This window comes from Rhodoferax sp. GW821-FHT07F03, from assembly GCF_059418745.1.
Map to the genome: position 1 here is coordinate 1 of NZ_JBWKQM010000003.1, position 55,387 is coordinate 55,387.

The 55,387-nt window shown below is 63.9% G+C and carries 58 protein-coding genes, 1 pseudogene and 1 riboswitch (1 of these 60 cut by a window edge); of the genes and pseudogenes, 36 read left to right on the forward strand and 23 right to left on the reverse strand.

All coding sequences use genetic code 11. From position 1 onward, the window contains the following. Positions 1–524: transporter substrate-binding domain-containing protein (locus AC07R0_RS04590; protein WP_495103963.1), on the reverse strand; the 524-nt coding region annotated here is incomplete at its 3' end. A gap of 141 nt (positions 525–665) precedes the next feature. Between AC07R0_RS04590 and AC07R0_RS04595 the strand changes: the two genes are divergently transcribed. Further along, a complete protein-coding gene (locus AC07R0_RS04595; protein ID WP_495103964.1) occupies positions 666–1,565 on the forward strand; it encodes a LysR family transcriptional regulator ArgP in 900 nt (299 codons plus the stop codon). On the opposite strand, the gene AC07R0_RS04600 is transcribed toward AC07R0_RS04595, so the two are convergent. Together AC07R0_RS04600 and AC07R0_RS04605 are read right to left on the reverse strand one after the other, a co-directional pair. Further along, entirely contained in the window at positions 1,558–3,387 is a 1,830-nt protein-coding gene (locus AC07R0_RS04600; RefSeq protein WP_495103965.1) for an amidohydrolase, read from the reverse strand. The genes AC07R0_RS04595 and AC07R0_RS04600 overlap by 8 nt on opposite strands. A 292-nt stretch (positions 3,388–3,679) precedes the next feature. Beyond that, positions 3,680–4,705 carry a helix-turn-helix transcriptional regulator gene (locus AC07R0_RS04605; protein WP_495103966.1) on the reverse strand — a complete coding sequence of 342 codons (1,026 nt, stop codon included), beginning with the start codon at positions 4,703–4,705 and terminating at the stop codon, positions 3,680–3,682. A 283-nt stretch (positions 4,706–4,988) separates the two neighbouring features. After that, a riboswitch (cobalamin riboswitch) is annotated at positions 4,989–5,192 on the forward strand. 204 nt (positions 5,193–5,396) lie between these two features. On the opposite strand from AC07R0_RS04605, the gene AC07R0_RS04610 reads away from it, so the two are divergent. From AC07R0_RS04610 to AC07R0_RS04665, 12 genes are all read left to right on the forward strand, one after another. Then, on the forward strand, positions 5,397–6,686 hold the full coding sequence (locus AC07R0_RS04610) for a cobyrinic acid a,c-diamide synthase CobB (RefSeq protein ID WP_495103967.1): 1,290 nt from the start codon (positions 5,397–5,399) through the stop codon (positions 6,684–6,686). A 20-nt stretch (positions 6,687–6,706) separates the two neighbouring features. Next, the gene (gene cobO / locus AC07R0_RS04615; protein ID WP_116604232.1) at positions 6,707–7,276 is read left to right on the forward strand and encodes a cob(I)yrinic acid a,c-diamide adenosyltransferase; all 570 of its coding nucleotides are present in this window, start codon (positions 6,707–6,709) and stop codon (positions 7,274–7,276) included. A gap of 177 nt (positions 7,277–7,453) precedes the next feature. Further along, positions 7,454–8,293 carry an ABC transporter ATP-binding protein gene (locus AC07R0_RS04620; protein WP_495103968.1) on the forward strand — a complete coding sequence of 280 codons (840 nt, stop codon included), beginning with the start codon at positions 7,454–7,456 and terminating at the stop codon, positions 8,291–8,293. 31 nt (positions 8,294–8,324) lie between these two features. After that, positions 8,325–9,299, forward strand: a complete 975-nt coding sequence (locus AC07R0_RS04625; protein ID WP_495103969.1) for an ABC transporter substrate-binding protein — start codon at positions 8,325–8,327, stop codon at positions 9,297–9,299. 14 nt (positions 9,300–9,313) lie between these two features. Then, positions 9,314–10,354, forward strand: coding sequence for a FecCD family ABC transporter permease (locus AC07R0_RS04630; protein WP_495103970.1), 1,041 nt, complete (start codon positions 9,314–9,316; stop codon positions 10,352–10,354). A gap of 43 nt (positions 10,355–10,397) precedes the next feature. Continuing rightward, positions 10,398–11,450, forward strand: a complete 1,053-nt coding sequence (cobW, locus tag AC07R0_RS04635; RefSeq protein WP_495103971.1) for a cobalamin biosynthesis protein CobW — start codon at positions 10,398–10,400, stop codon at positions 11,448–11,450. 22 nt (positions 11,451–11,472) lie between these two features. Further along, positions 11,473–15,258, forward strand: a complete 3,786-nt coding sequence (cobN, locus tag AC07R0_RS04640) for a cobaltochelatase subunit CobN (RefSeq protein ID WP_495103972.1) — start codon at positions 11,473–11,475, stop codon at positions 15,256–15,258. After that, the gene (locus AC07R0_RS04645; RefSeq protein WP_495103973.1) at positions 15,255–16,316 is read left to right on the forward strand and encodes a magnesium chelatase ATPase subunit I; all 1,062 of its coding nucleotides are present in this window, start codon (positions 15,255–15,257) and stop codon (positions 16,314–16,316) included. The genes cobN and AC07R0_RS04645 overlap by 4 nt, the downstream gene beginning before the upstream one ends. Before the next feature lie 59 nt (positions 16,317–16,375). Further along, a complete protein-coding gene (locus AC07R0_RS04650; RefSeq protein ID WP_495103974.1) occupies positions 16,376–16,975 on the forward strand; it encodes a vWA domain-containing protein in 600 nt (199 codons plus the stop codon). Between the two features lie 9 nt (positions 16,976–16,984). After that, positions 16,985–17,395 (forward strand): DUF1636 family protein, encoded by a 411-nt coding sequence (locus AC07R0_RS04655; protein ID WP_495103975.1) that lies wholly within the window; start codon positions 16,985–16,987, stop codon positions 17,393–17,395. Between the two features lie 40 nt (positions 17,396–17,435). Continuing rightward, the gene (locus AC07R0_RS04660) at positions 17,436–17,630 is read left to right on the forward strand and encodes a CbtB domain-containing protein (protein ID WP_495103976.1); all 195 of its coding nucleotides are present in this window, start codon (positions 17,436–17,438) and stop codon (positions 17,628–17,630) included. A gap of 185 nt (positions 17,631–17,815) precedes the next feature. Beyond that, on the forward strand, positions 17,816–18,619 hold the full coding sequence (locus AC07R0_RS04665) for a CbtA family protein (protein ID WP_495103977.1): 804 nt from the start codon (positions 17,816–17,818) through the stop codon (positions 18,617–18,619). Positions 18,620–18,684: 65 nt separating this feature from the next. Here AC07R0_RS04665 and AC07R0_RS04670 read toward each other — a convergent pair whose 3' ends face one another. Genes AC07R0_RS04670 through AC07R0_RS04685 form a run of 4 tightly spaced genes read right to left on the reverse strand, consistent with a single transcriptional unit; the run spans position 18,685 to position 23,177 of the window. After that, positions 18,685–20,286, reverse strand: a complete 1,602-nt coding sequence (locus AC07R0_RS04670) for a rhodanese-related sulfurtransferase (protein ID WP_495103978.1) — start codon at positions 20,284–20,286, stop codon at positions 18,685–18,687. Continuing rightward, the gene (locus tag AC07R0_RS04675) at positions 20,283–20,888 is read right to left on the reverse strand and encodes a cysteine dioxygenase family protein (RefSeq protein ID WP_495103979.1); all 606 of its coding nucleotides are present in this window, start codon (positions 20,886–20,888) and stop codon (positions 20,283–20,285) included. Before AC07R0_RS04675 ends, AC07R0_RS04670 begins: the two co-directional genes overlap by 4 nt. A 22-nt stretch (positions 20,889–20,910) precedes the next feature. Next, positions 20,911–21,906 carry an ABC transporter substrate-binding protein gene (locus AC07R0_RS04680; protein ID WP_495103980.1) on the reverse strand — a complete coding sequence of 332 codons (996 nt, stop codon included), beginning with the start codon at positions 21,904–21,906 and terminating at the stop codon, positions 20,911–20,913. A 23-nt stretch (positions 21,907–21,929) separates the two neighbouring features. After that, positions 21,930–23,177, reverse strand: coding sequence for an acyl-CoA dehydrogenase family protein (locus AC07R0_RS04685; RefSeq protein ID WP_495103981.1), 1,248 nt, complete (start codon positions 23,175–23,177; stop codon positions 21,930–21,932). Between the two features lie 166 nt (positions 23,178–23,343). Here AC07R0_RS04685 and AC07R0_RS04690 point away from each other — a divergent pair, with 166 nt between their 5' ends. Genes AC07R0_RS04690 through AC07R0_RS04705 form a run of 4 tightly spaced genes read left to right on the forward strand, consistent with a single transcriptional unit; the run spans position 23,344 to position 27,347 of the window. After that, on the forward strand, positions 23,344–24,348 hold the full coding sequence (locus AC07R0_RS04690) for an ABC transporter substrate-binding protein (protein ID WP_495104246.1): 1,005 nt from the start codon (positions 23,344–23,346) through the stop codon (positions 24,346–24,348). Between the two features lie 57 nt (positions 24,349–24,405). Continuing rightward, complete coding sequence (locus tag AC07R0_RS04695) at positions 24,406–25,515, forward strand: LLM class flavin-dependent oxidoreductase (RefSeq protein ID WP_495103982.1); 1,110 nt, start codon at positions 24,406–24,408, stop codon at positions 25,513–25,515. After that, entirely contained in the window at positions 25,512–26,339 is an 828-nt protein-coding gene (locus tag AC07R0_RS04700; protein ID WP_495103983.1) for a class II aldolase/adducin family protein, read from the forward strand. The genes AC07R0_RS04695 and AC07R0_RS04700 overlap by 4 nt, the downstream gene beginning before the upstream one ends. Positions 26,340–26,393: 54 nt before the next feature. Continuing rightward, the gene (locus AC07R0_RS04705) at positions 26,394–27,347 is read left to right on the forward strand and encodes an ABC transporter substrate-binding protein (protein WP_495103984.1); all 954 of its coding nucleotides are present in this window, start codon (positions 26,394–26,396) and stop codon (positions 27,345–27,347) included. A gap of 97 nt (positions 27,348–27,444) precedes the next feature. On the opposite strand, the gene AC07R0_RS04710 is transcribed toward AC07R0_RS04705, so the two are convergent. Then, on the reverse strand, positions 27,445–28,347 hold the full coding sequence (locus AC07R0_RS04710; RefSeq protein WP_495103985.1) for a LysR family transcriptional regulator: 903 nt from the start codon (positions 28,345–28,347) through the stop codon (positions 27,445–27,447). 156 nt (positions 28,348–28,503) lie between these two features. On the opposite strand from AC07R0_RS04710, the gene AC07R0_RS04715 reads away from it, so the two are divergent. The 14 genes and pseudogenes from AC07R0_RS04715 to AC07R0_RS04780 all read left to right on the forward strand — a co-directional run bounded on the left by AC07R0_RS04715 (position 28,504) and on the right by AC07R0_RS04780 (position 39,030). Then, positions 28,504–29,487 (forward strand): 2Fe-2S iron-sulfur cluster-binding protein, encoded by a 984-nt coding sequence (locus AC07R0_RS04715; RefSeq protein WP_495103986.1) that lies wholly within the window; start codon positions 28,504–28,506, stop codon positions 29,485–29,487. Positions 29,488–29,511: 24 nt separating this feature from the next. Further along, on the forward strand, positions 29,512–30,558 hold the full coding sequence (gene gtdA / locus AC07R0_RS04720; protein WP_495103987.1) for a gentisate 1,2-dioxygenase: 1,047 nt from the start codon (positions 29,512–29,514) through the stop codon (positions 30,556–30,558). 30 nt (positions 30,559–30,588) lie between these two features. Continuing rightward, on the forward strand, positions 30,589–31,284 hold the full coding sequence (locus AC07R0_RS04725) for a fumarylacetoacetate hydrolase family protein (protein WP_495103988.1): 696 nt from the start codon (positions 30,589–30,591) through the stop codon (positions 31,282–31,284). Positions 31,285–31,327: 43 nt separating this feature from the next. Next, positions 31,328–32,593 carry an aromatic ring-hydroxylating dioxygenase subunit alpha gene (locus tag AC07R0_RS04730; RefSeq protein WP_495103989.1) on the forward strand — a complete coding sequence of 422 codons (1,266 nt, stop codon included), beginning with the start codon at positions 31,328–31,330 and terminating at the stop codon, positions 32,591–32,593. Next, entirely contained in the window at positions 32,590–33,078 is a 489-nt protein-coding gene (locus AC07R0_RS04735) for an aromatic-ring-hydroxylating dioxygenase subunit beta (protein ID WP_495103990.1), read from the forward strand. The genes AC07R0_RS04730 and AC07R0_RS04735 overlap by 4 nt, the downstream gene beginning before the upstream one ends. An 18-nt stretch (positions 33,079–33,096) precedes the next feature. Beyond that, entirely contained in the window at positions 33,097–33,417 is a 321-nt protein-coding gene (locus AC07R0_RS04740; RefSeq protein ID WP_495103991.1) for a non-heme iron oxygenase ferredoxin subunit, read from the forward strand. A 41-nt stretch (positions 33,418–33,458) separates the two neighbouring features. Then, positions 33,459–34,640, forward strand: coding sequence for an ABC transporter substrate-binding protein (locus tag AC07R0_RS04745; RefSeq protein WP_495103992.1), 1,182 nt, complete (start codon positions 33,459–33,461; stop codon positions 34,638–34,640). A 4-nt stretch (positions 34,641–34,644) separates the two neighbouring features. Beyond that, complete coding sequence (locus AC07R0_RS04750) at positions 34,645–35,562, forward strand: branched-chain amino acid ABC transporter permease (protein WP_495103993.1); 918 nt, start codon at positions 34,645–34,647, stop codon at positions 35,560–35,562. A 5-nt stretch (positions 35,563–35,567) separates the two neighbouring features. Beyond that, positions 35,568–36,539, forward strand: coding sequence for a branched-chain amino acid ABC transporter permease (locus AC07R0_RS04755; protein ID WP_495103994.1), 972 nt, complete (start codon positions 35,568–35,570; stop codon positions 36,537–36,539). A gap of 68 nt (positions 36,540–36,607) precedes the next feature. Then, positions 36,608–37,054, forward strand: a pseudogene (locus AC07R0_RS04760) (ATP-binding cassette domain-containing protein); the annotation flags it as partial. Positions 37,055–37,153: 99 nt separating this feature from the next. Then, positions 37,154–37,300, forward strand: coding sequence for an ABC transporter ATP-binding protein C-terminal domain-containing protein (locus AC07R0_RS04765; protein WP_495104247.1), 147 nt, complete (start codon positions 37,154–37,156; stop codon positions 37,298–37,300). Continuing rightward, positions 37,297–38,010 carry an ABC transporter ATP-binding protein gene (locus AC07R0_RS04770; RefSeq protein WP_495103995.1) on the forward strand — a complete coding sequence of 238 codons (714 nt, stop codon included), beginning with the start codon at positions 37,297–37,299 and terminating at the stop codon, positions 38,008–38,010. The genes AC07R0_RS04765 and AC07R0_RS04770 overlap by 4 nt, the downstream gene beginning before the upstream one ends. Before the next feature lie 3 nt (positions 38,011–38,013). Continuing rightward, a complete protein-coding gene (gene maiA / locus AC07R0_RS04775; RefSeq protein ID WP_495103996.1) occupies positions 38,014–38,664 on the forward strand; it encodes a maleylacetoacetate isomerase in 651 nt (216 codons plus the stop codon). Between the two features lie 162 nt (positions 38,665–38,826). Then, entirely contained in the window at positions 38,827–39,030 is a 204-nt protein-coding gene (locus AC07R0_RS04780) for a hypothetical protein (protein WP_495103997.1), read from the forward strand. Between the two features lie 159 nt (positions 39,031–39,189). Here the strand turns inward: AC07R0_RS04780 and AC07R0_RS04785 are convergent, their stop codons facing one another. Continuing rightward, positions 39,190–40,251, reverse strand: coding sequence for an AbrB family transcriptional regulator (locus AC07R0_RS04785; RefSeq protein WP_495103998.1), 1,062 nt, complete (start codon positions 40,249–40,251; stop codon positions 39,190–39,192). Positions 40,252–40,341: 90 nt separating this feature from the next. On the opposite strand from AC07R0_RS04785, the gene AC07R0_RS04790 reads away from it, so the two are divergent. Then, the gene (locus tag AC07R0_RS04790) at positions 40,342–40,470 is read left to right on the forward strand and encodes a hypothetical protein (RefSeq protein ID WP_495103999.1); all 129 of its coding nucleotides are present in this window, start codon (positions 40,342–40,344) and stop codon (positions 40,468–40,470) included. Positions 40,471–40,738: 268 nt separating this feature from the next. Here the strand turns inward: AC07R0_RS04790 and AC07R0_RS04795 are convergent, their stop codons facing one another. Then, positions 40,739–41,215 carry a MarR family winged helix-turn-helix transcriptional regulator gene (locus AC07R0_RS04795; protein WP_495104000.1) on the reverse strand — a complete coding sequence of 159 codons (477 nt, stop codon included), beginning with the start codon at positions 41,213–41,215 and terminating at the stop codon, positions 40,739–40,741. Between the two features lie 55 nt (positions 41,216–41,270). On the opposite strand from AC07R0_RS04795, the gene AC07R0_RS04800 reads away from it, so the two are divergent. Together AC07R0_RS04800 and AC07R0_RS04805 are read left to right on the forward strand one after the other, a co-directional pair. Further along, positions 41,271–41,723 (forward strand): cupin domain-containing protein, encoded by a 453-nt coding sequence (locus AC07R0_RS04800; RefSeq protein ID WP_495104001.1) that lies wholly within the window; start codon positions 41,271–41,273, stop codon positions 41,721–41,723. A 57-nt stretch (positions 41,724–41,780) separates the two neighbouring features. Next, positions 41,781–42,059 (forward strand): hypothetical protein, encoded by a 279-nt coding sequence (locus AC07R0_RS04805; RefSeq protein ID WP_315232622.1) that lies wholly within the window; start codon positions 41,781–41,783, stop codon positions 42,057–42,059. Positions 42,060–42,271: 212 nt separating this feature from the next. Here the strand turns inward: AC07R0_RS04805 and cobF are convergent, their stop codons facing one another. The 4 genes from cobF to cbiE are packed head-to-tail and all read right to left on the reverse strand — an operon-like array spanning position 42,272 to position 45,370. Next, positions 42,272–43,027: a precorrin-6A synthase (deacetylating) gene (gene cobF / locus AC07R0_RS04810; protein WP_495104002.1), complete on the reverse strand. Its 756-nt coding sequence runs from the start codon at positions 43,025–43,027 to the stop codon at positions 42,272–42,274. Then, positions 43,024–43,821 carry a precorrin-4 C(11)-methyltransferase gene (gene cobM, locus AC07R0_RS04815; RefSeq protein WP_495104003.1) on the reverse strand — a complete coding sequence of 266 codons (798 nt, stop codon included), beginning with the start codon at positions 43,819–43,821 and terminating at the stop codon, positions 43,024–43,026. Before cobM ends, cobF begins: the two co-directional genes overlap by 4 nt. Then, complete coding sequence (locus AC07R0_RS04820; RefSeq protein WP_495098371.1) at positions 43,818–44,207, reverse strand: cobalamin biosynthesis protein; 390 nt, start codon at positions 44,205–44,207, stop codon at positions 43,818–43,820. Before AC07R0_RS04820 ends, cobM begins: the two co-directional genes overlap by 4 nt. After that, positions 44,189–45,370, reverse strand: a complete 1,182-nt coding sequence (gene cbiE, locus AC07R0_RS04825; protein WP_495104004.1) for a precorrin-6y C5,15-methyltransferase (decarboxylating) subunit CbiE — start codon at positions 45,368–45,370, stop codon at positions 44,189–44,191. The genes AC07R0_RS04820 and cbiE overlap by 19 nt, the downstream gene beginning before the upstream one ends. On the opposite strand from cbiE, the gene AC07R0_RS04830 reads away from it, so the two are divergent. Next, positions 45,369–46,118: a cobalt-precorrin-6A reductase gene (locus AC07R0_RS04830; protein ID WP_495104005.1), complete on the forward strand. Its 750-nt coding sequence runs from the start codon at positions 45,369–45,371 to the stop codon at positions 46,116–46,118. The genes cbiE and AC07R0_RS04830 overlap by 2 nt on opposite strands. Here AC07R0_RS04830 and cobJ read toward each other — a convergent pair. From cobJ to cobG, 4 genes are read right to left on the reverse strand one after another with little or no spacing between them, the layout of a single operon-like run. Beyond that, complete coding sequence (cobJ, locus tag AC07R0_RS04835) at positions 46,094–46,828, reverse strand: precorrin-3B C(17)-methyltransferase (RefSeq protein WP_495104006.1); 735 nt, start codon at positions 46,826–46,828, stop codon at positions 46,094–46,096. The genes AC07R0_RS04830 and cobJ overlap by 25 nt on opposite strands. Further along, positions 46,825–47,556, reverse strand: a complete 732-nt coding sequence (locus AC07R0_RS04840; RefSeq protein ID WP_495076062.1) for a precorrin-2 C(20)-methyltransferase — start codon at positions 47,554–47,556, stop codon at positions 46,825–46,827. The genes cobJ and AC07R0_RS04840 overlap by 4 nt, the downstream gene beginning before the upstream one ends. Further along, positions 47,556–48,188, reverse strand: coding sequence for a precorrin-8X methylmutase (locus tag AC07R0_RS04845; RefSeq protein ID WP_495104007.1), 633 nt, complete (start codon positions 48,186–48,188; stop codon positions 47,556–47,558). The genes AC07R0_RS04840 and AC07R0_RS04845 overlap by 1 nt, the downstream gene beginning before the upstream one ends. After that, the gene (gene cobG, locus AC07R0_RS04850) at positions 48,172–49,368 is read right to left on the reverse strand and encodes a precorrin-3B synthase (RefSeq protein WP_495104008.1); all 1,197 of its coding nucleotides are present in this window, start codon (positions 49,366–49,368) and stop codon (positions 48,172–48,174) included. The genes AC07R0_RS04845 and cobG overlap by 17 nt, the downstream gene beginning before the upstream one ends. A gap of 403 nt (positions 49,369–49,771) precedes the next feature. Between cobG and AC07R0_RS04855 the strand changes: the two genes are divergently transcribed. Then, the gene (locus tag AC07R0_RS04855; RefSeq protein WP_495104009.1) at positions 49,772–50,470 is read left to right on the forward strand and encodes a DUF2076 family protein; all 699 of its coding nucleotides are present in this window, start codon (positions 49,772–49,774) and stop codon (positions 50,468–50,470) included. Between the two features lie 24 nt (positions 50,471–50,494). Here the strand turns inward: AC07R0_RS04855 and AC07R0_RS04860 are convergent, their stop codons facing one another. The 5 genes from AC07R0_RS04860 to cphA form a co-directional block, all read right to left on the reverse strand. Beyond that, positions 50,495–50,953, reverse strand: coding sequence for a CreA family protein (locus tag AC07R0_RS04860; protein WP_495104248.1), 459 nt, complete (start codon positions 50,951–50,953; stop codon positions 50,495–50,497). An 8-nt stretch (positions 50,954–50,961) separates the two neighbouring features. Further along, entirely contained in the window at positions 50,962–51,225 is a 264-nt protein-coding gene (gene minE, locus AC07R0_RS04865; protein ID WP_076197818.1) for a cell division topological specificity factor MinE, read from the reverse strand. A 3-nt stretch (positions 51,226–51,228) separates the two neighbouring features. After that, positions 51,229–52,044: a septum site-determining protein MinD gene (gene minD, locus AC07R0_RS04870; RefSeq protein WP_495076058.1), complete on the reverse strand. Its 816-nt coding sequence runs from the start codon at positions 52,042–52,044 to the stop codon at positions 51,229–51,231. 30 nt (positions 52,045–52,074) lie between these two features. Then, entirely contained in the window at positions 52,075–52,809 is a 735-nt protein-coding gene (gene minC, locus AC07R0_RS04875; RefSeq protein ID WP_495098377.1) for a septum site-determining protein MinC, read from the reverse strand. Between the two features lie 201 nt (positions 52,810–53,010). Then, positions 53,011–55,387, reverse strand: partial view of a cyanophycin synthetase gene (gene cphA / locus AC07R0_RS04880; RefSeq protein WP_495076056.1) — the 3' portion only. Its footprint extends 191 nt past the window's final position; only the last 2,377 of its 2,568 coding nucleotides appear in the window; its start codon lies off the right edge, out of view; it ends in the stop codon at positions 53,011–53,013.

Sequence of the window (55,387 nt, forward strand, 5' to 3'; positions counted from 1 at the left end):
GTGCCGTCCAGGCGGCCGGCCTTGATGTCCAGGTAGACCTGGTCCTGGGCTTCATAGGGGGTGACGACCACGCCGAGTTTCTTCAGTTCGCCGTTGGCGTACTTCTCTTGGGTGCTGCCCTTCAAGACGCCGATCTTCTTGCCCTTGAGGGAGGCCAGGTCGGTGAACTTGATGTCGTTCTTGACGACGATCTTGCTGGGGGTGTTGTAGTACTTGTCGGTGAAGTCCACCACTTTGAGGCGGTCTTCGGTGATGGACATGGAGCTGATGATGGCGTCGTACTTCTTGGCTTGCAGGCCGGGGATCATGCTGTCCCAGACCTGTTCCACGAACACGCATTTGCGTTTGATCTTCTCGCACAGGGCGTTGGCGATGTCCACGTCGAAGCCGGTGGGCTTGCCGTCGGCGGTCTTGAAGGTGAAGGGCTCGTAGGTGGGGTCGATGGCGACTTTGAGGTCTTTACCTTGTGACAGGGCGCTCAGGCTAATGGTGCCGATGGCAATCGAAAGAAGCAGTTTTTTCATCGTGGATCTCGGTAAGGATACGGATCTAGGGTTTTCCCCGCTCTGGGAAATCACCCTGTGTTGTCAGGGAGCCGCAGGTTAGTGGGCTTTGAAAAAGAAATAAAACTAATTTTTTTAACGTTGGTTTAGTATTTCTAAATTATGAAAATAGACAACGCGCATCTGGCGGCTTTTGCGATGGTGCTGCGCGAGGGCAGCTTCGAGGCGGCGGCCAAGCGCCTGCATGTCACGCCCTCGGCCATCAGCCAGCGCGTCAAGCTGCTGGAGGAGCATCTGGGCCAGGTGTTGCTGCAGCGCTCCACGCCCACCCAGGCGACCAGCGCGGGCATGGTGCTGGCCCGGTTTGCCGAGCAGGTGTCGATGCTGGAGGCTGAGATGCTCAGCGAGGTAGGTGCCCCGGAAATGCTGGGCGCGGCCATGCAGCGCGTGCCCATCGCGGTGAACGTGGATTCACTGGAGACCTGGTTCCTGTCGGTGTTCGATGTACTGCCGCCCGGCGTGCAGATGTGCCTGGATATCCGCGTGGAGGACCAGGACCACTCGGCCGTGTTGCTGCGTGAGGGCACGGTGATGGGCGCCGTCAGCTCCAGCCCCGACCCGACCTACGGCTGCACCGCTGAGCCCCTGGGTGTGATGCGCTACCTGGCTGTGGCATCGCCTGCGTTTGCGCAAAGCTATTTCGCCACTGCCGACCGCGAGGAGGCGCTGCACCACGCGCCCATGCTGGGCTTCAACCGCAAGGACAGGCTGCACGACCTGTTCATCGCCCAACTGGCGAATACCGCCCAGCTGTCGCCCACGCATTTCATTCCCTCGGTGCACGGATTTGTGCATGCGGTGGCGCGCGGCCTGGGCTGGGGACTGGCGCCTGAAGCCTTGGTGGCCGAGGGTATTGCTGCAGGCACCTTGATCGACATCTTGCCCGGCCAGCACCTGGATGTGGCCCTGTACTGGCACCGCTGGCGCATGCGCTCTTCGTTCCTGGACGTGATTGGCGTGGCGCTGAAGCAGGCGGTGCAAGCCGGGCTGCGGGTTAATTGATCCTCTGTTTCAGGGTACGTAGCACTTCCCAGCCCATGACATGTTTCGGCAGCGATGCTTCGTGCCCGACAGATGCATGAAGATTCAGACTTTGCGCTTTTAAAGCCGAGGACTTTGCCACTGTGCTGGATGCGCTGATGAACGGATCCAGCGCCCACACGACCGATCCACCCACCATGGTCATCAGCACTTTGTTGCGTGCAAGTTCGTCCTCAGGTACCTGCATGAAGTTTTGGTCGAGCACGATCAAATCTGCGTACTTGCCCACTTCGATAGAGCCGATTTTGTCTTCCATGCGGAGCTGGTAGGCAGAATTCATCGTGATGGCGCGCAATGCATCCTGCCGTGACAGTGCCGGGTCGTTGTTGATCTTGCCGGCCAGATCGGGGCCAAAGCTGTTCGGGCTCGTGGGGTCGCCGGATCGCGTGACACCAATTTTCAAAGCCAGCATTTCATCGAAAGGATCGATGGGCCAGTCGCTGCCGTAACCCACCCGGGCGCCTGCGTTATGCAGGCTGCCGAAGGGCTCCATGCGGGCGAAACGGTCGGCGCCTAGGTGGTTCTCGGTTTCACCGACGGAGTAGGGGGCTTGCTGTGCCCACTGGAACGAGAATGACGCCATCACGCCCAGTGCTTTGTAGCGACCATAGTCCGCCGTATCGACTGTTTCGTTGTGTGCAATTACGGGGCGGAAGTCCGTATTGGGTACCTTCTGGCGCGCATACTCAATGGCATCCAATGTCTCACGCACGGTACGTTCGCCTGTGGCATGGATGTGAGGATCCATTCCAGACTTTGCGATTTCCGCCATCAGCGGCTTGAACACCTCAGGCGCAAAATACACTCTGCCAGAGTTGGTGCTTGGTACCCAGTTAGGCGCATTCGCGGTGCCTATATTCATGTTGTACGGCGTCAGCAGACCTCCCGTGTCGGCTGGCGCATTGACCACGCCATCCCCGAACATCTTCAGGTTGTGAAAGTTGATGCCAGGCGCTGCCGTGGATGGTCCTTGGTCGTACTGTGCAGCCAGGGCCTTGGCCGCAGCTACAGTGGCTACTGGGTCTGCTTTGGCGTCGTCAACGCTCAGCTGGATGGCGAAGAATCCGCGTGCGGTAAGTTCGCCGTTTTTTTGCAAGGTGCCGAAGGTTTTGCCCTGCGTGGCACCTGCTGCAGCATCCATGAAGGTCGTCACACCTTGGCGGCGCATTGCGTCTAGTGCAGCACGGCCTTGTGCGAGGATATCGGCGTCGGAATCGGGCGGAATCAGCGCCGCCACGGCGAAGCTGGCGGTGTCTTCGCAGATGCCCGTTGGGTTACCTTGCGCGTCCCGCGCATACGATCCGCCTGCAGGGTCTGGTGTGGTCTTGCTGACTCCGGCCAAAGCCAGAGCGCGCGAGTTGGCCAGCACGGAATGGAAGTCTGAAGAGCGCACCAGGATGGGCCGGCTTGTGGAGAGTGCGTCCAGGGTGGACTTGTCTGGATCGGCATCAACGGCCTGTGTGGCTTGGCGCGCCCAATTGACCACCTCCAGCCAGGTATCAGGTTCTTTATCCGCCGAAGCGTCCAGACAGGCCTGGATCTGTGTGCGCATCTGGTCACGCGTCAATGTTGCGTAGTTCAGGTTGCATAAGAGCAGTGCACGTCCTCCGCCGATGGGATGCAGGTGGCCATCGACAAAGCCGGGCATCAGCATGCGCCCGCCCAGGTCAATCACTTTGGTGCTGCTGCCGATGAACTTCTGGGCACCATCATCGGTACCGGTATAGACCAACAGTCCTTTGCGGATGGCAACGGCTTGCTTGACCGAGTTCGACGCGTCCACCGTGTAGACATAGCCATGGTTGAAAACGGTGTCTGCGGGTTCAGGGTCTGACCCTCCACACCCGACCACCAAGGCTGTGGCTGTCGTCAGCACAATGAATCCTACCCACAAGGCGCGCGCACGCACCCTCCGCGCTGTCAGCATGGCTCTTCCTTTATGTGATTATTGAAAAGTTGTTTTGACTGCAACCTCCGTATGGTTTGCGGAGGTACACAACTTCCTGGGCCAATGTATCTGGCTGGTTAACGAAACGCCCCTCCGCAGATGCGGAGGGGTGTCGTCAAGTGAGTGATCAAGTGGAAGGGGAGGCTGGCTGGTGGCCGAGTAACTTGCCCAGTTCGATCTTGTTGCGTACGCCGAGCTGCAGGTACGCATCACGCAGATAGGTTCGCACCGTCGCCGGGCTCAGATCCAGGCGGCGCGCGATCATTTTGTAGGAGTGGCCGCTGGCATACAACACGGCCACTGCCCGCTCTCGCGGGGCCAGACTGTCATGCAGCAAAGTTGAATTCAGCAGCAGGGCCACGAGCTCTCCGCAGCGCGTGAAGCTGATGCTGGAGCGTCCCCATTGCAGTTTGCATGGAGCCTCGGATAGCTGCGGATGCAAGGCCTCTGGCAGTATGGAGCCGGACCACGAAGGAAATCGCTTACGGATCGTCTTGGCCATGTCGGTGCCGATGTGCACCAGGAGCCCCGAGATCTCACAGAGGGCCATCCCCTCCAGTCCGGCCAAGGATGCACGTTGAACCGTATGCTGCAGGGTTCCCCACCAAATTTGCTGTAAATGTCGGCAGAATTCGCCGAACATGACGGCTTCTAGATCGGTGAATGGAGGATCGTTTTCCCCGCGATAGATGGATACGAAAAACCGCATTTTGCTGTCATGCAGTCCCATGGTGATCGCCATGGCGTGAAAGAGCTTGTGGCGGCGGGCAAACTGCTCCACTTCCTCGGTATCCAATGCGTAGCCACTGTCTCTGAACACTTGGCCCAAGGCATCGATGGAAGCTTGGGCAAACGTGTCGCTATCACTGACCGCATTCCATTCCTGCGCGAAAGTGGCCGGCAGCCCCAGGCTGCCGTGTTGCCAGTTGAAGGAACTGCTGCTGGTGTCGCCTGCGGAGCATTCTCCCCACCAGGCGGAGCGTAGCGGCAACAGCGACCGTACGGCCTGAACGGCATCGGGTATCAATCGGTCCAGGCGGCGCTGACGGGGCAGGCCGTGCAATTCCAGTAATTGCTTACTGAATTCCGTGAAAAGTTCGGTAATGGCCTTGGGGGAACTATGCGCAGCGGACAGCATTGGCATGGGTTGCATGGAGTTGGGTTTCCATTGGCGAAAACCTATTTTAGGAGTTGAGACTTACCGTAAGGCGTGTGACTGCTTGTCGATTAGACGTGTAAGCTATTGATTTCAAAAGATTTACGAGTGCTGCATGCATGTGCATTGCATTCGCTGAGGCGTCCAGGCGATGGTGTTTAAGCGGGAGGCATTTGGGGGACCATCCGTAAAAGACACAGCGTAGTGCATCTTCCTAGTGCTTGAACTCAGTGCCGCCGGGCGGCGCCCTCTGAATGGTCAACTGCTACACTTCGGGCCTGTTGATAGGTGTCTTTCGGCCCTTGGATATGTTCTTGGGTTTGGAGGATTAAACGGGAAGTCGGTGCGATGCCGACGCTGCCCCCGCAACGGTAAGCGAGCCAAAGCGCGGCCTTATCTGCCACTGTGCATCCAATGCATGGGAAGGTGGCCCCGCAGAAAAGTCCCCCTTTTCCCTCGTGAGCCCGGATACCGGCCTGCCAACCATAGCGTGACCTTGCGGTGGGCGGGTGTCAGCGGGCTCCATGGCGTGCCGGACATTGCTCCGTCTGCGCCTGCGCCTTCTGATCTCTTTGCCCCCGGGTCACACCGATCCATCTTGTCGCGCGGCGGGCGTGTGGGGCTGAACCATGTACTACCAAATTGATAGCTTCTCGCGCAGATGGAATATGCGCTGGCGGGCGATTTGATGCCAAAAATGTGCGATGCACTGCTGGTGTCGGCCCCGGCTTCAGGTCAGGGCAAGACCACGGTCACGGCCGCTTTGGCCGCCTGGCACCGCAGCCAGGGCCGGCGCGTGCGCGTGTTCAAGACCGGCCCCGACTTTCTGGACCCCATGGTGCTGGAGCGCGCCAGCGGCCACCCTGTCTACCAGCTGGACCTGTGGATGGTGGGCGAGGACGGGTGCCGGGCACTGCTGCATGCGGCAGCGGCCGAGTCCGATGTGATCCTGGTGGAAGGGGTGATGGGCTTGTTCGATGGCACGCCCAGCAGCGCCGACCTGGCCCAGGCGTTGGGCTTGCCGGTGCTGGCGGTGATCGATGGATCGTCCATGGCGCAGACCTTTGGCGCCGTGGCCCACGGCCTGTGCAGCTACCGCCCCGGCCTGCAGTTTGCCGGCGTGCTGGCCAACCGCGTCGGTAGCGACAGCCACGCCCAGATGCTGAAAGACAGCCTGTCCGCCGGCCTGCGCTGGTTCGGCGCGATGCCCCGCTCGGCCAGCTACAGCCTGCCCGAGCGCCACCTGGGTTTGGTGCAGGCGTCTGAAGTCGCGCAGCTGGACGAGCGCATTGCCCAGGCCGCCCAGGCCATCGGCCCCAGCGTCGAGGGCATGGCCAGCCCGGTGCGTTTCGAGCCCGTGGTCGCCGAACCCTTGCCGCCCTTGCTGGCCGGCGTGCGTATCGCCATCGCCCGCGACGCGGCCTTTTCTTTCTTGTACGCCGCCAATCTGGACTGCCTGCGTGCGCTGGGTGCCGAGCTGGTGTTCTTCTCGCCGCTGGCCGATGCCGCCTTGCCCGATGCGCACAGCCTATACCTGCCCGGCGGCTACCCCGAGCTGCACCTGCACACCCTGCACGCCAACCAGGCCATGCGCGAGGCCGTGCGTGCCCACCATGCGCAGGGCAAACCCATCGTCGCCGAATGCGGCGGCATGCTGGCGCTGCTGGACAGCCTGGCCGGGCACGATGGCGTGCCGGTGCCCATGTGGGGCCTGCTGCCCGGCACCGGTGCCTTGCAAAAGCGTTTCGTGAACCTGGGCATGCACGCAGTGCAGCTGCCCGAGGGCCGTCTGCGCGGCCACAGCTTCCACCACGCGCGCATGGACAGTACGCTGCCTGCCGTGGCCTTCACCGCGCCGCAGCGCGAACGCAGCCATGCCGAGCCGGTGTACCGCAGCCGTCGCATGCATGCCTCGTTCATGCACCTGTACTTTCCGTCCCACCCCGGCGCTGTGGCGCAGCTGTTTGCGCCGAGCTGACTCTTCACAAGGACAACCCCATGGAAATCGAATCTCCCCCCTTGCTGCGCGACACCCCCAAGCCCCAGGGCGAACGGCGCGGCCTGGTCATCGTCCACACCGGCACCGGCAAGGGCAAGAGCACGGCCGCCTTCGGCCTGGCCTTGCGCGCGCATGGCCGCGGCAAGACGGTCAAGGTCTACCAGTTCATGAAGGTGCCGACCGCGCGTTTTGGCGAGCACCGCTTGTTCGAGCAGCTCGGCATTCCCATCGTCGGCCTGGGCGACGGCTTCAGCTGGAAGAGCCGCGACCTGGACCATTCCGCCGAGCTGGCCCAGGCCGGCTGGGCCCAGGCCGAGGCCACGGTGCGCGCTGGCGAACACTTCATGGTGGTGCTGGACGAGATCATGTACCCGCTGCGCTACGGCTGGATCGCACTGGAGCCGGTGCTGGCCTGCTTGCGCGAACGTCCGCCCCATGTACACGTGGTGCTGACCGGCCGCGGCGCACCCGCCGAGCTGGTCGAACTGGCCGACACGGTGACCGAGATGACGCTGATCAAGCACCATTTCAAGGCCGGCGTGCCCGCGCAGCGCGGCATTGAAGACTAAGAGGCTGAGAGTCTTTTGTCCATGCCCGCCTTGCACGCCCAAACACACCAGCTCGTCGTTGCAAATGCGCGCCATAGCCCGAGCTATGGCTGTGCTTTGCGCCTAGATCTGGCGCGTTTTGACGCACCTTTCGGGCACGCCCAAAAAACTCTCAGCCTCTGAGCATTTGTTATTGCGATGACCACATTCCCTCCCCCCACCGAGCCGCTGCTGCAAGTGCAGGCCGTGTCGCTGCAGCGCCAGGGCACGGCGGTGCTGAGCCAGGTCTCGGTGTCCGTGCCGTTTGGCGCGCACATCGCGCTGGTAGGGCCGAACGGTTCGGGCAAGACCAGCCTGCTGCAGGTGATGGCTGGGCGGCTTCAACCCAGCGAAGGCCGGGTGCTGGTGGGCGGCCAGGATCTCGCGCAGATGCCCGGCATGCAGCGCGCGCGCCAGCTGGCGGTAGTGCACCAGCACGAGCAGGTGCATGGCCAGCTGCGGGTACGCGACTACGTGGCCCTGGGCCGCACGCCGTATCCCGAGGCCAGCCGCGATGAAAACGCGCAAGTGGTCAGCGACGCACTGCAGCGCTGCCGGCTGGATGCGTTGCAGGACCGCCTGATGCGCAGCCTGTCGGGCGGCGAGCAGCAACGCGCCGCCATCGCCCGCGCCATCGCGCAGCAGCCGCGCATCCTGCTGCTGGACGAGCCCACCAACCACCTCGATCTGCGTACCCGTGCCGACATGCTGGACCTGCTGACCGGGCTGGGCGTGACCGTGGTGGCGGCCCTGCACGAGCTGAGCCTGGTGCAGCGCTTTGCCCACCGTGTGCTGCTGCTGGGCCAGGGCCGGGTGGTGGCCGAAGACTTGCCGTCCAAGGTGTTGACGCAAGAGCTGGTGCTGGGCAATTTCGGCATGGACGTGTTCTACCTGCCGCTGCCGCACCGCGCGCATGAGATTGCGGTGTTTGAATCACCGCAGACCGCGCACAAGCCGCTGCATACCGCGCGGCCCCATGCCCGGCCGCGGGCGCATTGATTTTTAACCCTTGAAGCAAAGAAAAAAAACCATGGCATTTACCGTGCGTCGTTGGAAGTTCCGCCCTGTTGTGCACCTGCTGCTGGGCGCGGCATCGCTGTGGGTTGCCGGCGTGCAGGCCCAGACCTTCCCGGTGACGGTAGACAGCTGCGGTGAAAAACTCACTTTCGCCGCACCGCCCAAGGCCGCGCTGATCCACGACATCAATATGACCGACATGGCGCTGTCGCTGGGCCTGCAAAAGAGCATGGTGGGTGTCAGCGGCATCAGCGGCTGGTACAAGATGAGCCCCGAGTTCAAACAGGCGCTGGGCAACATCCGCGAGATCGCACCCAAGCAGCCGACCCTGGAAAACATCCTGGCCACCAACCCCGACTTCTTTTTTGCCGGCTGGAACTACGGCATGAAGGTGGGCGGCGACGTCACGCCGACCACGCTGCAGAAGTACAGGATCCCCACCTTGGTGTTGTCCGAGAGCTGCATCCATGTGGACAAGGCACGCCCGCGCGCATCCATGGACCTGCTGTACGGCGACTACCTCAAGCTGGGCACCATCTTCGGCAAAGAGGCCGAAGCCAAGGCCCAGATAGAGGGCTGGAAGCAGCGTCTGGCGCGCCTGCCCAAGGCCGCGGGCAAGCAGCCCTTGCGCATGTTCCTTTTCGATTCGGGCGAAGACAAGCCCTTCACCGCAGGTAAGTACGCCATTCCCACCGCCATGATGGAGGCCGCTGGCGGCCGCAATGTGATGGACGATGTAGAGACCAGCTGGGGCACGGTGTCGTGGGAGGCGGTGGCCGCGCGCAACCCCGAGTTCTTGGTGTTGCTGGACTACCAGAACGACGGCGGCGCCGACAAGCTGCTGCAGTTCCTGCAAAAGCATCCGCTGATGCAGCACACCGATGCCGTAAAGAACAAGCGCTTTGTAGCCCTGCGCTATGAAGAGCTGACGCCCGGCCCGGCCAATATCGGCGCCATCGAAAAGATCGCCAAGGCAGCTGCACGTTGAGCAACTCGACCACCATGCTGTCTGCATCCCGCTGGCTGACCGGCGGGCCTGCATCGGTGCGCGTGGCGCTGCTGTTGGTGGCGTTGGTCTGCGTAGGCACGGTGTCGGTGGTTTCTGGGTCTACCCCCGTGGGCCTGTCTGAGGTGGGTCATAGCCTGGGCCTGTTGCTCAGCGGCGCAGGCGATGCGCGCTACAGCATGGTGGACCGCATCGTGGTCGATCTGCGCCTGCCACGCATGCTGCTGGCCATCCTGGTCGGTGGCGGCCTGGCACTGGTGGGCGCCTTGCTGCAGACGGCCACGCGCAATGACTTGTCCGACCCGTATCTGTTCGGCCTGTCCTCCGGCTCGGCCGCAGGAGCCGTGGCGGTGATCACCTTGACCGGCGAGGTGCTGGGCATCTGGACGCTGCCGCTGGCGGCGTTTGTGGGCGGCATGGCCTCGGTGGCCGTCGTCTTGTTGCTGCTACGCCGTTACCGCAGCCACACGCCGGAGCGGATGATTCTGGCGGGCCTGTCGGTGTCCTTTTTTTTCACCGCGCTGACCTATTACTTCACCTTTCTCGGCGACCAGCGGGCTGCGCAGTCGGTGCTGTTCTGGACCATGGGGGGCCTGGGCTCGGCGCGTTGGGACAACCTGTTTGTGCCCTTGGTGGGCCTGCTGGTGCTGGCGGTTTTTTGCTGGCGCAAGCTGGGCGCACTGGATGCGATGCTGGCCGGCGAGAACACCGCGCACAGCCTGGGCATCAACCCGCAGCGCCTGCGCATCCAGGTGTTTGTGGTCTGCGCGTTTGCCACCGCCTGCTTTGTGGCGGTGTCGGGCGTGATCGGCTTTGTCGGCCTGATGGTGCCGCACCTGGCGCGCGCGCTGGCCGGCGCCTTGCACCGTGGCATGCTGGGCTTGGCGGTGCTGATGGGCGCGCTGCTGCTGTTGCTCAGCGATGTGGTCTGCCGCACCGTGCTGGCGCCACAGGAGCTGCCGGTGGGCATCATCACCGCCAGCCTGGGCGCGCTGTTTGTGATGTACACCTTGCTGCACCAGCCCGACGCGGCGTGACAGCATTTTTTATTCTTTGAATTCTGTTTTGAAAGACCGCACCATGCAAACCCACAAGATCCCCGCCACCATCGTCACCGGCTTTCTGGGCAGTGGCAAGACCACGCTCCTGCGCAACCTGCTGACCAACGCCCAAGGCCGCCGCATTGCGGTCATCGTCAACGAGTTTGGCGAGCTGGGCATTGACGGCGAACTGCTGCGCGGCTGCGGCATTGGCTGCGATGAAAACGGGGTGGAGAATGGCCAGCTGTTCGAGCTGGCCAACGGCTGCCTGTGCTGCACCGTGCAAGAAGAATTTGCCCCGGTGATGGAGCAGCTGGCCGCGCGCCGCGACCAGATCGACTATCTGGTTATCGAGACCTCGGGCTTGGCGTTGCCCAAGCCCCTGGTGCAAGCCTTCCAGTGGCCCGCGCTGCGCAATGCCTTCACCGTGGACGCGGTGATCACCGTGGTGGATGCGCCTGCTGTGGCAGCCGGTGACTTTGCCGACGACCCTGTGGCCGTGGATGCCCAGCGCCGCGCCGACGACAACCTGGACCACGATTCACCGCTGCACGAATTGTTCGAAGACCAGTTGGCCACGGCCGACCTGGTGATCGTGCACAAGGTGGATGGCATGGATGCAGCCGCGCTAGCAGCGGTGGAAGCCACCATCCGCGCAGAAGCGCCTGCCGGTGTGAAGCTGGTGCGGGCATCGCACGGCCAGGTGCCCATGGATGTGCTGCTGGGCCTGGAGCGCGCGGTGGAAGACGTGATCGACGCCCGTAAAACCCACCACGACGCGGAAGAAGACCACGACCACGATGCTTTCGATTCGGTGTCGATCGCGCTGGAAGTGACGGACCGCGCCAAGCTGCTCAAGGAGCTGACCGCCCTGGTACAGCGCCACGAGATCTACCGCGTCAAAGGCTTTGTGGCCTTGCCTGGCGCGGCCATGCGCCTGGTGGTGCAAGGTGTGGGCCGCCGTTTCGACAGCTACTTTGACCGGCCCTGGGCCGCCAGCGAAGCGCGTGCAACCCGGCTGGTGTTGATTGGCGACCACCTGGACCAGGCCGCGCTGCAAAGCGAAATCTCCGCCGCCCTGCAACAAGCCTGAAGCGCAACGAGGCCAGACCACCATGCATTTGCTGTCCACCCGCCCCGGCGGCCACGTAGAAGACAACGGGCTGGGCGTGGTGCGCGTGGAGCAGACGCCGGGCGACATTGTTGTGCTGAGTGCGGCCGACACCACCCTGTCCTTGTTGGCCGATGTGGCGGCAGGGTTGGATGCCAGCTACCCCTCGGTACGGCTGGCGAACCTGATGTGGCTGCGCCAGCCCGCGTCCATGGACCTGTACGTGGACGACGTGCTGCGCCATGCGCGCGTGCTCATCATCGACCACCTAGGTAGCCCCAGCGACTGGGCCTATGTGGTGGAGCAAGCCGTGGCGCTGGCCAGTGCGCACGGCCTGTGGTTGGCAATGTTTTCGGGCGATTGGACGGAAGACCCGCAACTGCTGCTGCGCAGCACGGCATCTGCGGAGGATTGCCGCCAGCTGTGGCGCTGCCTGCGCGAAGGCGGGCGGGAAAATGCACAGAACTTTTTTGCGCTGATCGGCCACGCGGTGTTCGGCCAGGGCACCCGACCGCCAGCGGCGATGACCTTGCCGCCCGCCCTGGTCTACCAGGCCCCGCAAGCCCTGCCGCACTATGCAGATGCGCCGACGGCGCTGTTGGTGTTTTACCGGGCCCATGTGCAGGCCGGCAATACGGCGCTGTTCGATGCCGTGCTGACGGCTCTGGCCGAGGCGGGTTTGAATGCAATTGCCTTGGCGGTGGACTCGCTGAAGAACCCCGCCAGCTTTGCTGTTCTGCAGGCGCTGGCCGCCGAGCACCAGGTGGCTGTGGTGTTGAATGCCACCAGCTTCGCACTGGCTTCGTTGGACGGCAGCGACGATACACAGACCGATGCTCCGTTGGCCGGCGATGCGCCGGTGCTGCAGCTCATCACTGCCGGCTGTTCGCGCGAGCAGTGGCTGGCCGATCCCCATGGCCTGGCGCCGCGCGACTTGGCCATGCAGGTGGTGCTGCCCGAGGTGGATGGCCGCATCGGCACCCGCGCCATCAGCTTCAAGGGGCTGGCCTGGCGCTGCGAACGCACCCAAGTGGATGTGGTGCGCTACCAGCCTGAGCCCGAACGCATAACCTTTGTGGCTGATCTCGCACGCCGTTGGTGCGTACTGCGCTATAAAAAGAATAGTGACAAGCGTATCGCGCTGATCCTGGCCAACTACCCCAATGACGACTCCCGCCTGGCCAACGGCGTGGGCCTGGACACACCAGCCTCCACCGTGGTCATTCTGCAGGCGCTGCGCGATGCCGGTTACGCCACAGGCGACTTGCCGCAGGACGGCAATGCGCTGATGGCGCAGCTGGTGCGTGGCGTGACCAACAACGTGCAAGCCAACGACCACCGCCCCGTCGGTCAGAGCTTGGCCATGGCCGACTACCTGGCGGACTTCCATGCGCTGCCGGTCGCCAGCCAGGATGCGGTAAATGCGCTATGGGGCTCGCCCGCGCAGGACCCGATGGTGCGCAGCGGGCGCTTCATGGTCTCCGGCCAGCGTTACGGCAATGTGTTTGTGGGCAACCAGCCTGCACGCGGCCGCGACCTGGACCTGGTCGCCAGCTACCACGATGCTGATCTGGTGCCCACCCACAACTACCTGGCCTTTTACTTCTGGCTGCGCCGCGCCTATGCGGTGGACGCCGTGGTGCACGTGGGCAAGCACGGCAATCTGGAATGGCTGCCCGGCAAAAGCGTGGCCTTGGGTGCGGCCTGCTGGCCCGACGCCATCCTGGGTCCACTGCCGCATCTGTACCCCTTTATCGTCAACGACCCGGGCGAGGGCAGCCAGGCCAAGCGGCGTACCCAGGCCGTCATCATCGATCACTTGATGCCTGCCATGACCCGCTCTGAAACCTACGGCCCGCTGCAGGCGCTGGAGCGGCAGATGGACGAGTACTACGAAGCACTGTCACTGGACCCGCGCCGCGCCAGGCTGCTGCGTACCAGCATTCTGGACAGTGTGCTGGAGCACAAGCTGCACGAGGAATTGGGCTTCCAGCGCCCGGCAGACGACACCCAACGTGAAGCCCTGCTGCAGCGGCTGGACGCTTATTTGTGCGAGATCAAGGAGTCACAGATACGTGACGGCTTGCACACCCTGGGCTGCTCGCCGCAAGGCCGCCAGCGCACCGACACGTTGGTGGCCTTGGCCCGCTTCCCAGGTGGCAGGAATGTGGGGCAGGGCAGCCTGTTGGTGGCTTTGGCACAAGACCTGGGACTGCATGGTTTTGATGTGCTCAGCCCCGATTGGGTAGCACCCTGGACCGGCCCGCGTCCGGTCATGCTGCAGCAGGTCAGCGACGAGGCCTGGCGCCACGCCGGCCACACACGCGAACGGCTGGAGTTGTTGGCAAAGCAGTTGGTGGAAGAGGACCAAGCCCTGGATCCGCAAGCCTGGCCGCTGGCCGTCGCCGTCGTGCAGCGCCTGCACCACACGCTGAGCCCGCGCCTGGATGCCTGCGGCCCGAATGAAATTGCGCAGCTGCTGCGCGGCCTGGATGGGCGCTTTGTACCGGCTGGCCCCAGCGGTGCACCCTCGCGCGGGCGGCCCGATGTGCTGCCCACCGGGCGTAATTTCTACGCCGTGGATACGCGTGCCGTGCCCACACCCACTGCCTATGCCATGGGCTCTACGGCAGCCGACCGGGTGGTGGAGCGCCATCTGCAAGACCATGGCTGTTTCCCCGCTTCGGTGGGCCTGTCGGTCTGGGGGACCAGCACCATGCGCACCGGCGGGGAGGATATTGCCCAGGCGTTTGCGCTGCTGGGCGTACGGCCCAAATGGGCGGCGGGCAGTACCCGGGTGGTGGATGTCGAGGTGATGCCCATGGGCATCAAGGGCCGGCCGCGCATCGACGTGACGCTGCGGGTGTCCGGCTTCTTCCGCGATGCTTTTCCTAACGTGATCGATCTGTTCGACACCGCCGTGCGTGCGGTAGCGGCTATCTCGGAAGAAGACGAACCGGACGAGGTGAACCCTATCCGCGCCCGGGTACGGCGCGAAGCCGCCCAGGCCGAGGCCGCTGGCATGGCTGCCGAAGAGGCCCAGCGCCAGGCCAGCTGGCGCGTCTTTGGCCCGCGCCCCGGTGGCTACGGTGCCGGCCTGCAGGAGCTGATGGACAGCGGCCGCTGGCAAGACGGTGCCGACCTGGCGCAAGCCTATTTGCGCGCCGGTGCCTATGCCTACGGGCAGGATGCGCATGGCACAGCCGCGCGGGCTGCTTTTGAGCAGCGGCTTTCGGGTCTGGACACGGTGTTGCACAACCAGGACAACCGCGAACATGACATCCTCGACTCGGACGACTATTACCAGTTCCAGGGCGGCATGGCGGTAGCCGTGCAGCAGCTGGCAGGGGCGCAGCCTACGCTGTACCACGGTGATTTCAGCGTACCCGGCGCGCCACGCATCCGCACACTGGGCGAAGAGGTGGCGCGGGTTGTGCGTTCGCGGGCGGTCAACCCCAAGTGGCTGGACGGCATCAAGCGCCACGGCTACAAAGGCGCGTTCGAGATCGCCGCCACCGTAGACTTTCTGTTTGCCTTTGACGCCACCACCGGCGTGGTGGGCGACCACCAGTACGCGTTGGTGGCCGACGCCTATTTGCACGATGACGCCACGCGTGAATTTTTGCAGCAGAACAACCCCGGGGCTCTGCGCAGCATTGGCGAGCGTCTGCTGGAAGCCATGCGGCGTGGCCTGTGGGCCGAGCCCGGTGAACACCGCGAGCGTATTGAAGAGCATTTGCTGGCGCTGGAGCACCGGCTGGAAGAATCTGAAGAAAGACCTATGCCATGACACCTCTTGATATGGCCGAGCGCGCGGTATTCCCGTTCACTGCGCTGGTGGGCCAGCAGGCTTTGCAGCGCGCGCTGCTGCTGGTTGCCATCGACCCCAGCATAGGTGGTGTGCTGATCAGCGGCCCGCGTGGCACGGCCAAGTCCACCGCCGCGCGGGCCCTGGCGGCCATGTTGCCGCAAGCACCGTTTGTGACGCTGCCGCTGGCGGCCAGCCTGGAGCAACTGGTGGGCACGCTGGACGTGGAAGAAGTGCTGCGTAACCAGGGTCAGGGCCAGCTGCGCCTGGCGCCGGGCCTAGTGGCGCGTGCCCACAACGGTGTGCTGTATGTGGACGAGGTGAACCTGTTGCCCGATGCGCTTGTCGATGCACTGCTGGACGTGGCTGCCAGCGGTGTGAACACGGTAGAGCGTGACGGCATCTCGCAGCAGCATGCCGCGCGCTTTGTGCTGGTTGGCACCATGAACCCCGAAGAGGGTGAGTTGCGGCCCCAGCTGCTGGACCGTTTTGGCCTGTCGGTGGCCCTGGATAATCCGCGAGACCCGCAGCAGCGCCAAGCCATTTTGCGCATTCGCTTGGCCTTTGACGAAAACCCGCAGGCCCTGTTGAAAGCCCATGCGGCCGAGTTGCAGCGTCTGTCCGCCACGGTCGCTGCCGCCCGCGCGTTGTTGCCGAACCTGGACTGGCCGGACGAGGTACTGGCACGGGCCGCCCAGTTGGCACTGGAAGCAGGCGTGGACGGCATGCGTGCGGACCTGGTGATGCTGCGCGCAGCACGTGCCTTGGCCGCGCTGGAGGGCCGCGATGGCGTGACAGCGCAAGACGTAGATGCCGTGGCCGAATTTGCGTTGGCGCACCGCCGAGGCGAAGCGCTGGGTGCACCGCCCTCGGGGCAACGGCCAGGGCCTGCGCCCGCCGCATCGCGTTTGCCGCCGCCCGGCCGTTCCCAAGCGCAGGCCCAGCCACAGCCGGAGGGTGACTGGGGTGCCTTGCCGGCCGAGCCCACGCCGACCGTGCAGGTGGCATCCCTGGGGGGCTGGCCGCCAAAAAAAGCCTGAGCCACCTCGGCCGAAGTCCCACTACGGGGCGCAGCGGCCGGCGGTGGCGTAGCCCCACATTGCATCCATCACCCGCGCAAGCAGGAGCCCCTGCCGGGCAAACCACTGGCACGATTGCCTGGTTGCCTACTCTGCTGGCCAAGGGGCCCCAGCCGCTGTCGCGCGCGCACTTGCGCCGCCGTCCGTTGCTGGCCACACCGCCGCAACTGCATCTGATCGTGTTGGACACCTCGGGCTCCATGCGCCAAGGCGGGCGGCTGGCACTGGCCAAGGGTTTTGCGACGCAGCTGATAGAACAGGCTGCGCGCGCGGGTGAGCATGTAGGCTTGCTGTGCTTTGGTGGTGCGGGCGTGGAGTGGCTGCTGCCACCCGGTCCGGCCCGTGCCGCGGGTGCCATGCGCGTACGGCAACGTGGCGGTGGAGGTGGCACACCCCTGGTGCAGGCCTTGGCCGCAGCACAAAGCGCGCTGTGCAAGTCGCGACAGCCTGTGCTATGGCTGCTGACCGATGGCCGCACGCTGGAGCAGCCAGCCGCTCCCCAAGGTGCGGCGCACACCGTGATTGTGGATTTTGAAGACCCACGGCGCGCACTCGGCCGTTGTGCCGCCTGGGCGGCACGCTGGGGCGCCGAACACCGGGTGGCCCAGGCTTATGTATGAGATGGATGTATGACTGAAACGAACCTGAACGCCGTACCCGCACCGATAACCGAAGTCATTGTTTGCACGACTTGCCGGCCTGCTGATGTGCCGCGCGACCAGCCCGCGCCCGGTGCCGCGCTGTTTGAAGCCGTGCAGATCGCCGCATGGGATGTTGACCCTGCGCAGTTGGCCCAGGTGCGCATACGCGGCGTGGAATGCATGACGGGCTGCAACCGTGCCTGCACCGTCACCTTCCAGGCTGCCGGCAAGTACCTGTATTACTTTGGCGACTTGGCGGCAGATACTGAAACGGCCCAGCACATTGTGGCCTGCGCCCAGTTGCACTCCCAAGCACCTGACGGTACGCTGTTGCGCAATGACAGGCCCACGCGCCTGCGGAACGGCATATTGGCGCGCATACCGCCCTTGGCGGCATAAATGCGTATTTACTGTTTTAAGTTTTTCAATGGAGAGCACTATGACCGAAACCACCCACACCACGACACCCGACGCAGCCGGTACCCGCAGCGCAGCGCGCAGCCTTCTTCTTCAACTGGCCGCAGCTGCGGCGCTGGGCATGGTGGTTCTCTACGGCGTGGCATTCGCCGAAAGCCCGCTGATGCATAACGCCGCACACGACGTGCGCCACATCACCGTCAAGCCTTGCCATTGATTTGGCTCACCCCCAGGCTGCACGCTGCGCGTTTTCGCCAACCCCCCTCGCATCGGTTTAGAAAACCGATGCGACACGCAGGGGGCGCATCCAGTGGCCTGGCAAAGCCAGTTCCACGGATGCCTTGGGAGGCGTGCGCTCTGGCTATGACCTGGGTCTACGACATTTGAATACCGGGGGAAGAGATGATTTTTCAAAAATTAGTATGGGCCGGCTTGGCCGTCGCTCTAGTGGTGGGCAGCGTGGAAACCGGCGTTCAGCGCTGGCAGGCCGCGCCGCTGATCCTGGCGGCCGAGGTGTATGAAGATCAGAAGGCGGAAGTACCGGCGCCTGTCGATGCCTTGACGGCACCTGCGCATGCCGGGGCGGCTGTGGCCGAACATGAGCACGGTACAAGCAAGGAATGGGAGCCTGAAAACGGTGCCGAACGCATTGGCTGGACCTGGGTGGCCAATGTGCTGCACGCCTTCAGCATGGCTTTGCTGGTATTTGCGGTGATGGGTGTGTGGTTGTACCAGCGTGGCACCCAGCTGGCGTCGTTGCCGCTGGCCTGCCTGGTGGCTGCAGCGGGTGGCATCAGCTTCAACCTCTGGCCCTCTCTCGGCTTGCATGCCGAAGTACCGGGCATGGAAGCCGCGCCTTTGCATGCGCGTCAGCTCTGGTGGGTTCTGTCGGTGGGTAGTGCCGCTTTGGCGTGCGCCGTACTGGGCTTCGGCCGCGGTGCCTGGCGCTGGATCGCAGCCGCCGCACTGCTGGCCTTGCCTTTCGTGGTGGGCGCGCCCGAACTGGAAAGCGACGCCCTGGCTGGCTTCGGCCCCGAGGCGCATGCCGCTTTGGAGACGCTGGGCAAGCAGTTCATCTGGGCTACCAGCTGGGTGGCGTTGAGCTTCTGGGTCAGCCTGGGACTGGCCTGTGGCCTGGCATTCAAGCGCTGGTTGCAGCCGGCCGTGCTGGAGGCCATTCAAGGCGCGGGACTGAAAGCGGCTTGAGCCGAGGAAGATTTTTCGAAGTCCGTCGCATCCCGAGCAGCACCCAGTGGCAAGGTGCTGCTTTCTTAAATTACCTTGAAATGGTGCGTGGCGTCGCGGCCCAGCTGCGCCACCAGGCCAAACTCCCAGTCCAGATAGGCCTGCATGGCCTCGGCAGGGGCATCCGTGCCTTCATAAGGGCGGCGGTAGCGGTCGGTGCGTGGCACGGCCAGGCGCTCTTCCCCGGTTGCCGTGGGTAGGCCTGCGGCAAACCAGGCAGCATTGCCACCCGCCAGCACATGTATTTCGGCGTCGCTGCCACGCTCCTGGAGCAGCGCGCGCAGGTCCTGTTCGGCAAAACGCGCCAGTAAGCTGCTGCCGCAGGTCAGCACATAGCGCGGCGCCGCAGGAATGCGGTCCAGCGCCTGCGCCAGTTGCGCACGGATGACAAACCAGGCGCCAGGAATATGCTTTTTAACGTGGTTTACGCTGGTGGTTACATTGAGCAAGGCGACCGAGCTGGGGTTTTCATCCAGCCACTGCGCCAGCACGGCCGGCGTGATTTCTGGGGTACTCGGCTCTGGTGCGTGCGTAGCAGCTTCTGCACCTTGCTTGCTGAAGAGAGAGCTTGCCGGCTTCTCCAACACATAGACCTCCCAGCCCATCTGGGCCAGCCAGGACGCACTCATGGGGGCGCGTACGCCGTCTTTGTCCGCCAGAACAATACGGGCACCGCGCACGGGCACGTGGTGGTCGGTCTCCTGTACTAGCTGTCCGCCAGGGGCGCTGCCAAAGCCGGGAATGTGGCCGGCCGCATATTCTTCCGGTGTGCGCACGTCAAAGCGGTAGACGGTGCGCCCAGGTGCTTCCAGCGAAGCCAGCGCGCCATGCGCAATCCACCGTACGCCGGCTTTCTCGGCTACGCTGCGTGCCTGGACTTGGGCCGTAGCGAGGTGCGTTGCGTCGGGTACGGGGGCCTGGCGGGCCGCGCCATGGTCCAGTTGCTGGCCGGCGAGCTTCCAACCTATGGTGCCGTTGCGCAGGGCTGCTATCGGGTTGGGCAGACCGGCATTGACCAAGGACTGGGTGCCGATGATGCTGCGGGTACGGCCTGCGCAGTTGACGATGATCTGTGTCTTTGGGTCGGGCGCGAGCTCCCGCGCGCGCAGCACTAGCTCGGCCCCCGGTACGCTGGTGGCGGTGGGGATGCTCATGGTCTGGTATTCGTCGAAACGGCGCGCGTCCAGCACCACCACGTCGGCTTTCGCATCGATCAGGGCCTTTACCTCCTGGGCCGATAGTGACGGCGTGTGGCGCTCGTGTTCCACCAGCTCGCCAAAGGATTTGCTGGGCACGTTGACGTCGCGGAACAGCTCGCCACCGGCGGTGCGCCAGCCTTCCAGTCCGCCCTCCAGCAGATGTACCTGGGTATAGCCCAGAGCTTGCAGTCGTTGGGTTGCCAGGGGCGCAAGGTCAACTCCGTCATGGGTGCCATAGACCACGATTAGCGTGTCGCGGCGCGGAATGCGGCGCCAGGCCTCCAGTTCTATGCGGGACAGGGGCAGATTGGCAGCCCATAGTGGATGCTCTTGCGCGAAAGGGTCCTCCTCGCGCACATCGAGCAGGGCGATTTCATGACGGGCGAGCAAGTGCGCGCGGATGTCGGAAAAGGATAGAGAGGCGGTCATGCTTGTCTAAGTTCCAAGGAGCGGTCCCAGAGATTGGGCAGGGTGGTATTGCTGTAGCCGGAGACAAAGGGCTTGCGCCCGCCGTCGGCGGGATAGGTATGGCGTTGTACGGCGCCAATGTTGGCGCCATAGACATGGATGCTGATGGATACGCGGTCGTCGTAGACGTTGTGCACGCGGTGGATATCACCTATGCGTGGTGATACGGCTTCTACCTGGCCTGGGTCCAGCCGTATGCCGGTACCGTCGGGCACGCTGCGGCCATCGGCCTGCAGGCGCCAGGGCTGGCTGTATTCGGCCCCGCGCAGCATGCCGATCAGGCCCCACACTGTGTGGTCATGTACGGGTGTGGCCTGGCCCGGCCCCCACACAAAGCTCACCACCGAGAAGCGCTCGGTGGAGTCCGCGTGCAGCAGGTATTGCCGGTAGTGCGTGGGGTGGGGTTCTGCATAGGCTGCGGGCAGCCAGCCGTCTTGTGCCACCAGCGTGCGCAGCAGTGCACTGCCTTGTTCAAGAATGCGGGGTTCGTCGGCTTCGCGTTCCAGCAAGCGCCCGAAGGCGGTCACAAATTCGCGCAGCGGTGCGATGGGGTTGGTGTTCATGGGCGGTGTAGGGCAGGGTCGTTCAGCGTGTCCACACCTGGGCATCGGTGATGGCGCGGACGTCCACGCGCGTGGGCAGAATACCGTCGCGGGCCGAGCGGTCGGCCACTTTTTGCAAGGCGACCACGTCGGCTTCGCTGACCGGCCGGCTGCTGACCGCCGCGCGCGCTGTGATCGTACGCGCATTGTCCAGCGGCAAGCGCGTCAACTGGCTGTAGATCTGGGCAAAGGCTTCGGCATTGGCCTGGGCCCATTCGCCCGCGCGGCCCAACCGGGCAAGAAAGTCGGCAATTGCGGCGCGCTTGTTGGCATCGGCCAATGCAGGCTCGCTGGCGGTGATGAAGGCTAGCGCAGAGTTGATGCCGCGTCCATCGCGCAAGATGCGGCCACCTTGCTGTGTGGCGACTGCGTAATAGGGATCAAAAATCGCCCAAGCATCGATCTGACGGGAAGCAAAGGCGATGGCGGCGTCTGTTGGCAACACAAAGCGCACATTCACCTCTTCACGGCCGACACCGGCCTCCTCCAGCGCGCCATACAGCTGGTACTGTGAAATGCTGCCGCGCGCCGACGACACGACCACGCTGCGCCCGCGTAGATCACGCACGCTGCGTATGGGCGAGTCTGTCTGCACCACGATGCCCAGCGATTCAGGCAGGCCGACGCGGGTGGCCACTATCTTCAGCGGCGTGCGGCCTACGGCAGCAGCCAGTACTGGCAAGTCGCCGGCAATGGCGGTATCCACCGCCGCGCTGCGCTGCGCCTCGAACAGCGGTGCCGCACCCTGGAAGTTGGCCCAGCGGTAGCTATAAGGTGCGCCCTCCAGGGCCTTTGATGCGTCGAACAGGGCCCGCAGGCCGCCTGCCTGGTCGCCCAGAACCAGCGTGGTGCCGGGGGCTATGGTGCTGCCCGCTTGCACGGGCAGGGTCGTTGCGCCCAGGCCCAGCAGGCCGGTCATGGACAGGCCTTGTTGCAGCAGGTGCCTGCGCGTGGGGAGAGGGGTGTTTTTAGTGGGCATTGATGTCTTCGGTTGGCGGATGTTTAAGAAGTCGAGGCCTGTAGGGCGGATTTGCCTGCGGCCACCAGCGCGGAGTCGTTCTGCGGCGTGTGCACGCGGCCGCACAGCACGTCGCGGTAGTGGCGCTCCAGTGGGTTGTGCCGCGTGAGCCCGTGGTTGCCACTGAGCTGCAGCGCAATCTCCACCGCGCGGATGGCGTTATTGGTCGTGGTGTACTTCAACAGGCCGCTTTCGCTGGGCGAGGGTGTGCGCCCTGCGTCCACCTCTCTACCCGCATGCGCCAGCAGCACGCGGTTGCTGTGCAGCAGCGCGGCGATTTCACCCACATGCTCCTGCACGCGCGGCAGGCTGGCCAGTGCTGCCCCCAAGTTGGCGGGGCTGCGGGTATGCAGAAATTCGCACACCCAGTCGTATGCCGCCCGGGCTACGGCGTCGTAGATGCTGCCCAGCAGCACGCCCATCCAGGCCTGCTGGGTGGCATAGTGCTTGGCCAGATCCTCACTTTCAGACCAACCGGCCGGCGGCCGCAGATCGACTGCAAACTCGGGTGCAATGTGCACGTTTTCAAAGACCACCTCGTGGCTACCCGAGGCGCGCAGGCCCAGGTGGTTCCAGCTCTCCACCACGCGCACGCCGGGCGCATCCCGCGGCACCAGAAAGTTGCCCACGCGTGGCGTGGCTTCGTCGGTGCGACCCCATACCGACAGCCAGCGCAGCCCGGCGATGCCGGTGGTGTAGAGCTTGTGCCCATTCAGCGTCCAGCCCGTTGCGGTGACTGTCCCCACGGTGTCCGGCAGGCCACCGCGCGCCGGTGAACCCAGTGCGGGTTCGACGCGCAGGGCGTTGATCAGGGCACCGTTTTGCACGCCGTCGCGCAGCACCTGCTCGCGCACCGCCACCGGCCAGCGGCAGTCGCTGCTGCGCAGTGCCAGGTGTTGCAGATAGGTCATGGTGAGTACCAGGGCGGTGGCCGGTTCACCCTTGGCCACCGCTGCGATCACCCGCCGCGCAGTGCTCAGCGTGGCGGCACTTCCACCCAGGGCACCCGGTGCCAGCAAGCCCACCAAACCATGCTGCTGCAGCGTGGCGAAGTTGTCGTGCGGAAACTCGGCACTCGCATCCAGGTGTGCGGCGCCGGCCGCGAACTGGGCCGAGAGCTGTGCGAGCAGCACGGGGTTGTGTGCCGATGTGTACGGCGCCAACGTTGGGAGCGCATCGCTTCCCAATGGTGTGGGCGCTGCGGCGAAGCGATGCAAGCTAGTGGAAGACATGGTGGCGAAGTTAAGCGCTGCGCCTACGCAGTACAACAAAGTTTCTTGCATATCGATGTGCGACTTTCTACGTTGGCACATCGGCATCTGCGGCTTACGCTGAGGGCTTCTTCGTACTTGCGGCAAAGCCTTCATTACCATGCAATCTTCCCGATTCCACGCTACCGTGCCGCCGCTTTCAGGGTGGTCGCGACGCCAGTGGTTGCAAACCGCTGCATTGGGTGCAATGGCTTCTGTGGGCGGTGGCGCGTATGCTGCCAACGCTACGGCAGACCTCTCCGGCGTGACTCTGCGCATCGGTACTTACAAAGGTCTGTGGCGGCCCTTGCTGCAAGCCGCCGGACAGGCTGACACGCCTTACCGTATCGACTGGCGTGAACTCAACAATGGCGTGCTACACATTGAGGCGATCAATGGCGACGCACTGGACGTGGGCTCGGGCAGCGAAATTCCGGCAGTCTTCGCTGCGCGCCAGAAGGCCAATGTGCGCTTCATCGCCGCTACCCGCGAGGACCTGAACAACCAGGTCACCTTGGCGCGCAAGGATGCGCCTATTCAGCGGATTGCCGATCTCAAGGGCAAGCGCGTGGGCTATGTGCGTGCTACCACGGCACACTATTTTCTGAGCAAGCAATTGGCCGAAGCAGGCCTAGGGTTCAACGATATCCAGGCCGTCAGCCTCACCCCGGCCGACGCGCTTTCGGCCTTCGCACGTGGCGATCTGGATGCCTGGGCCATCTACGGCTACAACGGGCAGATTGCGCGTACGCAGTACGGCGCCCGTCCCATCAAAACAGGGTTGGGCTATTTGTCCGGCAACTTCCCGGTGTATGCGAATCCGCGCGCTGTGGACGACCCGCGCCGCCATGCCGCCATCACGGACTTTTTGCTGCGGCTGCAGCGCTCCTACGTCTGGGCCAATGCCAACTATCTGTCCTATGCCCGCGCCCAGGCGGCAGAGACCCGGGTGCCGGTGGGCGATCTGGTGGAGCTGTTCAATGGCCGCAGCACCGACTACAGCCTGGGCCCCGTCAACGACACCATTGTGCAAAGCCACCAGGATGTGGCCGACACCTTCCAGCGCCTGGGCGTGCTGGACGGGCCCGTCACAGTGGCCCCGTTCTGGGAGCGCAGCTTTGGCAAGGCCCTGGCGGCACGCGCTGCTGCCTGAACCTACCAACTTCCTTCACTCACATCCCATACCTGATTACTTCAAGGAGCACTTTTCATGAGCTACGGCCCTATTGAATTCATTGGCATGATCCAAAGCCAGAAAGTCTCGGAGATCCATGCGGCGCGTGGTCCTTCCATCGACCGCGACTACGTACGCGCCTTTGCCCAGGCGCATGAAGAAGCGGGTTTTGACCGCATCCTGGTGCCCCACCATTCCACCAGCCCGGATGCCACGCTGACCGTCGCCTACGCAGCCTCTGTGACCGAGCGCATCCACTTCATGCTGGCACACCGTCCTGGTTTTGTGGCCCCTACGCTGGCCGCCCGCCAGTTTGCTTCGCTGGACCAGTTCAGCGGCGGCCGGCTGGCGGTGCACTACATTTCGGGCGGCTCGGACGAAGAGCAGCAGCGCGATGGCGACTGGCTGGACCATGACCAACGTTACGCGCGTACCGATGAATACCTGGATGTGCTGCGCAAGGTCTGGACGGCCGACAAGCCCTTTGACCACCAGGGCGCGCACTACCACGCCAAGAATGCCTATTCCGAGGTGAAGCCGGTGCAGTCATACAACGGCAAGCCGCATGTACCGGTGTACTTCGGCGGTGCGTCGGAGGCGGCGATTCCGGTGGCGGGCAAACATGCAGACGTATATGCCTTGTGGGGCGAGTCCCTGGACCAAGTGCGTGAACTCACTACCCGCGTGCGTGCCGAGGCCGCCAAGCATGGCCGCACGGTACGCTTTTCGGTCTCGTTCCGTCCCATCCTGGCCGAGACGGAGGAGAAGGCCTGGGCGCGTGCCGAAGCCATTCTGGCCGAGACCAAGCGCCTGCGTGTGGTGCAGGGCTTTGGCCGCGGTGGCCCGCAGCAGAGCGAGGGCGCCAAGCGCCTGCTGGCTGCGGCCGACAAGGGTACGCGCCTCGACAAACGCCTGTGGACCGCGATTGCGCAGGAGATCGGCGGCCGCTCTAACAGCACGGCGCTGGTCGGCACGCCCGAGCAGGTGGCCGACGCCCTGCTGGACTATTACGACCTGGGCGTGACCACCTTCCTGATCCGTGGTTTCGACCCGCTGGAAGATGCGATTGACTACGGCCGTGAATTGATTCCGCGCACCCGTGCCCTGGTGGCAGAGCGCATCGCCGCGCAAAGGAAAGCAGCATGAGTGCCGTGCTGTCCATCGACCGTACTGCGGCATCTACCCAACTGCGCTTCAACCCCCGCCCGCAGCAGAAGTTCTGGTTTGACCCACTTGCGCCTCGTACCACCGTGGAGGCTGAGCGCCGCCACCGCCAGGAGCGCCTGGCAGGCGCCTTCCGCCTGTTCGCCCGTTTCGGGTTTGCGCAGGGGCTGGCCGGCCATATCACCGCCCGCGACCCGGAACTGACGGACCACTTCTGGGTAAACCCGCTGGGCCTGCATTTTTCGCGTATCAAGGTGTCGGACCTGCTGCTTGTCAACGCCAAGGGCGAGACCGTGATTGGCGACCGGCCGCTGAACAAGGCCGCGTTCGCCATCCACGCGGCCATCCATGAATACAACCCCAAGATCATCGCCGCTGCCCACACGCATTCGATCTATGGCAAGGCCTGGTCCACCCTGGGCCGCAAGCTGGACACGCTGACGCAAGATAGCTGCGCTTTCCACGGCGACATAGCTTTGTTCGACGACTTCACCGGCATGGTGGTGGACGACAGTGAGGGCCTGCGCATCGCCAAGGCTGTGGGCGACGGCAAGGGCGCCATCCTGCAAAACCACGGCATCCTGACCGCAGGCCCCAGCGTAGAAGCCGCCGCCTGGTGGTATATCGCGCTGGAGAACGCCTGCCACACCCAGCTGTTGGCCGAAGCCGCCGGCACGCCCAAGCCGATTGACGAGGCGGTGGCACGGCACACGCACAGCCAGATTGGTGGCCCCGAGGGCGCGCTGCATGCCTTTGAAAGCCTGTATGAGGGCTTGGTCGAAGCCGAGCCCGAATTGCTGGACTGAGCAGCAGCCCATCGTTGGGCACCGTCATTAATATTGAAATTCAAGCCAAGTTTTATGCACACACCACCGAACCGCCGTCGCCAGTTTCTGACCCATGCGGTGGGCGCAGCGTCCGCGCTGGCCCTGCCCGTCTTTGCGCAGACACGCCCCGTGCTGAAGGCCGGCGACCAGAAGGGGGGCTTGCGCGCGTTGCTGGAAGCAGCGGGCGCCCTGAATGGCATTGCCTACGACATCCAGTGGTCTGAGTTCCCGGCCGCCGCGCCGCTGGCCGAGGCGCTGAACGCCGGGGCGGTGGATTCCGGTCCTATTGGCGATGCCCCACTGATCTTCGCGCTGGCCGCTGGCGCACGGGTGAAGGCCATCGGCGCGAACCGCTCCGACTCCTACGGCACGGCAGTGCTGGTGCGGCCCGATTCGCCACTGAAGGGGGCGGCCGACCTGAAGGGCCGCAGCGTGGCCACCAACCGTGGCTCCATAGGTCACTACATCACGCTGAAGGCCATCACCCAGGCTGGGCTGGCGGCCGAAGACGTGAACTTCCGCTTCCTGGCCCCGGCCGATGCCAAGCTGGCGCTGACCCAGGGTTCAGTGGATGCCTGGGCTACCTGGGAGCCGTATACCGCCCTGGCCGAAACCAGCCGCCACGCGCGCGTACTGGTTAGCGGGCGCGGCTTGCTGCCCGGGCTGAGCTACCTGGCCGCCACCGACACGGCCATCGCCAGCAAGCGTGCGGTGCTGCAGGACTTTTTGCAGCGCGTGGTGCGTGCACAGCAATGGTCGTACAAGCATGTGGACGCTTATTCGGCCGCGCTGGCTCGCATCATCGGAATTCCGCCCGAGGCGGCCAAGCTGCAGTTCGAACGCCGCCAGCAGCAGTGGATACCCATCAACACCCAGGTCATCGCCGACCAACAGGGCACGGCAGATTTTTACCAGCAGGTGGGCCTGATCAAGCAGGCGTTGGACGTGAAGGGGACTTTTGACACGGGCTTTGGACTGGTCAGCTAGGACGCCGACTTACAGCGGCTAACAAAAGCCTGTCATCGTTAAACGTACGACACGCGATTCACGACAAAAGGCATCTGCTATCCACTCTTAGATGCAATCAGTCGGCATGCATATCCACTATCAAACCTCGCAGCCATTGGTTGCTCGGATCCTTGTGGTACTTCGCATGCCAGAAGAGGTTGATGCCAATCTGTGGCAGCTTTACCGGATGCGTGACGTATTTGAGGTTGAAGGGTTCGACCATGCGCTCGGCAAGCCGCTCTGGTACGGTCGCTATTAGGTCGGTGGTCTGCAAGATGTGACCAATCGCGACAAAGTGCGGGACTTTGAGTTTCACCCGCCGTTGGGGTGAGTTGCTGTCGAGGATCTCATCGACCTTGCCGTGGCCGGTGCCGGCCGAGACCACGGCCACATGGTCGGCCGCGAAGAATTCCGACTCACGGATAGTTTTTTTGTCCAGGGCATGGCCCTTCCTGAACAGGCAGACGTAGCGCTGGACGAACAGGCGCCGTTGAAAGAACCCGGCCTTGAGCTGCGGTAGCAGCCCGATGGCCAAGTCGACTTGGCCACCTTCCATGGCGTCCTTCAAGTTGACGGCAGTGTTGCGCACGGTGCTGATCGAAACCGAAGGCGCCACTTCCTGGATGCGCTGCATCAGCCGCGGCAGGAAATAGATTTCACCGATGTCGGTCATGCCTACGGAAAAACTGCGCTTGCTGTGGGCCGGGTCGAAAGAGCTGCGCGCGTTCACCGCGCTGTGGATCATGCTCAGCGCATAGCCGATCGACTCCGCCAACTGGTCGGCAAAAGGCGTGGGCTGCATGCCGGTCGGGGTGCGCAGAAAGAGCTCGTCGCCGAATAGCTTGCGCAGGCGCGCGAGTGCGTTGCTGACGGCGGGCTGGCCCAGGCCCAGGTTCTCGGCCACCTTGGAAACCCTTTTCTCCTTGAGCAACTGGTTAAAGATGACCAGCAGGTTCAGGTCGATGTCTTTCAGCTCCATTTCGGCCTCGCTTAAATATTGATTTAAATGATATAGATCATTGATCTCATTGCATTGACTGATTTTATGGTGCCGCCGATCATCACTCCAGAGCAGCGATGCATGGACGCATGGCCGCCCGGATTTCCCCACGAGACAACGGACAGACAGAAGAACATGGAAATTTTTGTGCGCCCCCTGCAGCGTCGGATCAGCGTCGATGCCGGCGTGAACCTGCTGGACGCATTGCGCGCCAACGACGTGCCGGTGTCGTACAGCTGCCTGGCCGGACGCTGCGGCACCTGCCGCTGCAAGGTGGTCGAAGGCGAGGTGCTCGAGTCGGGCCGCGAAACACAGCGCCCGGGCGGAGATGACGAGCACTACGTGCTGGCTTGCCAGACCTTTCTTACCGAATCCTGCACGGTTGAGATTCCCGAGCCCGACGAGGTGGTGGTGCACACCGCCAAGATCGTCAAGGCGACCGTGGTCGCCATTGAGGACCAAACGCACGACATCAAGCGCATTCGCCTGAAGCCGGCCAAGCCGATCGAGTTTTCTCCGGGGCAGTACGCCCAGCTCCAGTTCACCCCCGACCACAGCCGGCCTTATTCGATGGCCGGCCTGCATGCCGACGGCGAACTGGAATTCCATGTGCGCCTGGTGGCGGAGGGCCGCGTCACCGGTTACATCGCCCATACGCTGAAGGTGGGCGATGCGGTGCGGGTCAGCGGCCCACTGGGCTCGGCCTATCTGCGCCGCAAGCACGAGGGTCCGATGTTGTGTGTTGCCGGCGGTACCGGTCTGGCGCCCATCCTGTCCATCATTCGCGGCGTGATCGCCGAAGGCATGCAGAACCCGATCCACCTGTATTTTGGTGTGCGCTCCGAACGCGACATCTATGGCCGCGAATGGCTGGCCGCGCTGCAGCGCCAGCACCCGCAACTGAAGGTGCATGTGGCGGTGACTTCGGGCACGGCGCCCGGTTCCCGTACCGGCCTGGTGACCGAGGCCATCGCCCAGGACTGGCGCAATCTCGACGGCTTCCGTGCCTACCTTTGCGGCGCGCCGCCCATGGTGGAGGCCACAACGCTGCTGGTGCGCCAGATGGGCGTGTTGCCTTCGCAGATCTACGCCGATGCTTTCTATGCCAACGGCACCTGAGTCGAACCCTTCACAGGATTTTTCATGAACGCCAACAATCTCGACCCTACTGCCCAGCAGCAACGCAAGGCCTACTACGACCGCATCGGCATCGACAGCATGACGCCGCTCTGGGAGGTGCTTGGCGCGCTGGTGCCGCACCAGCCCAAGTCCCCGGCCGTGCCGCACCAGTGGAAGTACGCCGCCGTGCGCAACAGCGTGATGGAGGCAGGTCGCCTGATCAGTGCGGAAGAGGCCGAGCGGCGCGTGCTGATCCTCGAGAACCCGGCGCTGCGCGGCCAGTCCTGCATCACGCAGTCGCTGTATGCCGGGCTGCAGCTCATCATGCCGGGGGAGGTCGCGCCGGCCCACCGCCACACGCAATCGGCGCTGCGCCTGGTGCTGGACGGGGAGGGCGCCTACACCGCGGTCGACGGCGAGCGCACCACCATGCGCCGTGGCGACTTCATCATCACCCCGGCCTGGACCTGGCACGACCATGGCAACCTCGGCAATGAGCCGGTGGTCTGGCTCGACGGCCTCGACATCCCCATCGTGCGTTTCCTCGACGCCGGTTTTGCCGAGAAGAGCGATAGCGCCTACCAGGCCGTGGCGCGCCCCGAAGGCGATGCGCTGGCGCGTTATGGCGCCAACATGGTTCCGGTCGACTTTTACCAGCAGCCTGTGGAGCCGACCAAGGTGTTTGTCTACCCTTGGGAGCGCACGCTGGCCTCGCTGCAGGCGATTGCCAGCGGCACGCCCGATGCCCATCTCGGCCACAAGCAGCGCTACGTGAATCCGGCCACCGGCCGCTCACCGATGCCAACGATGGCCGCGTTCTCGCAGCTGATTCCGGCGGGCTTCGAGACGCGGCCCTACCGCTGCACCGATGGCACGGTGTACGTATGCCTACGCGGCAGCGCCGAGGCCAGCGTGGCGGGCCAGAGCTTCCGCCTGGAAGAGAACGACGTGATCGTCGTGCCGTCCTGGCACAGCCACCAGTTCCGCGCCGGGCCCGAGACCGTGTTGTTCAGCTACTCCGACCGCCCGGTGCAGCAGGCCCTCGGCCTGTGGCGCGAACAGCGCCTCTGATTTTACTTTTTCCCTTCGAGAACACACCCCATGAACTATGTGATCCAACCCGCCGCCATCCCTTCACTCACCGTGGCCGGCACAGCCGAACGCTTCCCGGTCAACCGCATCTTCTGCGTGGGCCGCAACTACGCCGCCCATGCGCGCGAAATGGGCAAGGACCCTGATCGCGATCCGCCTTTCTTCTTCATGAAGCCTGCGAACGCGGCGGTCGATGCCGCGTCGCCAGCGCGCATTCCGTATCCGCCCAAGACCGCCAACTTCCACCATGAGATCGAACTCGTCGTTGCCATCGGCAAGGGTGGCAAGAACATCGCCGTGGCCGATGCACTCAACCACGTCTATGGCTACGCAACCGGCCTGGACATGACGCGCCGCGACCTGCAGCTCGAGGCGCGCGACAAGGGCCGGCCCTGGGAGTTCGGCAAGTCTTTCGCGCTGTCGGCGCCGATCGGAGCCATCTCCAAGGTGGCCGATGTGGGGCACATCGCCGAGGGCACCATCAGCGTCCTCGTGAACGGTGGCGTGCGTCAGTCGTCCGATGTGGCCAAGCTGATCTGGTCGGTGTCCGAGTGCATCGCTTATCTCAGCGAATACGAAACCTTGGAGCCTGGCGACCTCATCATGACCGGCACACCCGAAGGCGTGAATGCGGTGGTGGCGGGCGACGTGATGCAGGGCGACATCGCCGGCCTGGTCGGCATCACGGTGAGCGTCGGGGCTTGAAAGGCTGAGCAGTGGCAACGCATTCGATCCAAGGAGACAAGAGATGACCACATCCACCCCCACCTTTCCCGTAAAGATCCATTGGGAGTCGGAAGGCACGAGCCGCATTCCCTTTATGGCCTACACCGACCCCGATCAACACAAGAAAGAACTTGAGCGTTTCTTCTACAAGGCGCATTGGAACTACGTCGGCCTGGAAGCCGAAGTGCCCAACGCTGGCGACTACAAACGCACGGTGGTGGGTGAACGCTCGGTCATCATGGTGCGCGACGCCGATGGCGGCATCAGCGTGGTCGAGAACGTCTGCGCGCACCGCGGCATGCAGTTCTGCCGTGAACGCCATGGCAACAAGAAGGAATTCGTCTGCCCCTACCACCAGTGGAGCTACACCCTCAAGGGCGATTTGCAGGGTGTGCCGTTTCGCCGTGGCGTGAAGCAGGACGGCAAGGTCAACGGCGGCATGCCCGCCGATTTCAAGACCACCGACCATGGCCTGACCAAGCTCAAGGTGGCCACGCGCGGCGGCGTCGTCTTCGCCAGCTTCGACCATGAGGTCGAGTCTTTCGAAGACTTCCTCGGCCCGGTCATCCTCGGCTACTTCGACCGGCTCTTCGATGGGCGCAAACTGAAGATCCTGGGCTACAACCGCCAGCGCATTCCGGGCAACTGGAAGCTGATGCAGGAGAACATCAAGGACCCCTACCACCCCGGGCTGCTGCACACCTGGTTCGTCACCTTCGGCCTCTGGCGCGCCGACAACAAGAGCGAGCTGAAGATGGACGCCAGGCACCGCCATGCAGCCATGGTCTCCACCCGCGGCCAGTCCGGCCGAGCCGACCAGGTCACGCAAGTGTCCAGCTTCAAGGAGAGCATGGCGCTCAACGACCCGCGCTTTCTCGACATCGTGCCCGAGCCTTGGTGGAATGGGCCAACCGCCGTGATGATGACGCTGTTTCCCAGCGTCATCCTGCAGCAGCAGGTTAACAGCGTGTCGACGCGGCACATCCAGCCCGATGGCCACGGCGCCTTCGATTTCGTCTGGACACACTTCGGCTTCGAGGACGACAGCGAAGAGATGACGCAGCGCCGCCTGCGCCAGGCCAACCTGTTCGGTCCGGCTGGCTTCGTGTCGGCCGACGATGGCGAGGTCATCGAGTTCTCGCAACAGGGCTTCGAGCAAAAGCCCTTTCACCGCACCCTGGCCGAGCTTGGCGGCCGCACGGTTGAGGATACCGACCACATGGTCACCGAGACGCTGATCCGCGGCATGTACGCATATTGGCGCGAAGTGATGGAGGCGGAGGTATGAGCACCGCTGTGAACATAGTCTTCGCCGACTACCTGCAGATCTCGCAGCTTTACGTCGACTACGCCCAGGCCGTTGATTCCGGCGACTGGGACCTGTGGCCCGAGTTCTTCACCGACGACTGCATCTACAAACTGATTCCGCGCGAGAACCACGAGCGTGGCTTTCCGCTGGCCACGCTGTTCTTCGAGAGCAAGGGCATGCTCAAAGACCGCGCCTACGGCATCCGCGAGACGCTGTTCCATGACCCGTATTACCAGCGCCACGTCATTGGGGCGCCGCTGCTGCGCAAGGTCGAGGCCGAGCGTTTCGAGACCGAAGCCAACTACGCCGTGTTCCGCACCAAGCTGTCGCAGGAATCGACCGTCTTCAACGTCGGTCGTTACCTCGACGTGATCGTGCGCACCCCCGCGGGGCTGAAGTTCGCATCGCGCCACTGCGTGTACGACAGCGAAATGATCCCGAATTCCATCATCTATCCCATCTAAATGCCGTGAGTGATTGCCATGAGTGATTCCCAATGGATTGACGCCGCCGACGAAGACGGCGTGCCAGAAGACGACGTGATCGGCCTGCAGGTCGCCGGTAAAGACCTGGCCCTGTACAAGGTCGAAGGCAGCGTGTTCGCCACCGACAACACCTGCACCCACGGCCAGGCGCGCCTGTGCGACGGTTTCCTCGACGGTTATGAAATCGAATGCCCGCTGCACCAGGGCAAGTTCGACATCCGCAATGGACGCGGCACCTGTGCGCCCATTGTCGAAGACGTGCGCAGCTACCCGGTCCGCATCGAAGGCGGCCGCGTTTTTCTGAAACTGAGCGACTGACCGCGTTCCGTTCCCCCACTTTTATAGCAGGAGACAAAAAAATGAAGACACTACAGACCTCTTTTCGCCGTACCGCTTTCGCCGCTCTGATCGGGGCGACGCTTGCGATGGGTAACCCCTTCGCCACGGCGGCGACCATCGGCCTGATGGCGCCGCTGTCCGGGCCGGTGGCTGTTGTCGGACAGGACCAGGTGGACGGTTTCATGCTGGCGCTTGAGCAACTGGGCGGCAAGCTAGGTGGCCAGGCCACGACGGTGCTCAAGGAAGACGACCAGCTCAAGCCGGAGATCGGCGGGCAGATCGTGCGCAAGTTCATCGACAAGGACAAGGTCGACGCCATCGTGGGACTGAGTTTTTCCAATGTGCTGATGGCCAGCCTGCCGCGGATCGCCGAGTCCGGCACCGTGGCTATTGCCACCAACGCCGGCCCGTCGCCGCTGGCGGGTGCGGGTTGCAAGGCCAACGTGTTCTCCACCGCCTGGCAGAACGATGGTGCGGCCGAGGCCATGGGCAAATACGCGCAGGACAAGGGCGTGAAGAAGGTTTACCTGATGGCGCCCAACTACCAGGCCGGCAAAGACATGCTGACCGGCTTTAAGCGCTACTTCAAGGGCCAAATCGTTGACGAGGTCTACACCCAGGTGAATCAGCCCGACTACTCGGCCGAACTGGCCCAGCTGCAGGCGGCCAAGCCCGACGCGGTGTTTGTGTTCTACCCCGGCGGCATGGGGGTGAACTTCGTCAAACAAATGGCACAGGCTGGCCTCATGGGCAAGCTGCCGCTGTATTCGGTGTTCACGGTAGACGGCACGACCCTTCCAGGCCTGCGCGATGCCGCTATCGGCAGCGTCAGCGGCGCCATGTGGGATGCGGCCCTGGATACGCCGGAAAGCAAAAAATTCGCCAGCGCCTTCGAGGCCAGGTACAAGCGCACGCCCAGCGCCTACGCGGCAACTGCGTATGACGCAGCCAACATCCTGAACATCGCACTGGCCAAGGCCAAGCCCGGAGATGCGAACGCCCTGGCCGCCGCCGTCAAGGCCGCCGGCAATGAAGTCAAGTCCGTGCGCGGCCCGTTCGCCTTCAACAACAACAACCTGCCGGTGCAGAACTACTACGCCTTCGAGACCGTCAAGACAGGTGGCACCGTCGCCGGCAAGCTGGTGGCCACGCCGCTGGTGAACCAGTCCGACGCCTACCACGCGCAATGCGCGCTGAAGTGACGCCATGAGCACCATGCTTGTTTTTGCGCAGCTGCTCAATGGGCTGCAGTTCGGGGTACTGCTGTTCCTGCTGGCGGCGGGCCTGACGCTGGTTTTCGGCATCATGAGCTTCGTCAACCTGGCACACGGCTCGCTCTACATGATGGGCGCCTATTTCGCGGCCAGCGCCTTCCAGTACACCGGCTCGTTCGGCCTGGCCGTTGCGGCGGCGATGGGCGGCTCGTTGTTGCTGGGCCTGGCGTTGGAATTCGTTGCCGTGGCCCGGCTTTACCGCCGCGACCACCTCGACCACGTGCTGGCCACCTTCGGCATGGTGCTGTTCTTCAACGAGCTGGTGCGCATCATCTGGGGTTCCCAGCCGGCCTTTCTGCAGGTGCCCGAATTCCTTGGTGGTGCTATCGACATCGGCGGCTTCAGCTATCCGGCCTACCGATTTGCCATCATCGTCGTCGGTTTGGTGGTGGCGGTGGGCTCATGGTTGCTGATCAACAAGACCCGCGTCGGCATGCTGATCCGCGCTGGCGCGGTGAAGCCGGCCATGGTCGCCGCGCTGGGCGTCAACATCCGCTTGCTCAACGCCATGCTGTTCGGCGTGGGGGCGATGCTGGCCGGCCTGGCCGGGGCCATGGCCGGCCCCATTTTGTCGGTGCAGTCGGGCATGGGCGAGTCGGTGCTGATCACCACCCTGGTGGTCATCGTGATCGGCGGCATCGGCTCGGTGACGGGCGCCTTTTATGCAGCGCTCATCGTCGGCATTGTCGACACCATGGGCCGCGTCTTCCTGCCCCTCATGCTGCGGCAGATCGCCGAGCGCTCCCTGGCCGATGCGGCCGGCCCGGCGCTGGCTTCGATGCTGGTCTACCTGCTGATGGCGGTGGTGCTGGCCTGGCGTCCGCAAGGACTGTTTCCCGCCCACCGGTAGTTGCCATGCACACTCTGTTTTCACGTCCCGGCACCTGGGTGCCACTGCTGGTGCTGCTGTTGCTGGCCACCGTGCCCTTCGTAGCGCAGGCTACCGGCCAGTCGTTCTATGTCGCATTTTTTGCCCGCATCATCATCTATGCGATTGCGGCCTGCGCGCTCAATATCGTGCTGGGCTTCGGCGGCCTGGTGAGCTTTGGCCACTCGCTGTTCCTCGGCCTCGGGGCCTATGCGGTGGGGCTGGCCTCCTTCCATGGCGTTGGCAACGGCTGGGTGCACCTGGCGCTGTGCCTGGGCGTCTGTGCCTTCGTCGGCCTGGTCACTGGCGCCATCAGCCTGCGCACCAGTGGCATCGCCTTCATCATGATCACACTGGCCTTTGCGCAGATGGGCTATTTCCTGTTCGTCAGCCTGAAGAATTACGGCGGTGACGACGGCATGGCCATCACGCTCACCAGCCGTTTTGGCCCGGTGGACCTGTCATCGGCCACGAGTGTCTACATCACGGCCTTCGTCGCGCTGGTGCTGTCGATCTGGTGCCTGGCCCGGCTGCGGGTGGCACCGTTCGGCATGGTGATTCGCGGTGCCAAGCAGAACGCGAGGCGCGTCAGCGCGGCCGGCATTCCGGTGCTGCGCTACCAGCTCTTGGCCTATGTGATGTCGGGCATGCTGTGCGGCGTCGCCGGCCTGCTGCTGGCCAACCTCAACGCCTTCGCCTCGCCAAGCACCCTGGCCTGGACGGTGTCCGGCGAGCTGATCGTCATCGTGGTCATCGGTGGCCTGGGCACGGTGTTCGGCCCCTTGATGGGCGCGTTGGTGTTCCTGGGCCTGGAAGAAGTGCTGAAGGGCTTCACCGAGCACTGGATGGTGGTCTTCGGTCCGCTGATCGTCCTCGTTGCGCTGCTCGGCAAGCGCGGCATCGTCGGGCTGCTGCAAGACTGGGATGGAAGTGCCACGAACGCGAAAGGAACCCTCTGATGGCCAGCGTACTCCGCACCGACGCATTGACCAAGCGCTACGGCGCGCTGCTGGTCACCGATGCCGTGTCGCTCGACATCGGCGACGGCGAACTCCACGCGATCATCGGCCCGAACGGCGCCGGCAAGACCACGCTGATCAACCAGCTCTCGGGCGAGCTGGCCGCCGACAGCGGCAGCGTCTGGTTCAAGGGGCGCGACGTCTCCGCGCTGCCCATCCACGAGCGCGCCCGGCTCGGCCTGCTGCGCTCCTACCAGATCACCTCCATCTTCGAAGACTTCTCAGTGCTGGAGAACGCCACTTTTTCTGCACTCGCCTCGCGCCAGCATGCGTTCAAATTCTGGGCACCGATGCTGGCCGGCAAAGAGTCGCGCCGCGTCGCCGAAGAGTCCTTGGAAGCCACTGGCCTCACGCACCGGCTGCATGCCGCCGCGGGCGATCTGGGTTATGGCGAGCGGCGCCAGCTGGAGTTGGCGATGAGCCTGTCGGCACAGCCACAGTTCCTGCTGCTCGACGAGCCCATGGCCGGCATGAGCGTGCAGGAATCCACCGCCGTGGTGGCATTGCTGCAGCGCCTGAAGCGCCGCTACACCATCCTGCTGGTCGAGCACGACATGGATGCCGTCTTTGCCCTGGCCGACCGCATCAGCGTGCTGGTCTACGGCAAGGTTCTGTTCACCGGCACGCCGGATGAAATTCGCAACCACCCGGAAGTCCGCGCGGTCTACCTGGGTGAAGAAGAAGCCGAGGCTGAAGCATGAGCGCGTTTTTATCCGTCCAAGGTCTGCAGGCCTCGTATGGCCATGCCCAGGCCTTGTTCGACATTTCCTTTGACGTGGCCGAAGGTGAAGTGGTGACACTGCTCGGGCGCAACGGCATGGGTCGCTCGACCACGGTGAAGTGCCTGTTCGGCATGCTGCCGGTGCGCGGGGGCAGCGTGTCCGTCGCCGGAGCACGGGTCGACCATCTGCCCTCGCACCGTATTGCCAGGCAGGGCTTGGCTCTGGTGCCCGAGGGCCGGCAGGTGTTCCCCAACCTCAGCGTCGAGGAAAACCTGGTGGCCACCGCCCGCGACGACAACAAGGGCGCTGGCCGACGCTGGGATCTGCAGCGGGTCTACAGCTTTTTTCCGCGGCTGAAGGAACGCCGCGGCAACCTTGGCTCGCAGCTGTCCGGCGGCGAGCAGCAGATGCTGGCCATCGGCCGGGCGCTGATGACCAACCCGCGCCTGCTGGTGCTGGACGAGGCTACCGAAGGTCTGGCGCCCGTGATTCGCAACGAGATCTGGCGCGCGCTGGCGGAGCTGAAGCAGGACGGCCTGTCGCAGATCGTGATCGACAAGAACGTGAAGGCCTTGCTGGGCCTGGCCGACCGGCATTTCGTGATTGAGAAGGGCCGCGTGATGTGGGGCGGCACTTCCGCCGAACTCAAAGGCCGGCCGGAAATCGTGCATCAATATTTGGGAGTTTGAAACATGGACCGCATTCTTCACACCTACTTCCGCAGCTCGGCGGCCTACCGCGTACGGATCGCGCTGAACCTCAAGGGCCTGGAGACCGAGCAGGTCTTTGTGCACCTCAACCGCCATGGCGGCGAACAGTTCGCCGATGCGTTCAGGGCGGTCAACCCGCAGTCTCTGGTGCCGGTGCTGCGCGACGGCGACGTGCAGGTCAGCCAGTCGCTGGCCATCATCGAATACCTGGACGAGGTCTATCCGCAGACGCCCCTGCTACCGGCGCGTGCCGCCGACCGCGCCTTCGTGCGCCAGCTGTCGCTGGGTATCGCCTGCGACATTCACCCACTCAACAACCTGCGCGTGCTGAAGTACCTGACCGGTGCGATGGGCGTGTCGGAAGACAACAAGGCGCAGTGGATTGCGCACTGGATCTCGGTCGGCCTGCAGGCCTTCGAGGCACAGCTGCAGCGGCGCACGCAGGCGGGGCGCTTCTGCCATGGCGACACGCCGACGCTGGCCGACTGCTGCCTGGTGCCCCAGGTGTTCAGCGCCCAACGGTTCGGGGTCGACCTATCCGATTGCCCGCTGGTGAACGGAATCTACGAGAGATGTGAGCAGCTCGCGCCTTTCGCAGCGGCCCATCCTTCGCGCCAGCCCGACGCGGAGTGATGCAACCAGCGAAATAGCCGCTTGGGCTTACGCCATCTCGGGTTGGGTAGTTGCCCGGGGTAAGCTTTGAAAGCTGGTTGGTTGTTGAAACTGGCTTGCCAGAAAATGGGCACTGTACGTCGGTAGCTTGCGCCACTTGTAGCGCTGATGATGGCGTGACTGGTGGTCGGCGCCCGCATCATCGGCATTCCGCCCGAGGCCACCAAGCTGCAGTTTGAATGCCGCCAGCAGCAGTGGGTGCCCATCAACACCCAGGTCATCGCTGATCAACAGAGAACTGCAGGTTTCTACCTGCTGGTGGGCTGGATCCAGCAGGCGTTGGACGTGCAGGGGGTGTTGGATGCCGGCTTGGGTCTGACTGATTGAAATGGGTAAATGCTATTGAAAATGTAGCTATCAGCGCACGTAGAACCTGCGCTAGCAGCATAAATAATGCCCAGGCTATGTTGCCACGGGAAGGCAGGCAAGCTTGAAAATGTCTTCAGCCCGAAGGCTGCACGGAACGGCGTATGGCAGCCAGTGCGTTCACGCCGCCCGGGTGGCTACAAACTTGGACACCTGCGGCCCCAGCACCAGCACCATCAGAAACCGGGCCAACTGCATGGCCATCACAAAACTGGCATCCACCGCACTGGTGGCGGCAATGACCGCCACAGAATCCGCGCCGCCCGGGCTGGTCGCCAGATAGGCGGTGAGCGGATCAATGCCGGACAGCCAGGACAGCGCGGTCGCAATCACGACTCCAAAAGCCATCAAGGCCACAATCGACCCCATCACATGCGGCAATGCACGCAATGCGTGTTTCAAAATGGCACGTGTAAAGCGCAGTCCGATGCTCCAGCCGATCAAGGCGTAGGCTACAGCCAGCAAGGCACCAGGCAGCTCGATCACCAGCAGACCCGTCGCCTGCAACGCGGTACCCAGCAATAAAGGCAACACCATGGCGCCTGCGGGAATGTGCAGCCGGCGCGCGACCAAAGCGGCCCCAAATGCCAGCAGCATCGTCAACGCCACATTGGCTTGGTTGCCCACGGTGAACCAGTGCATGCCAGCCACCACGGACGGGCCGGTATGCGGGGCAAAAATGCGCGCCACCAATGCGGCCGTTGCCGTCACCATCGCCACCCGCAAATACTGCATGAACGCCACCAGCCGGGTATCCGCCCCGTAAGACTCTGCCATCAGCACCATGGCAGAGGCGGCGCCGGGTGCCAGCCCCCACACCGCGGTGGTGCCCGGGAAGATATTGCGGCGCATCAGGATCCAGCCCAACACCGCGCTGGCCGCAATGACCGCGCTCGTCACCAGCAAAAAAACGGGCCAATGGGTCGCCACATCGGCCAGCGCAGACGGCTGCAGGCTGTGGGCCATCAGACAGCCGAGCACTCCTTGCGCCATAGCAAACAAGGTAGGAGGGATGCGCAGCTGAATGTCCCGGGACGACAGCACAATCCCCACCAACATGCAGCCCAGCAGCACCCCGGCAGGCAGATGTATTGCGGTCAGAAGCCAGGCCAGCCCGGCACTCGCCGGAAGCAGAACACCCCACCAAGCCAGTGGGGTTGTGTGAAAGAAGCGGGTGAGCATGGGAACAAATGTGCCATACCTGCAGGCCTGGTTTCGGCGCGAGGTGGGTGCGTGCAGTACCGGTTGCTGCACATAGGTTTGGGTATGTAGATGTCCATCAACGCCCAGGCTATTGCCGAACGGCAGGGCAGGGCGGACTTCTGCCAGCAGGTGGGCCTGATCAAACAGCCGCTGGATGCGTATGTGACGTTTGATACCCGATTGGAGCTGGCGGGCTAGGTTTTCTTGCTGCTATTGAAATAGTAGCTGTTGGCGCAGGTAAATCCTGCGCTAGAGGCGTTTTTTACACTGCACCAGTGATGCCAACACAGGCTATCGGGGGCTTATATGCGTCAACGGACATTGAGCACGGAGCATAGTCCAGCCATTGCAGATACCTTGGATGTGCTGCTGATGGATAGTCAGCAGAAGGCTGATACCGGAAGTAGCGATTTGCATTCTGCTCGCTCCAAACCGGGCATTCGTAACACAAGTGCCGCTGAAGCGGTCAAGCGCCATCTGGCTTGCCCAACCACACCGATAAATCCATCAACGCATCCTTCAGTGCGTTGAAACGCGGTTTGCCGAGGTGCTCCATCCACTCCATTTCAACGACTTCAACGCAGTTCCGCATGAGTTTCAGCATGGATGTGCCGCGCTCGGTGATATGGACAACGGTGGAAGCGGAGGTTGGCCCGGCTTGACGCTTTATGTAGTCACGTCTTTCAAGCTCGACTAGAACGTAATTCATGGCTTGGCGTGACATGTTGCACTGCCTGGCCAGCTCTATAGGACGTTGTCCTTGTGGCCCTGGGTACATGAATACCGATAGCTCAGTTGCGGACACGTCAAAACCTTGCTCGTTCACCGCTGTCAGCATACGCAGCACCACATGCTCGCGCGGAATCCGCAGCAATGCGCCTATGAGTGGCTTTCCAATATTCTGAGCTTTGGAGGCAGAAATTCTTTTGGTGGGACTAGTCATTTAGTAAAAATTTTGTACAATAAATCCGTAAAATAACTTTACACGGGAGTATGTCATGGAAACCAGTGCAACGCCAGGCGACCGCAATGTGGTCAATGTGGGGCAACTTGAAATCCGCTACTTGCAAGGGGCAACCAATGCCAGTCGCATGGGGTGTTTTGAGCTGACGGTTCCGCCTGGTTCAAACGTTCCCCTGCCTCATAGCCACGCAGCAAGCGAGGAGCTGATCGTCGTACTGGAGGGGACCTTGCGCTTTACTGTGGGAAACGAGACACGCGACTTGCAGCCGGGCCAAAGCATGTCCACACCACCGGGTGAAACACATGGATTCAGCAATCCCCATGCCGTGACCGCTAGAGCCTTGGTCGTCAATACGCCTGACATCGGCATTGGATACTTCCAAGACATGGCCGCAATCATCAACGCAGGCGGTCCTCCGGACAAAGCCAAGTTACTCAGCACGATGCAGCATTACGGGTTGGTACCCGCCATGCCTCCTCGTACCTAATCAGAGTGCCACAAGCAGGTAAGTCAAATTCACCAACACGCACAGTAAGGACGCACCATGACAATTTTATTGACCAGTGAAATCCAAGGGCAGACACAGCAAAGCTACGACTACATGATCGAGATGCTGAGAGAGCCCTTGAAGCAGGCAGATGGGTTCGTTATGCACACTGCCCATCCCATTGAGGGCGGATGGCGCATCGTGGAAGTATGGAAATCAAAAGACCAACTGGATCGATTCTTTGCGAAGTATGTCGCACCCAATATTCCTCCGGGCGTCCAGCCAAAGATTGAAGTGAAATCTCTCCACAGTCTTGTCACCCACGAAATGGGATGAACGTAATCTGAATGACATGCCGTCCAGAGGAGTCCCGCAGAATGCGGGACTCCTGTATGGCTCTCCACCCGTCGCGCAATTGGCGTGCTTCCGGTTTACAGTTGAATTTGCATGCGCCATGCATGCGGATCGTGGAATTGGGCATTCAGATACCGGCCACTCGTGACTGACTCTTTGCGCTGCTTTGCAGACCAAGTGATGTGTCAGGCCCGCTACCCCCGTCGCATCAAATACGTATCCATGATCCACCCATGCGCCACCCGCGCAGCCTGGCGTTCGACCTGAATCCGCTCGCTCACCTCGGCCAGCTGCCCCGCAATGCAAATCTGCTGAGCCATACCCAGGTAGGCACCCCACCAGATGGTGATGCCCTCGGGCGGCAGGTGTTGAAAAGAGCAGTGGCCGTCCAGCATTACGGCCACGGTGTCGGCGCTTTCGGGCCAGCCGTGGTCGCGCAGTTGGCGGCCTGTGGTGAGTGTGACGGGGGCGTTGATGTCGTTCAGTGCGATGGCGTGCGCGGCGGTTAGGGCTTGCAGCGCGGTGATGCCGGGCACCACAGACACTTTTAATGGCAGCTGCAAAGCCAGGCGTGCGGCGATGCGCAACGTGCTGTCGTAGAGCGAGGGGTCGCCCCACACCAGCAGGGCTATGCGCCCGCCTGCTGGTAGATGGGCGCGCATTTTTTGGAGCCATACGTTGGCAATGGCGTCGTGCCAGCGATTGACGGCGCCGGGGTAGTCGGGGTCATTGACGTCGCGTACCGGCATGTCGAACTGCACCACTTGGGTGGCGGGGTTGGTCACCAGCTCCTGGCACAGCTGTAGGCGCAGCTCGGCCAGGTCGGCTTTGCCTTCGCCTTTGTGGGGCACCAGGATGAGGTCGGCGGCGTTCAACGCTTTCACGCCCTGGCGGGTGACGTGGTCGGGGTTGCCGGTGCCTATGCCGACCAGGCAGAGGTCGATATTCACTCGGTACCTGCTGGAAAGCGTGGCGCGGTGCCCAGCGGGCGGTAGCGGCGGTCGTAGTCGCCTGCGTAGAGGCGGCTGTGGTCGAAGTCTTCTGCTCCCAAGTTCTCGCCCAGGGTATGGCCGACCAGGATCAAGGCCGTGCGCTCCATGCCTTCACCTACTGCCGCTTCGATGGTGGACAGCGTGGCGCGCACCACGCGCTCGTCCGGCCAACTGGCGCGCCAGACCACGGCGACCGGGCAGTCGGCGCCGTAGTGGGACGTCAGTTCGGCCACCACACGGGGCAGTACGTGGATGGACAGGTGGATGGCCAGCACGGCCTGGGTGGCCGCAAAGTTGGCCAGCGACTCGGTGCTGGGCATGGCCGATGCCCGGCCGGAAGTGCGCGTCAGTACCACCGACTGGCTCAGGCCTGGCAAGGTCAATTCAGCTTCCAACGTGGCGGCAGCGGCGGCGAATGAGGGTACACCTGGGGTTACGGTGTAGGGGATGCCCAGCGTGCGCAGGCCGCGCAGCTGCTCGCCCATGGCCGACCAGACCGACAGGTCGCCCGAGTGCAGGCGAGCCACGTCTTGCCCGGCGGCATGGGCAGCGCTGATCTCGGCCAGGATCTGCTCCAGCGACAGCGGGGCGGTGTTGACGATGCGGGCGCCCGGCGGGCAGTGGGCCAGCACGCCTTCGGGCACCAGGGAGCCGGCATACAGGCAGACGGGACTGGCGGCGATCAGGTCGCGGCCGCGCAGGGTCAAGAGGTCGGGGGCGCCGGGGCCGGCGCCGATGAAGTGGACAGTCATAGCCGGGTATTTTCCGCGATGGCTGCGGTGGCCATGCGGTCGGTGGATACACCCCGGGCCGTGACTAGCTGCGCGCCTATGCCGGCTGCGGCCAGTGCTGCCGCTTCGGCCAAGCTGTGGCCGCCGTAGCGGGCGGGGGCATGGGGGCTGGCGTTGGCGGCTTGCTGCTGCAGCGTGGCCAGTGGCACTGCCAGTACGGGTAGCCCCAGTTCCGCAGCCAGCTGCCGCAGGGCGGGGGCATGGGCCTTGTCTTCGGCCGTGGCCAGCGCGCTGATGCCATGGGCACCAGCGGCCTGCAAGGCGCTGCGCAGTGATGCCACTGTGGCCTGGGCGCGAAAGCCCAGGCCAGCGATTTTTACCACCGTATTCAGAGCGTTATGCTCCACTGCACTACCGGGCGGGCGGGTTTCCAGCCACGCATGCTGCCCAGCGGTGCCGACGGGGCCAGTTCGATGCGTAGCAAATCGCCGCCGTGCTGCAAGTGCAGCTGGGTCAACGCGGATTCGGTTTCCAGCGTGACCGCATTCACCACCAACCTACAGCCAGAGGGAGCTAGGGATTGCAAAACCGTGAACAGTGCCAGATTGAAACCACCGCCGACGAAGATCGCCTGCGGTGGCGCCAGACTGGCCAGCGCCTCGGGCGCCAGGCCTTCGACCACGTGCAGAGTGCCGGCCAGGCCATAGCGGTCCACATTGGTTCGGATATTGGCCACGCGCGCGGCATGTTGCTCGACGGCGCTGGCGCGGCCACCCGCCAGACACCATTCCACCGAGACGGAGCCCGAGCCCGCGCCTATGTCCCACAGATGCTCGCCGGGGCGCGGTGCCAGGGCGGCCAGTGTCAACGCGCGCATGGGGGACTTGGTGATCTGGCCGTCGTGGTCAAAGTCTGCATCCGGCAGGCCAGCGCTGCGTGGCAGGCCCAGCGCGCCTGCCACCTCGATGGCAAGCGCCACGGGGGCGGCGACATCCAGCAGATCAAAACCGGCGGCCGTGCTGTGGCGTATGCGTTCACGCGGGCCGCCCAGGGCTTCCAGCACGCAGAGTACCGAGCTGCCAAAACCTTGCTGGTCCAGCCAGGAGCTGAAGTCGCGCACGGCCGTGCCGTCGCGCAGCAGGCACAACAGGCGTGCGCCGCGCTGCAGGCTGGGGCGGATGCTGGCAAATGGGGTGGCGTGCAGGCCGTGGCAAGCCACTTCTTCCAGTCGCCAACCCAGGCGTGCAGCCGCCAGCGAGAACGTGGAGGGCGCGGGGTAGGCAGTCCACTCCGTTGCATCCAGTTGCGCTGCCAGGCTACCGCCGGCACCAAACCAGAACGGGTCGCCCGAGGCCAGCACGGCCACACGTTGGCCGCGCAGTGCCAGCACCGGGGCCACGTCAAAAGGCACGGGCCATGGCTGGCCGCGCGGCCCGGCATCGGCCAGCGCCAGGTGGCGCGGTCCGCCAAAAATGACTTCGGCAGCATCCAGTGCTGCGCGGCTGGCATCACTCAGGCCAGCCAGCCCGTCTTCGCCTAAACCTATGATGGAAAGCCAGGGATCAACCATGCTACGCATCCTCGTATTGGGGGGAACCACAGAAGCCAGCCAGTTGGCCCGCGCCCTGGCTGCGGCCGGTATGGACGCAGTGTTTTCGTACGCCGGCCGCACCGAAGCGCCCGTTGCACAGCCACTGCCTATGCGGGTTGGCGGCTTTGGCGGTGTCGCGGGTTTGCAAACCTGGCTGCAGGCACAGGGTATCAGCCATGTGGTGGATGCCACCCATCCGTTCGCGGCACAGATGAGCGGCAATGCGATTGCGGCCTGTGGCGCTTTGGGTCTTCCGTTGCTGGCCCTGGAGCGCCCGGCCTGGGTGGCTCAGGCTGGTGACCAGTGGCAGCATGTGCCCGATATCGAAGCTGCCGTTGCCGCATTGCCCCAGGCGCCGGCCCGGGTGTTTTTGGCGATTGGCCGGCAAAACCTGGCCGCGTTTGCGGTGCGTCCGCAGCACCATTACCTGTTGCGTCTGGTTGATAACGTGCCGGACCTGCCCTTGCCCCAGGCCGAGGTGGTGCTGGCGCGCGGCCCATTCACGGTGGACGGCGATCGTGCTTTGATACAGGCCCATGGCATCAGCCATGTGGTGGCCAAGAACGCCGGTGGCAGCGGCGCAGAGGCCAAACTGGTTGCTGCGCGAGCGCTGGGCATACCGGTAATCTTGGTAGACCGCCCCTACATTCCTGCCCGCGCCACTGTCGCCACGGTGGCCGAGGTGATGGACTGGATCGCAGCTCATCCTGCGGTTCGTGGCGTGTAGACGAAGCGCCCCACGCGGCGCGTGGCGGCATTGCCGACCAGCACCACGGTGCGCATATCGGCCATCTCGGGCGTGGCCTCGGCCAGTGTGACGGTAAGGATCTGTTCCTGCGGCGTAGACACGGCGCGTGCAAAGGTGATCAGCCTGCCAGGCCCGCAGGTCTCGCGCAGTACGGCCAGGATGCGGCCAAAGGTGTCGGGTCGGCTGGCCGAGCGCGGGTTGTAAAACGCCATCGCAAAGTCTGCCCCGGCGGCGGCGCGCACGCGGGTTTCGATCAGGCTGGCGGGTTTCAGGTTGTCACTGAGGTTGATGGCGCAGAAGTCGTGGCCCAGCGGCGCGCCAGCGCGGGCTGCGGCGGCCAGCATGGCGGTGATGCCGGGCAGCACGCGGATATCCAGCTGCTGCCACGTGGGCATGCCTTCCAGGGCTTCGAATACGGCGGACGCCATGGCAAATACGCCTGGGTCGCCGGACGACACCACCACCACGCGGCGGCCAACGGCCGCCATGGCCAGGGCCGCACGCGCGCGGTCCATCTCCACCCGGTTGTCGGAGGGGTGCAGCGACAAGCCTGCACGCGGCGCGATGCGCGCCACGTAGGGGATGTAGCCGACCACGTCGGTGGCGGCATCAATCGCGGCGGTGACTTCGGGTGTGACCAGATGCGGGTCGCCCGGGCCAAGACCCGCAATGCACAGCCAGCCGCTCATTCCAGTACCTCGGGGCGGCGCCCATGGCCGTGCACCAGCACGATGGCGAAGTAGGGGCAGTCGGTGCCGTCCACTTCGATTAGTGGCACAACCCGCTCGCCCGGCATGGTGCCGCGTTCGACCAGCCAGGCCTGGTCCAGCCGGCCAGCGGCGGCCAGCGCGTTGCGCACGCGTGGCAGGTTGCGGCCGGTCTTCATAATGACCAGCGCGTCGGCGGATTGCATATGGCGCAGCAGCTCGGCCTCGGGCAGCGTGCCCATGAGCACGGTCAAGACGTCGTCACCCCAGGTGATCGGTGTGCCGGTGGCCCACCAGCAGCCCACCATGCCCGGAATGCCGGGTATCACTTCCACCGCGGCGCGGCCCTGTAGCCGGGTGAACAGGTGCATGAACGAGCCGTAAAAGAAGGGGTCACCCTCGCACAGCACCAGCACGTCTTCGGTTTGCGCCAGCACTGCCAGGCGGGCGGCCCAGTCGTCGTAGAAGCCGGCCAGGCAGGCGATGTACTCGGGGCTGTCGAAGGGCAGCTCGGTGGTCACCGGGTATTCCATCGCGTACTCGGTCACCCCTGGTGCCAGCATGCCTTCGACGATGCGCCGTGCTTGGCCGGGGCGGCCTTTCTTGCGGAAGTAGGCGACATGGCCGGCGGCGCGGATCGCGCGGTCGGCACGCACGCTCATCAAATCGGGATCGCCGGGGCCGAGCCCGGCGCAAAGGATGCGGCCCATCAGATTTCTCTCCGGCTGGCCAATGCATTGACTGCGGCGACGGTGATGGCCGAGCCACCCAGGCGGCCCTGCACTACCAGTGACGGCGCCGGCAAGTCGGCCATCAGCGCGGCCTTGGATTCCGCCGCACCGACAAAGCCCACTGGGCAACCGATGATGGCGACTGGACGTGGGCAGGCCGGGTCTTGCAGCATGTTTAGCAGGTGAAATAGCGCGGTGGGCGCATTCCCTATGGCCACCACGGCGCCGGCCAGGTGCGGCCGCCACAGCTCCAGCGCGGCGGCGCTGCGGGTGGTCGACAGGGTCTGGGCCAGCTCGCGCACAGCGGGATCGTTGAGCGTGCAGATGACCTGGTTGTTGGCGGGCAGGCGGGTACGGGTAATGCCCTCGCTGACCATGCGCACATCGCACAGGATGGGGGCACCGGCCTCCAGCGCGCTGCGGGCGGCTTCGGCCATGCCTTCGGAAAAGCGCACATGGGCTTCCAGGCCGACCATGCCGGTAGCGTGGATCATGCGGACGACGGCCAGCTCTTCGATGGGGTTGAAGCGGGCCAGATCGGCCTCGGCCCGGATGATGGCGAAGGACTGGCGGTAAATGGCTACGCCATCGGTTTCAAATGCGTGGCGCATGGAATGTGGGGAACAAGTAAGAAGCAATGGATTCGGTAGACAAGGCCTGTACATCGGGGGAGGCAGATGCCGTGCCGTTACGGATCAGGTCAAAGCCCGTCGGGGTTGCCACCAGTGTCAGCGCGGCGCGCTGGTGGGCGCAGCCTTTGCTGCAGCCGGAGACATGCAACAGGTGGCCGGCGGGCACCTGGGGTGCCAGCGCACGGGCCAGGGGCCGTGTGGCGGCTAGGGCCTGCAGACAGCCCGGTGCGCCGGTGCATGCGACCACGCGCAGTCGCGGATCGTCGGCCTGGGTGATCAGGCCGGCCAGGTCGGGCGCCTGGGTGGCGCCTTCGACCAGGAGCATGTGCCAGGGCGTCATGCGCAGCGGGCCCAGATCGGCTAGGGCGGCGAGTGTGGCTGCGGCGAGCTGGCCGAATTCGGCTCCGGCCAGCCAGCCTGCTGCGACTCCGCCTGGCTGGGGTTGGGTGGCCGCAGCCGGGGTGGCCATTGGCATTTGAAATTGCGCTGGGAGGGCCTGCGGCGCTAGCGCCGCCATCCGGCTGCGCCCCGGTGTTGCGCCGCGCTGGGCCAGAAACCAGCGGGCCAGCTCTATCGCGGCGGGTACGGTTTCGTTCGCCGACACTTCGGCCACGGTCGCATAGCCATCGGCACGCACGGTGTAACCCAAGGCGTTGCGTTCGATGCGGATGTCGGCCGAGGTGCTGCCCAGCACGGCCCGTGGGCCTGTATCTACCGCAAAGCCGAACTTGCCTGGCAAGTCGGGTGCGTCCGGTGCGGCGAGGGCCTGGGCCAGGGTGTTGGCGATCTGCAGGGTGCCGTCGCCCGGCGTCCAGAACGGCGTGACGACGATGTTGCGCAGGGCTTCAGCTTCCGGGCTGGCATCCAGCAGGTCCAGATCCCGCAGCCCCTGGATCAGCCCGGGGTGCGATGCGGGCGCAACGCCACGCAGCTGCAGATTGGCGCGGCTGGTCAGGTCGAGCAGGCCGTTGCCATGGCTGTTGGATAGCGCGGCAATGCCGCCTGCCTGGGTGGGTGTGAGCCGCCCAGCCTGCGGGCGTACACGCACCACCAGCCCGTCGCCCGATAGCATGGGGCGCAGCGCACCGGGGCACCAGCCTTTGATGTGGGGCGTGTTGACGGGGGGCATGGTGGTGGCGACGGTTGCGGCGGTTCGCATCCCAGGGCGGTGGACGTGTTGGAGTTGTTTTCGATGCGGGGCAGGGCCGCCGGGGATGTCGCGCCAGAGCCTCGGCCTTCAAAACGGCATGGCGCGGAGCAGCTTGGAAATCCCTACGGCAATGCCCCAAGTATCGCATTACGGGTGCCGTGTCCGCAGCGCCTTGCACAGGCACCTCGGCAGCCTGGAGCTGTGGACGGCAGTTTTGAAGGAAATAGGGGGCTGGCGCACATGGAATCTGCGCAAGCAGCTATGGAAAATATAGCTGCACATAAAACCTAATTCCGTTTGTATGCAAAATTACCGGATCTTTACGTTTGCTTCACCACCTGGCATGTATAGGTATTGAATTTGTGGATCACAGTGCGTATCTATTAAGTACTACTACCTGGACGAGGTTTTTATGAACTTCCAAGAACGCGAACAACTGACCCAGTTCCTGCAGCAGCTGGCTCTGGCCAAGGGCGGCCCCAAAGACCCCGAAGCCCATGCGCTGATTGAAAGCACGGTGGCCTGCCAGCCGGATGCCACGTACTTGCTGGTCCAGCGCAGCCTGCTACAGGACCAGGCACTGCAAGCGGCCCAGGCGCAGATCGCCAGCTTGCAGGCTGAATTGCAACGCAGCAAGGCACCGGCTTCGGCAAGCGGTAGCTTTCTGGACAGCACGGCATGGGGTCGCAATCCTGCTTCGTCGGCGTATGCGCAGTCGCCTGTGGCGCCGCCTGCATCGGCGCTCCCACCTGCCTATTCGCCCGCACCTGCACCTGTTGCACCTGTGGCGGCTGCGCCTTCACGCTTCCAGGCGCCCAGCTTTTTGACCAGCATGGCGACCACGGCGGCTGGAGTGGCAGCCGGTGCCTTTTTGTTCCAGGGCATTGAGAACCTGATGGGCCACCACAACAATGCGTCGGCATCGACCTTTGGCCTGACTGAGCTGGTGCCCTCCTTCCCATCGCTGGACAGCAATTTCCTGGGCCAGAGCGATAGCAGCCTGGCCAGGGATGCCGGGGCTTTTGCGGTGGATACGCCGTCCAGCATGGACAGCTCGGGTAACGACGAGGTGTTTGATCTCGGCGATATGGGTGGCAACGACTGGGCCTGAGCGGCCCTAGAGTCTGTTCACCATCTATTTGAGCGGAATCACCGTGCCACGCTCTACCGGCACGGCGGTGACGGCATTTTGCGGCGAACCGTCGATCAGCTTGTCTGAATAGGTCAGGTAGATCAGCGCGTTGCGCTGTTTGTCCACGATCCGCACGATGCGCAGCTTCTTGAACAGGATGGACAGGCGTTCGTTGAACACCTCATCCTGCTGGGGCAGTGGTTTGCTGAAGCTGATGGGGCCAACCTGGCGGCAGGCAATGGATGCCTCGGCCTTGTCTTCGGCCAGGCCCAGCGCGCCCTTGATGCCACCGGTCTTGGCACGCGATACATAGCAGGTCACGCCTTGCACCTGCGGGTCGTCATAGGCTTCGACCACGATCTTGTGGTCCGGGCCTATCCACTGGAAGGCCGTGTCTACCGCGCCAATTTGTTCAGCATGTAGGCTGCTTGCGCAGGCGACAGAAATACCTGCGGCAGCCATCCACGCTTTCATCGAAGGGCCTCTGGCAGTTCGATCTTCACTTCCAACACTTCCAGGTTGTCCTGGCGTTCCAGGTGGACCTTGATGTCGTCAGCGTTGATGGACACGTATTTGCTGATCACGGCCACCAGTTCGCGCTGCAGTGCGGGCAGGTAGTCAGGACGGCTGGCGCCGCGGCCGCTGCGCTCGTGCGCCAGAATGATCTGCAGCCGCTCTTTGGCGACCGTGGCGGTCTTTTTCTTTTCCCCCAGCAGGAAAGACAGGAAAGACATGGTTTATTTCCCCCCGAACAGGCGCTTGAAAAACCCGGGTTTCACGGCTTCCACAAAACGCATGGGTTTTTCTTCGCCCAGGAAGCGTGCCACCACGTCCTTATACGCCTCGGACACATCGCTGTCTGCCAGATGGATGGCCGGCAGGCCCTGGTTCGATGCCTGCAGCACGGTTTCCGACTCGGGGATCACGCCCATCAGCGGAATGCGCAGGATGTCCTGGATGTCTTCCAGCGACAGCATGTGGCCGTCTTCCACGCGGGTGGGGTTGTAGCGGGTGATGACCAGGTGTTCCTTGACGGGGGCTTTGCCTTCTATGGCGCGCTTGGTCTTGGACCCCAGCATGCCCAGGATGCGGTCGGAATCGCGCACCGAGGAGACTTCGGGGTTGGTCACCACCAGGGCCTCATCGGCAAAGTGCATGGCCATCAGCGCACCGGTTTCGATGCCGGCAGGTGAGTCGCAGACGATGTACTCGAAGCCCATGTCGCCCAGGTCCTTCAGCACGCGCTCCACGCCGTCCTGCGTGAGGGCATCCTTGTCGCGGGTTTGCGAGGCGGCCAGCACGAACAGGTTGTCGCACTGCTTGTCCTTGATCAGCGCCTGGTTCAGATTCGCTTCGTTGTGGATCACGTTGATCAGGTCGTACACCACGCGGCGTTCGCAACCCATGATCAGGTCCAGGTTGCGCAGACCGACGTCAAAGTCGATCACCGCCGTCTTGTGGCCGCGCAGAGCGAGGCCGGATGCGAAGCTGGCGCTGGTGGTGGTTTTGCCAACGCCACCTTTGCCGGATGTCACCACAATGATCTTGGTCATGGGATGCGGGTCTTTCTGGGTTGAGAGTGTTTAAAGAAGAGGTTCCATCACCAGCTTTTCGCCTACCAGGCGAATCTGGGCCGCCTTGCCCAGCACATCGGCGGGCAGCGGGATTTCGGAGGTACGGTAGGTGCCGGCAATCGACACCAGCTGGGCTTCCAGGCAGGTGCTGAAAATGCGTGCATCGGTATTGCCCTTGGCGCCGGCAATCGCGCGGCCACGCAGCGGGGCGTACACATGCACATTGCCGTCGGCCAGCACTTCGGCGCCAAAGCTCACCACGGCCAGCACCACCAGGTCGCCGCCCCGGGCGTAAACCTGCTGGCCGGATCGCAAAGGCTTGTCGATGATCAGCGTGCCGGGCGCCACAGCGGGGGCAATTGCTTCGGGTGCCACGGGCGCAGGGGCGGGGGCCGGCAGCGGCTGTGCGTGGGTAATGTCGGGTGCTTCCACCAGGCCCACGGCCACGGCTGCGGCGCGTTGTTCCGGGCTGCCACCGTGCACGGCAATGGCATGCATGCGGTAGCTGTGCAGCAGCACGCACAGTTGTTTGAAGTCTATGGGCAGAGCTTCTTCCTCGACCTGCGCCAGGTTGACGACTACCGGGTCCTGGTCAAAGAAGTCGGGCGTGTCGCCATAGCGCGCTTCCAGCTCTTGCCCCAGGATGTTGAGGTTGGCGGTCTTGAGCACCAGCGCCATCAAGGGCAGCGTAGCGCTTTTCAGGTCAAAGCAGGCACGGGAGTGCCCAGCGGGGACAGACGACATGGGAGGGGAGGGGGCGAAAAGGCGCGATTTTACAGTCCAGCCGGGCGGCAGCCGCGCTGGCTACACCCTGTTGCGAATCTGTACCCAGCCCGATCTGCGCGAACGAACGCGGTTGCTATATTTTTGGTAGCTGCTGGCGCAGATGTATTCTGCGCCAGCGCCCCATTTCTTTTATGAAACTGGGGCGCTGCCTGGAATGGCTCAGGCGGCGGCGACGCGCTGGGCCAGGTGGGCCAGGGCTTCTTCCACCTGGTCCACCAGGATCAGGCACAAGTCGCCGGGCTGCAGGCGTTCCAGGGCCTTGTCGATGGCGATGAATTCGCCATAGATTTCGTCCACCTGGCGGGTGCGCTGGGCGTTGGCCAGGCCCTCGCGCAGCAGGGCGACGACTTCGCCGTCGGCGCGGCCACGCTGGCATGCGTCTTCAAACAGGATCACGTCGTCAAAAGCGTCGCCCAGGATGATGGTTTGCTCGCGGATGTCTTCGTCGCGCCGGTCGCCAGCGCCGCTGATGACCACCGAGCGGCGCTTGGCGGGCATGGCGTCCACTGCGGCAACCAGGGCGCGCATGGCGTCCGGGTTGTGGCCGTAGTCGGCAATGATGGTGGCGCCACGGTAGTCCATGACGTTGAAGCGGCCAGGCGCGTTGTCGGCGTCATTGGCAAAGCTGGACAGGCCACGGCGGATGGTGTCCCAGTTCAGGCCCACACCCCAGGCGGCAGCCACGGCGGCCATGGCGTTGTCCACCTGGAAGCCGATGGTGCCGGCACGGGTCAACGGCACATCGCGCAAGGCGATCTGTTCGCGCCAGGAACCCACGGCCGCCACGATGTGGTCGCCATCCACATACACCGTGCGCCGGCCTTGGGCCCGGTGTGTGGCCATCACCGGGTGGTGGCGGTCGGCGGTGAAGAAGATCACGTTGCCGGGGCAGGAGGCGCCCATGGCCGCGACGATGGGGTCGGCGGCGTTCAGCACGGCATAGCCGGTGGCCTGCACGTTTTGCACGATCACGCGCTTGAGCACGGCCAGGTCTTCCACCGTGGTGATGTAGTTCAGGCCCAGGTGGTCACCGGCGCCGATATTGGTCACCACGGCGACCTGGCAGCGGTCGAAACCCAGGCCCTCGCGCAGCAGGCCGCCGCGCGCGGTTTCGAACACGGCCGCATCCACGTCGGGATGCATCAGCACATTGCGCGCGCTTTTCGGGCCCGAGCAGTCGCCGCTGTCGATCTGGCGGCCGTTGACGTACACGCCATCGGTGTTGGTCATGCCGACGCGCATGCCGCTGCTGGTGAACAGATGGGCGATCAGGCGGGCGGTGGTGGTCTTGCCGTTGGTGCCCGTGACGGCGACCACCGGGATGCGGCCGTCTTCGCCCGGCGCATACAGGTTGCTGACCATGGCTTCGCCGACGTTGCGGCCCTTGCCGAATGACGGCGAAATGTGCATGCGCAGGCCAGGGGCGGCGTTCACTTCCACGATACCGCCGTGCTGGTCTTCCAGCGGTTTGAGCATGCTTTCGCAGACCACGTCCACGCCGCAGATGTGCAAGCCAATCATTTGCGCGGCGGCCACGGCCTGGGCCGCGACGGCGGGGTGCACGTCGTCGGTCACATCGGTGGCGGTGCCGCCGGTGCTCAGGTTGGCGTTGTTGCGCAGAATGATGCGCCGACCTTTTTCGGCAATCGATTCTGGCTGCAGGCCTTGCAAGGCCAGGCGGGCGATGGCGATGTCGTCAAAGCGGATCTTGGTCAGCGAGGTGGCATGGCCTTCGCCGCGCTTGGGGTCGGAGTTGACGATGTCCACCAGCTCGCGCACGGTGTGCACGCCGTCGCCCAGCACCTGGGGCGGGTCACGGCGGGCTGCAGCTACCAGTTTGTTGCCCACCACCAGCAGGCGGAAGTCGCTGCCGGGCAGGAATTTTTCCACCATGACTTCGCCAATCTCGGCGGCGGCGGCATAGGCTACTTCCAGGTGCGGGCGGTCCACGATGTTCACGGTGACGCCCTTGCCCTGGTTGCCATCCTGCGGCTTGACCACGACGGGCAGGCCGATTTCCTGGGCGACTTGCCAGGCTTCATCCAAGCTATTGACGGGGCGACCCAGAGGCACGGGTACGCCGGCGGCGTGCAGCAGTTTTTTGGTCAGGTCTTTGTCTTGGGCAATCGCCTCGGAGACAGCGCTGGTGGCGTCGAACTCAGCCGCCTGGATGCGGCGTTGGCGCGAGCCCCAGCCAAATTGCACCATGCTGCCCTTGGTCAGGCGGCGGTAGGGAATGCCGCGGGCTACGGCCGCGTCCACGATGGCGCCGGTGCTGGGGCCGAGGCGTTCATCTTCATCGGTTTCGCGCAGCTGGGCGATGGCGCTGTCCACGTCGAATGTGGTGTTGCTCAGGGCGGCCTGGATCAACGCCTGGGCGAGTTCGAGTGCCTGGCGGCCAACAGCCTCTTCGCTGTATTCCACGATGACCTGGTAGGTGCCCGCTTGCGGTGTAGAGGCCGTGCGGCTGAAGGTCACAGGGCAGCCGGCCTGGGCTTGCAGGGCCAGGGTGGCGGCTTCCAGCACATGGGCCAGG

Coding starts and splice junctions, on each gene's coding strand:
- AC07R0_RS04595 (WP_495103964.1), top strand. CDS start 666: ATGAAAATAGACAACGCGCATCTGGCGGCTTTTGCGATGGTGCTGCGC.
- AC07R0_RS04605 (WP_495103966.1), bottom strand. CDS start 4,705: ATGCAACCCATGCCAATGCTGTCCGCTGCGCATAGTTCCCCCAAGGCC.
- AC07R0_RS04610 (WP_495103967.1), top strand. CDS start 5,397: ATGCCAAAAATGTGCGATGCACTGCTGGTGTCGGCCCCGGCTTCAGGT.
- cobO (WP_116604232.1), top strand. CDS start 6,707: ATGGAAATCGAATCTCCCCCCTTGCTGCGCGACACCCCCAAGCCCCAG.
- AC07R0_RS04620 (WP_495103968.1), top strand. CDS start 7,454: ATGACCACATTCCCTCCCCCCACCGAGCCGCTGCTGCAAGTGCAGGCC.
- AC07R0_RS04625 (WP_495103969.1), top strand. CDS start 8,325: ATGGCATTTACCGTGCGTCGTTGGAAGTTCCGCCCTGTTGTGCACCTG.
- AC07R0_RS04630 (WP_495103970.1), top strand. CDS start 9,314: ATGCTGTCTGCATCCCGCTGGCTGACCGGCGGGCCTGCATCGGTGCGC.
- cobW (WP_495103971.1), top strand. CDS start 10,398: ATGCAAACCCACAAGATCCCCGCCACCATCGTCACCGGCTTTCTGGGC.
- cobN (WP_495103972.1), top strand. CDS start 11,473: ATGCATTTGCTGTCCACCCGCCCCGGCGGCCACGTAGAAGACAACGGG.
- AC07R0_RS04645 (WP_495103973.1), top strand. CDS start 15,255: ATGACACCTCTTGATATGGCCGAGCGCGCGGTATTCCCGTTCACTGCG.
- AC07R0_RS04655 (WP_495103975.1), top strand. CDS start 16,985: ATGACTGAAACGAACCTGAACGCCGTACCCGCACCGATAACCGAAGTC.
- AC07R0_RS04660 (WP_495103976.1), top strand. CDS start 17,436: ATGACCGAAACCACCCACACCACGACACCCGACGCAGCCGGTACCCGC.
- AC07R0_RS04665 (WP_495103977.1), top strand. CDS start 17,816: ATGATTTTTCAAAAATTAGTATGGGCCGGCTTGGCCGTCGCTCTAGTG.
- AC07R0_RS04670 (WP_495103978.1), bottom strand. CDS start 20,286: ATGACCGCCTCTCTATCCTTTTCCGACATCCGCGCGCACTTGCTCGCC.
- AC07R0_RS04675 (WP_495103979.1), bottom strand. CDS start 20,888: ATGAACACCAACCCCATCGCACCGCTGCGCGAATTTGTGACCGCCTTC.
- AC07R0_RS04680 (WP_495103980.1), bottom strand. CDS start 21,906: ATGCCCACTAAAAACACCCCTCTCCCCACGCGCAGGCACCTGCTGCAA.
- AC07R0_RS04685 (WP_495103981.1), bottom strand. CDS start 23,177: ATGTCTTCCACTAGCTTGCATCGCTTCGCCGCAGCGCCCACACCATTG.
- AC07R0_RS04695 (WP_495103982.1), top strand. CDS start 24,406: ATGAGCTACGGCCCTATTGAATTCATTGGCATGATCCAAAGCCAGAAA.
- AC07R0_RS04700 (WP_495103983.1), top strand. CDS start 25,512: ATGAGTGCCGTGCTGTCCATCGACCGTACTGCGGCATCTACCCAACTG.
- AC07R0_RS04705 (WP_495103984.1), top strand. CDS start 26,394: ATGCACACACCACCGAACCGCCGTCGCCAGTTTCTGACCCATGCGGTG.
- AC07R0_RS04710 (WP_495103985.1), bottom strand. CDS start 28,347: ATGGAGCTGAAAGACATCGACCTGAACCTGCTGGTCATCTTTAACCAG.
- AC07R0_RS04715 (WP_495103986.1), top strand. CDS start 28,504: ATGGAAATTTTTGTGCGCCCCCTGCAGCGTCGGATCAGCGTCGATGCC.
- gtdA (WP_495103987.1), top strand. CDS start 29,512: ATGAACGCCAACAATCTCGACCCTACTGCCCAGCAGCAACGCAAGGCC.
- AC07R0_RS04725 (WP_495103988.1), top strand. CDS start 30,589: ATGAACTATGTGATCCAACCCGCCGCCATCCCTTCACTCACCGTGGCC.
- AC07R0_RS04730 (WP_495103989.1), top strand. CDS start 31,328: ATGACCACATCCACCCCCACCTTTCCCGTAAAGATCCATTGGGAGTCG.
- AC07R0_RS04735 (WP_495103990.1), top strand. CDS start 32,590: ATGAGCACCGCTGTGAACATAGTCTTCGCCGACTACCTGCAGATCTCG.
- AC07R0_RS04740 (WP_495103991.1), top strand. CDS start 33,097: ATGAGTGATTCCCAATGGATTGACGCCGCCGACGAAGACGGCGTGCCA.
- AC07R0_RS04745 (WP_495103992.1), top strand. CDS start 33,459: ATGAAGACACTACAGACCTCTTTTCGCCGTACCGCTTTCGCCGCTCTG.
- AC07R0_RS04750 (WP_495103993.1), top strand. CDS start 34,645: ATGAGCACCATGCTTGTTTTTGCGCAGCTGCTCAATGGGCTGCAGTTC.
- AC07R0_RS04755 (WP_495103994.1), top strand. CDS start 35,568: ATGCACACTCTGTTTTCACGTCCCGGCACCTGGGTGCCACTGCTGGTG.
- AC07R0_RS04765 (WP_495104247.1), top strand. CDS start 37,154: ATGGATGCCGTCTTTGCCCTGGCCGACCGCATCAGCGTGCTGGTCTAC.
- AC07R0_RS04770 (WP_495103995.1), top strand. CDS start 37,297: ATGAGCGCGTTTTTATCCGTCCAAGGTCTGCAGGCCTCGTATGGCCAT.
- maiA (WP_495103996.1), top strand. CDS start 38,014: ATGGACCGCATTCTTCACACCTACTTCCGCAGCTCGGCGGCCTACCGC.
- AC07R0_RS04785 (WP_495103998.1), bottom strand. CDS start 40,251: ATGCTCACCCGCTTCTTTCACACAACCCCACTGGCTTGGTGGGGTGTT.
- AC07R0_RS04790 (WP_495103999.1), top strand. CDS start 40,342: ATGTCCATCAACGCCCAGGCTATTGCCGAACGGCAGGGCAGGGCGGAC.
- AC07R0_RS04795 (WP_495104000.1), bottom strand. CDS start 41,215: ATGACTAGTCCCACCAAAAGAATTTCTGCCTCCAAAGCTCAGAATATT.
- AC07R0_RS04800 (WP_495104001.1), top strand. CDS start 41,271: ATGGAAACCAGTGCAACGCCAGGCGACCGCAATGTGGTCAATGTGGGG.
- AC07R0_RS04805 (WP_315232622.1), top strand. CDS start 41,781: ATGACAATTTTATTGACCAGTGAAATCCAAGGGCAGACACAGCAAAGC.
- cobM (WP_495104003.1), bottom strand. CDS start 43,821: ATGACTGTCCACTTCATCGGCGCCGGCCCCGGCGCCCCCGACCTCTTG.
- AC07R0_RS04830 (WP_495104005.1), top strand. CDS start 45,369: ATGCTACGCATCCTCGTATTGGGGGGAACCACAGAAGCCAGCCAGTTG.
- cbiE (WP_495104004.1), bottom strand. CDS start 45,370: ATGGTTGATCCCTGGCTTTCCATCATAGGTTTAGGCGAAGACGGGCTG.
- cobJ (WP_495104006.1), bottom strand. CDS start 46,828: ATGAGCGGCTGGCTGTGCATTGCGGGTCTTGGCCCGGGCGACCCGCAT.
- AC07R0_RS04840 (WP_495076062.1), bottom strand. CDS start 47,556: ATGGGCCGCATCCTTTGCGCCGGGCTCGGCCCCGGCGATCCCGATTTG.
- AC07R0_RS04845 (WP_495104007.1), bottom strand. CDS start 48,188: ATGCGCCACGCATTTGAAACCGATGGCGTAGCCATTTACCGCCAGTCC.
- cobG (WP_495104008.1), bottom strand. CDS start 49,368: ATGCGAACCGCCGCAACCGTCGCCACCACCATGCCCCCCGTCAACACG.
- AC07R0_RS04855 (WP_495104009.1), top strand. CDS start 49,772: ATGAACTTCCAAGAACGCGAACAACTGACCCAGTTCCTGCAGCAGCTG.
- AC07R0_RS04860 (WP_495104248.1), bottom strand. CDS start 50,953: ATGGCTGCCGCAGGTATTTCTGTCGCCTGCGCAAGCAGCCTACATGCT.
- minE (WP_076197818.1), bottom strand. CDS start 51,225: ATGTCTTTCCTGTCTTTCCTGCTGGGGGAAAAGAAAAAGACCGCCACG.
- minD (WP_495076058.1), bottom strand. CDS start 52,044: ATGACCAAGATCATTGTGGTGACATCCGGCAAAGGTGGCGTTGGCAAA.
- minC (WP_495098377.1), bottom strand. CDS start 52,809: ATGTCGTCTGTCCCCGCTGGGCACTCCCGTGCCTGCTTTGACCTGAAA.